We start from the raw sequence: 57,671 nt of genomic DNA, 5'->3' as shown, positions 1-57,671 counted from the left end.
GGTGGTAAACCTGGTATCACTAAGGACCGCATTCAGCTGATCCCCGTTGGTGACTATGGTAACAAGGACGAATACGACAAGATCAAAGAAGTGACCCAGCAGGACATTTTGAACTTGCACCGTGTACCGGCGGCGTTGGCATCGATCATGCCAGTGAATGCCGCAGGCCATGGCAACCTGCAGAATGTCCGCGAGGTTTACTACGATTCCGAAGTGCTACCGATGCAAGCGATCTGGGAAGAGCTAAACGATGTGTTGCCACAGCGCGGCCGCATTGAGTTTAAAGAGCCACGTTGGTTGGTGAATGGTAAGCAGGCGTGACATGTCACAATTTTATTTTTAAGGCTTAGCGCGTATAGTCCTCCTTAACATTAAGGAGGATGTATGCAAAATAGCACCGCTACTAATTTTCATTTAGCCAACAACAAACGCAAAGCCGTTTACTCTCTTAACGGCATCCTACAAGGCTTGGTTGCAGATCAGCAATTAAGTGAAGCCGAATTCCTTTTCCTAGATACATGGTTAAGATCACAAAAGCACTTACGCGATGATCCTGACTGTATTGACCTACTCGACCTGGTAACCGACATACTAAAAGACGGCAAGATCGATGCCGACGAGATGGAAGACCTAACCGCTTTGATCAGTGACATCATAGAGTTCAAAGTCGTCACTCACGAAAAAGACACCGATCTAGTCAATGAATGTCTAGGTATTGTCAGTGGTATTGCCGCTGACGACCTCCTTAAGGAAGAGGAGCTAGACTACCTAATGGAATGGCTTGGCAATCGACCTGAGCTTTTCGAAATTTACCCAATCAATATTATTAGTGAAGCCCTGCTCCCCTTTTTAGATAGAGAAATGACAACAAAAGAGGCGGCTGAACTTTTGGAGCTTTTCAAGCAGATCACCGGTAGCCAGTTTATGCAAACGGGCAGTACTGACGTGCACCCGCTTCACTTTGTAGCCGTTGAACCGGAAGACTTTAACCACGATGGTCTGCGGATTTGCTTTACTGGCACCTTTGATAAAGGAAGCCGTAAGGAAGTAGAAGCCATTGCCCAAGCATTGGGTGCCACCACGAAAAAGGATGTATCCAAATCAATAGATTGTTTGATTATTGGTACTCAGGTGTCACCTGACTGGATTTCGACCAGCTATGGTCGCAAGATTCAAAAAGCCATAGAGCTAAGGGATAGCGGTCACCCGCTGGTGATTATGACCGAGAAGTATTGGATTAAGAATATATGAATATCGTAGAAATTAAAGCACGTGACTTTTCAGAGTCAAAGTTAATGGAAATAGCCTACATGGCAGCTGAACCACTAGGTGAAGTTTACGGAGAGAAAAATAGTCCTGAGTTTTTTTCTGACTGTATGATTTACCTTAAAACAGGCGCAGGACAAATGTTTGCTCTAGTGAACAATGAAGCCATCTTAGCCTTAGCGCTTCTGATAAAAAAATTTGATGGTAAACTAGGTGCTCCATATCTTCATATACTATCTGTCCCAAAGGAACATCAACGAAAAGGCTATGGTTCCACTCTTCTAAAGCAAATAACAACATCTCTTGCAGGAGATAGCGATATCACACTAGAGACACATAGTGATACGGTTCCTTTTTTTAAAAAGCACGGTTTTTTCATAAAAGACAACAGCGATCAGTTTGACTTAGAAATGATGCACTATGGCCCAACCCCCGAAAAATGCAAATTTCTTAAATATGAAAATGACTCAAAGGCGATTAGAGTTAAGACAGGTCTTTACAAAGAATATGAGAAATTGAGGAAGCGCAATGGCTAATAACTATTTTATATCATACGACCTTAATGGCCCTGAAAAGAGCTACGAAGAGTTATCAAAATCGATTAGCTATTTAGGTCATAGTGTTCGTGTGCAGGAATCTTTTTGGTATTTAAGTTCAGACAAGAACCTATCCGAAATAATGAACTTCCTTGAAAGTACCATAGATAACAATGATTCCCTGACAATTGTTAATTCCTGCACTAATCAGATTCTATCGCATAACTTAGATAAAGATGTTGATGAATTCATAAATATATACTGGTCAAAATAAGCAAAGCGCCCAACTAGGGCGCTTTTTCGTTCTACAGCGCTAATGCGCGCTTTTTGTGTGTGAGGAAGCATTCCCCACGGCCTTTGAATTTTCCTTCGCAGGTGTTGGGCCATGTCTCGCCGCAGAATTCGCACGGTTCGATGTTGGCTTTGACTTCCTGCATGTTCTGGTGTGCGCGGCGGATCAGTGTGGCTAGGCATTCGCTGACGTCGTACCCACCGTGAAAGTGGCGGATTTCGTCCAGTTGCTTGCGTTCGTTGCTGGATAGCTGCGCCGATACTGTTTTGATATCCATAGCGGCGTACTTTTCCGCTTCGCGCTCGCGTTGCTTTTGCTTTCTGATTGCTTCCGCTGATTTTTTCTTTTGTGACATGTCACACCTCAAATCTTCATTACGTGCGATCGCTCATAGATCACGCTGTCTATACTCGATAACTCCATCTGGCATAGTTGCCTTCGTCTATCGTGGCCAACATAGTCATTTTTGACTGTGCTGCAGTTGGTACCACATAGTCATTCCCGACTGTGCTGCAGTTGGTACCACATAGTGCGCTTCGACTATGCTGCTGACTCTCGTTTTAGGATTTCGCTTAAAATGGCGATGCGCTCCATTTCTGGTAGTGCCTCGTATCTACGCGCCCAGCTTTCAGCCTTTCGTTTGATGCGTTGACGATCAGTGAAGTTTTCACCGGCGTAGGTTGCCCAGCTGACCTTTTGCGCTTCAAAGCTAAACCAAAGCTTTTCAGTTCTTACACCGCCCCGCGTCATGACTTGAAACTCAATGTTTCGCCAGTCCAGCAGGCGTTCATACAATTTCGATGGGTAACCGGACACCATAGCCATTGCGCCTTTTTCTGCGCACGCTTTCAGGGTATCCAATAGGCGTACATGGTCTGCATCTGTGTATTCGTGCTTGTATCGGTTTCTTGATGTTCTGGTGGACAGCACATACGGCGGGTCAGAGTAAATTAGAACTCGCCCAGCGCTTGAAAAATCGAACCCCTGCAAGAATTCAACGGCATCACCACAATGCAGCTCGGTACTTTCGTAGCTGTTCAAAGCCAAGGCGCTTTCATCGATATCAATACCAATGCTTCTAGCCGCCTTTGGCTTGCGGCGCATAATTGCTCCGCTGCCTAGATGGGTTTCTATGTAGGTATCATGCGGTGGCATGTTGGCAATGATTGCCTGAAATGCCCCACTTGCTGCTTTTGATCCTAGATAGCTCATCGCCTTAGCTGCTCCCATAGTTACTTTTGTATATGCTGCGATCGCTCATAGCTGTTTCGGTCTATGCTGCAGGTACCACATAGACCGGCTTGTATATGCTCGATCGAATCACACCAACTTCATTTGTTTTTCTTTCTGTTCCACCAGTGCGCGGGCCATTTCATACACGCCCGCCTGCGGTGGGTTTAGGTAGTGGCTAAAGCTGCTTTTCACCACAAAGGTTGCGCCGCAGGTCTGGACGTTGGTGCATCGGCAATACAAGTCCTTCACAAAGATGCCAGGCATCCCCGCGGCTACGTCGTTACTGTTTGAAATGATCGCTTTACTACTGCAATTCGGACATTCGATGCGAAAAGCCATTGGCCACCTCCGGTAATATGTCTGGATTTAGGGCATGGGCGGCAAATGCCCTTAGCCGTTCTTCCGGCACTCCACTGTATTGCGGTTTTACCGGTTTGGGTTTCTCGAAATCACAACGGATTTGCGAGTCCGTACAGTTATTGACACGAGTCCAAGAAGAGACGGCTTCGCCGCTCTTTAAACGATCAGACCCTTTGCGCTGCACGGTCCATTCATACAGGCGCGTTGTCACCACATCGATCAGCGTTTCAACACCTTTTATTGATTTTGTGATTTCACCGTATTGGTTTTCTTCGTTTTCAACGTAGTGAGTTTTTAGGGTTTGATTGCGGCCAGCGAATGGACCGCCCATCAGGTTCATGAATTGTTTCCAGTCGGCACGGTTAGCAGCGTGGTAAATGTCGATACAGCTAGCCGGTGCGTTGTCGATCTTTAGGCGGCGCAGTTCACGCCAAACCGTAACCGATACACCACCCACGAATTGAAACTGGCGTATGCGGTGACGACGAGCCCACGCGGTGATGCGCTCGGCTGTGTCTTTACCGCTGCGGCCTGTTTCAATATCACTATCGATGTATTCACCATCTACGTTTTTGGCAATGTATTTAGCGATGTAACCAGACGCCGTGCCTTTAGCTGGATCCATATCCACGATTTCGACGCGGTTTTCTTCCGCGCCTTTTTCTTCACGATCTTCACGCAAAAAATACTCAGTGAATGCCGCCACTAAAGCATCACGCTGATCTTTGTTGATAAACAGCATCAGGTGCCAGTGCGGTGTGCCGTCGTGGTGTGGCTCAACCGTTCGCACGCCATAGAACAAGATGCCATGACGCTTACAGTAGGAACGAAACAAAGCAAAGGTATTGACCAAGTAGGCATTGGCTTCTCGCACCGTTGGGCAACCTGCTTTATGGAATTTGCTATTGTGATGACCCGACCCATGCACAGCGTGATACTTAGATGGGCAAGTCGCGGTAAGGAATAGGCCTACGTGTTCCATTTCCGTGGCCAGCTCTTCACAGCCACGAATGCGCACCATTAGTTCATGACGGCGGTTAACAGGATTAGAAACGCCTTTATCTGACAACTCGGCAAGCGTAAAGCTTTGGCCAAGGTCGTTAGTGGCTTCCATGCTTTCCAGAAAAGCGCGGTTGTCGTCTTTCTGTTTGCGGAATTTGTTAAGCGTCCAGTACGACACGTAAGGAGAACCCGCGCGGTGCACTTCGCCGCACTCGCGTAGGATGTTTTCCACGACGGTCCATTGCTTCTTGGCCAGACGTATCCACCACTCCGGCGTGATCATGCGCGCCGCCATACCGACAATGCGCTCTGGGTCGTCTTCACCGTCAAAGGCATAGCCTACTTCACGCATTTCAATGCACACGAATTCACGGGCTTTTTCTTCGCCTAGCTCTAGTGAGATTTCCATTAGATCGATCTCAAAGCGGTGGCTTTTGCCTTCCGCCCAGCTCGCTAACTCTTCACCGTCTAAGCTGGTGATCAGCTTGTCACAGAAGTGCATGCGCTTAACCACTGAACGCAACCAATCCATTGCGGCGGCTTGGTTCATGCGCTTGGCGATACGCTCGGCATTTGCTGACACAGTTGGACGCATAAAAGAAATCTTGCCCAGCAATTGATAACGCTCGATATGGTTACGCAACCACGTATTGGCTTTGACATAGCCTAGCGAGTTGTCCAGTTCATCCAGCTTGCCGCGCAGCCATTTGGCATCGTCTACATAGACGGTTTCCAACAGTTCATCACGCCATACAATACAACCAGCCGTTGGCGTGTTGATCAAATCAAGCTGCATATTCCACGCCTTCCATTTGAGCCACGTTGATACACGTTGATTGGTACGCAGAATGCCCAGCGAACAACCCCGCTAGGTTTTTCAGCACGTCCAGCTTTTCCATTAATCGCTTAGCCGCCACACTGCTTGCCCATGACTGAGTTAGGTAAGGCCCGATAACATCGGCCATGGTGCCTTGATCCAATAACATGAATTGGTTCAAACGCACTTCAACCGCTGCACTCACCATTTCATGCAACATTTCCAGTTCGTATACACACAGCTCAACGTTCAATTGAGAACCTAGGTCAAACGCATAACCGCCCTTTCGCACTTTGTCAGTACGAAATGCGCAGCGCTCTTCAATCTTCTCCAGCGTAAAAATCGGATTCCAAACGGTTAAGAAGTGGAAGCCCACTTGTAAACCACGGTCGATCTCATGGCAGGTGTACATTTTCATCCAATGCTTGGCGATGGCTTTACAGATGTTTATCTCAGCGGTTTCAAACGTGAATAGAATGGCTTTGGGGGTGTTTAATTGAGTTGTTGGATTGCTGGACATAACGCGCTCCGTGTGTTGCTTTGTGTTCTGCGATGTAGTGTTCCGTTAGGTATTTGGCGATGGCTAACGGTGGTCGGTGCGCGATGAAGGCCGCTAGTTGGAGGCGGCTTTCATCAAGCGGCGTTTGGTCAGAAAGGCATGTGGTCATAATCATCGACCTGAAATTGGCCTGTTTCATCAGAGAAGGCCGCACTCTTTGCCGCCTCAAACTCTGCCCACTTCTGCTTGATCTCGTTAATTTCACTCTCACCCCAAACGCTCGCTTTGCTGCAAGCAGGACAGCAATCAACTGGACTGCAGATAGAAGACAGTGTGATCACATCTAGGCGCACACCTTTCCAGCCACACGAATAACATTCCATTGGCTCGGCTAGCTCAGCCTGCACCGATTCAAATGACATGATTTCTTGGTCGCGGTTTGGGCTCAGTGACATACCACACCTCGCTCGCCTTCCAATTGCTGAATGCGCAACTTTGAATTAGCCAATTCACGCTCTAAGCGACTTAGGCGCTTATCATTTTTGGCCAACCAGCGGCTATGCTCTGCTAGAGTTTTCTGGCTTTCTTCCAAGTTTTCGTTGTGCGCTCTCAATTGCTTGGCAAATACGCCGCTTACGATTTCAACAGCGGTTTCCGCAACGCCACGGTACATAGGATCAAGCCCAGATAAATACGCCTCTAGCTCTTCCACTTTCTGAATGATTTCTTCCACGACTAAGCCCCCAGTTTGTGCAAATGCATAACTGGCTTGGTAGCCAATACCGCTTTGCTCAATGCTTCCAATGCATCGATTGCTTGGCCGATTTCACGCATCACGTCCGACTTTTCGCGCTCGGTTAGGTGACCATCAAGCAATGCTGCTTGCACTGCTCCGATCACATCGCCATTTTCCTTGGCAGCATTTAGTGCACACTCCAAAATACTGGCAGGCTTCTCCTGCTCTGCATGTGCATCCAGCATGGCTTTCATTGCGTCAGCCACAGCATGATTTTCAGTGATCAGTTGAATAGCGAATGCCTCACGCACAAACATTCTGTGCTGCTCAGCATTTGGGTTAGCCTTATTGATCAGCGTTTGGTGAGACATGCCCAGTCGGTCAGCGATCTGCTTCGCTGATAAGTCGGATTTATGAACGATGTCGTGGATTGCTTGGTCTAGTTGGTCCATTGTTTATAGCTCCCGTCTTTAACTTTGCTATGCCGCAACGACATCAGTATTTTTTTGATATAGCGCTTCGTCGTACTTAAGCTGCCCCTTTGGATCCGCCTCTGTTAGTCGCTCCAATTTCAGCGCGTGTTTTTCTGGGATCACATCCCCCCAACCACACACGCACGAACGCGCAATTTTCAGCGCCTTTGCAACTGCAGACTGAGTCCCGAAGTGATCTACAACTTTGTTTTTGTACATTTCTTCAACCTCTTACTGTGTGTTCTGTTTTGTTTTGTGCTGTTCTGTAAATCGAACACTAATTGTTCGAGAATTGGATGTCAACTTATTCCTATAATTAATGTTTCATTAGTCGAACAGGTGAGATCATGACTACAGGCGAACTAATACGCACACTGCGCACGAAGGAAGGCTTATCTATTCGTGGATTATGTAGATTGCTAGACGGTATCTCACCATCTACTGTCGCATCTTGGGAGCAAGACAAAACCACTCCGAACGGAAAAAACTTAGATAAGTTGGCAAAGATATTTAAAATCACAACAACATATCTTCTGACTGGGAAGGACTACACAGCCAACACCCCCATTACGCGAAACGTGACCGAAGCCCCAACGCAATACAATACAAAGTCACTTCCAGTATTAAGCCATGTACAAGCAGGCGCTTGGACTGAAGCCCTTGATTACAGGTCCTTGGGTGATGATGTTGAATGGGAGGACGCCCCAAGCAGCGCAAGCGATAGCGCCTTTTGGTTACGCGTTGTTGGTGACAGTATGACTTCAACACATGGCACCAGCATCACAGAAGGCACCCTGATTTTAGTGGATCCAGAGATCCCAGCCGAAAACGGCAAGCTAGTAGTTGCCAAGCTGGAAGGCACGGACGAAGCCACCTTCAAAAAGCTGGTGATCGATGCCGGCATGAAATTTCTAAAGCCCCTAAACCCTACCTACCCAACCATTCCGATCAACGGCAACTGCGAAATTGTGGGCGTCGTCAAAGAAGCAAAAGTGAAGTTCTAAGCACCACCCCCACCACAAATGCCGTTCTAAAAATAAAACAAAGTATTTGACAATACTTTTTTTCGCCTCTATTGTTCGTTTTATCGAACGACGCCGGACACTAACGGACAGATAGGGACGAACCATGAAAAAGCAACTTAAACCGGAAAACCTTTCTCTACTCAAAGCCGCTCGAAATAACGAACGCTTTCAGGAATACGCTACCAGTATCATCGATCCTCGCTTTGCTGGCCATGTAGCAGAGTTCTTTGCCTTCGATGGCAATGCAGATTGCCAAGCCTTTAAGGATTTATCTGTCAATGCGATCTACTGCACCTGGTGGCTATTCATCGCCTACACCCTAGAAACCAATCCAATGTCACTTTACTGCGCCGCCCTTTTGGACCGCGAATGCCGCATCGCTTGGAATCGCTTTGCCCTGCTCGCTTTGATCGAACAGCAAAACCAGTTCACAGCACACAAATGCGCGTAAGCGTGACATGTCACATTTTTTATTTTTGAAGAAATTAACCATGCAAGCACAAACCACCACACCAAACGACACTTTCGCCGCTGAAATGGTGAGCCATTACTTCACATCTAAGGAATTATGCGAGCGCTTTAAATGCAGCGTGCGCACTTTGCACCGCTGGATGGAACGCGAGAAGAACCCAATGCCACAACCGACTTTTCGCCCAAGTGGTACCCACAACTTGTGGGCTGATACAGCGATCTTTCGTTGGGAAGAGAGTCTGGCCGCTAAGGCCTAGAAATGAAAAAGCCGTTTAGGAATCCGACCTCCCAAACGGCGTGACATCAACTAAACCAAGCAAAGGTAAGCATTATGTCTGATTTTGATTATAGCGTTATCCGCTCCACAAAGTTAAGCGCCTTCGGCAAATTACCTGCCGATCTCCGCGCCCGTTACCTACAAACCTGCCCACGCTGTGTACGCGTGGCACTAAACAAACTGAACCACTAAGGAATCGCCACGAGCAACCAACCACTAGCCAAAGGCCGCGTTTGCTACGCATCTGAATACTATGCAACAAACGAAATCGACCAACAGACCAAAAAGCCAAAGATGAAAGCGCGCTACGCCACTCTTGGCCGCGCAACCATGTGGCCAGCCGAGCGACAAGGCGAACCACCACAAATCAGCATCGACTTGGACTCATTGCCGATCGGCTCAAATGGCTCTCTGAAAATGATGATGTTTTGGGACCAACAACAACAGCAAAGCCACCAGCCACAGCAACCACACCCTAGCCAAGCACCACACCCGCAGTCATATGGACAACCGCAAAGCTACGGCAGCTGGGACACACCACGCTAAACCAACACCCCCAAGCGCCTACGGGCGCTTTTTTTGGAGCTTAACATGTACAAAATCGGATACCTTTTCGCACCAAATCACACGGACATTCACTATGTCCGCCAACCTAGCCGCGTCGACTTCCGCCGCCGCTATGAAGTCAACTTTACAACCGACGAACGCTTTGCAAATACGGTAACTGACATTGATACAGCCAAAGAACTAATTGTGAAAATCGTTGAACGGTTCAAGAAAAACGATGGTTACCAGTACACCCCCGTGCTGATCAACACGCAAACAGGCAGATACGAGCGATATATAAACAACCATCATCCATGCTTAAAGAGTGGCTGGCTAGGCGACATCTATGACCTTCAAACACACAACAAAATAATCTCTTTGGGCGACAGCTGGAAACCCGAACTCATCGATATGACTGACACAGCTAACTGGTAATCACACTATGAACACACTAATCAATCAGCTTCACAACATGATCGAAAACACTGACCTAGCTTCACACACATGGCTGCTTGGCTTCGCCCATCCAACGCTTGATACCCTAAATGCTGGCCAACATAACAAAGGCGAAATGATGCAAACATGGCTCAACTTTTACAATGAGCATTGCGCTAGCCTTGGCATTCAAGGCTTTATGCGTATGAAGCCCTCCAAGCCACGCGAAGCGACAGAATATGACGCACACGTTTTGCAGTCTGTTCTACTTGTGCCTACTTCTACGGTTGCATCCATTGAAGAATCACTAAAATCTGTATTTGGCAGCGGCTTTCGCACTATCGTTTTAACGCTCGAATCACACCCAGAGACAGAAGTCTACATGGAAGAACATATTTCAGGTCCACACTGGGCAACTATCAGCGCGGCGATGGATCATAACAATCAATCACAAACACCGGCACATCTTCATACACTTTCGTGATCGGCACATACATTCCTTTGTACATTCTCACCACTTTGGCAGTGGGGATAGTATCCAGAAGCGGTTTAAATCTTTCGATCACTTCATCTATCTCCACCTTTTCTTTACCGTCACCAAACACCAGCTCTACACCATCGCTTGATTCTTTTATCTCAGATAACCAATTGCACCACGGGCCAACCTCACCATCAGTCATTTCCAAATTATCCAGACCTGGTATCGCCTGCTTTTTCAGCTTGATTAGTCTTTCGTAGAATTCTTTAACGTCCATATTCAGCCCTCATTAGCAACTTACTACCTCTACAATCTTATCCCACCACTTGGCATACCCTTCCGCCTGCTCTTCTAGGTAATGGTGTTTGTCATAAGTCTGCCATTCACCTGGCAATTTATGCCCTAGCATGATTTCTGCCACATGCGGCGGGACTAGCTCGGCCATGTGTGTTCGCATGGTTCGGCGCAAGTCATGCATTGCCCAGTGTTCCATCTCGTACTTTTGGTGACGGCGTAGCCATTGCATCAGGTTGTATGGCAACTGCAGCGGTGCACTGCGACTCATCACAGTGTTATCCCCAGAATTTGTGAATACAAAACGATCAGATGCACTTAGTGCAAATGCCTCTTTGATCAGCAGTTCGATCTCTGGAATGATTGGCCGCAATAGTGGCTTTTTGGTTTTCGCGCCCAGCTTGTGGTTTTCAGCTGGCACCGTCCAGATACCCTTTTCAAAGTCAAAGTGGCTTTTTTCTGCAACCCTCATTTCCCCATTACGACAGCCATAGAATAGACATAGCTTAATGAATACTTTGTTCTTTGGCGCCATGCGTGACCCGTCCAATGCCTGCCACAAGTACCTAATCTCTTCACTGGTTAGCGCCCTTTCTGATACGCCCTTTTCAACCTGCAAATCCTGCTTAGCATTGATATCTGATAGGACGTTATTTTGTACAAGCTGGCGCCGCATTGCCCATTTCATCATCTGCTTTGTGTTCGTAAGAATACGATCAGCGATAGACGGTTTAGAGTCTGCCACCAGTCTTTCAAGAATTGCCATCCAAGCCGACAGCGGTATTTGATCAACCGGCACATTGCCCAGCTTTGGAAAAACATATATCTCGAATGAGCGTTTTATCTGGGCATGGTTCTTTTTGTTTTTAATGCAATAGGATTGGTACCACTGCTCAAAAACAGGCTCTAGTGTAACTGCCTGCTTTATTTCAAGCCGCTCGACTTTCTTAACGACTCTCGGGTCATGGCCGCCTTCAAGTTTAGCCCTCAGCTCTTGGGCTTTGGTTCTGGCGTCTTTCAGGCTTGTGAGCGGATAGGTGCCGACATCGACACGCGATTGCTTGCCGTCATAGCGGTATCTGAGTTGGTAGGTGATCTTGCCTTTGGGCGATACGCGAACGCTTAAACCGTCACGGTCTGTTTTGACCTCTAGCTTGTCGCGCGCCTTGTTATGATTGGCTTTGAGCCATGATTCTGTAAGTGCCATACCGCCTCCCCAAGCGATTGGTGTGTACATATTTTAAAACGAGTACAAAACCCGTTTTTATGTACCCACCTGTGTACACATTTATTCTGTCTCATGCTGTCTCACTATGTCCTAGTGTGTCACGCCTGAATATGGGGAGAATATAGGTTTTATGCGGGTTATAGCAAGTTTATGTCATGCTTTGACATGGTCTGACTTATGGGCAATCAATGGGGTGGGAAATGATCGCAAAAGTGCGTCGTTTGTTTACTTGATCAAGAAATTGCTGGTCAGCCATTTAAAAACTCTTTTGTATGTCCACCACCTGAGCGCCAAACAAAAAGTCCCATTTAGGGACTTGATGACAGCCAGAGGGTTTTGCTAATAGGAATTGGCGGCTATTTTCGCTTATCTTGGCCGTATAAACAATCAACCGAAGGCTCAACGCTGTAATAAACATCGATTCATATCAGCCAAGCTAGACGTAAACGTATCGACAACATGACCCATTATTCGCTTAGCGCTATAGTCAATAACTGGAAATAATAATGAAACGCCTGAAATGGAGGCCTGCATGCGCCACCCTAGTTTGTCCATTGCGCTGATCTGTGGCGCCTTATTCTTGAGCGGTTGTCAGCCGGACGCGGAGCATATTGCATTGGGAACCTTGGAGCGTGATAGCCTGACGCTCAATGCCATGGTCAGCCAGACTATCTTTGCCTTACCTGTTGAAGAGGGGCAAACCGTCACTCAAGGTCAGCTGTTATTGCAGTTTAAAGATGACGCTGGCCAAGCTCAGTTAGCCTTGGCCAAGGCACAGCTAAAACAGGCCCAAGCCGCTTTAAGTGAAGCGAAAAACGGCAACCGCAGTGAGCAGATCGAGTCCGCTTATGCCGCTTGGCAAGGGGCGCAAGCCAACGACAAAGAGGCACTGTTACAGTTACAACGCACCCAAGAACTCTACCGCGCCAGTGCCATTGGCCGTGCTGCACTGGACAACGCCAGTGCCGTACGGGATCAAACCAAAGCGCAAACGGAGCAATTGGAGCAGCGATGGCTCGAGCTTAAAAATGGTGCCCGTGAAGAGGTCTTGGCGCAACGCCAAGCGCAAGTGGAAGCCGCGCAAGCGCAGGTCGATATTGCTCAAGAAAGTCTCTCTCACTATCGCATCACTTCCCCTATAGCAGGCGTGATCGACAGTTCCCCTTGGCATGCAGGGGATTCTGTGCAGCTAGGCACGCAGCTGTTTCGTTTAATAAGTGATGGCCAGCCCTACGCTCAGGTCTATTTACCCGAATCCATGCGCCGTCAACTACAAACCGGCACGAAAGTAGAGGTGTACATTGATGGCTTTGAGCAACCATTTTCCGGTGTAGTGCGTACTGTGCGAAGTAAACCGGCCTTTACTCCTTACTACGCCTTGAATGAGAAAGAACGTGCGCGACTAATGTACTTAGCCAAAATCAATGTCGCAAACGCCGAAAACGTTCCCGTGGGTACAGCGCTTGAGGTACATCTGCCATGAGCCAAGCTGCGGTGATCGAATGCCATGGTCTGAGCAAACGATTTGCTGACAACTTGGCCATAAATAAACTTAACCTCAGTATTCCAAAAGGGACTATCTACGGCTTTCTTGGCCCCAATGGCTGCGGTAAATCAACTGCGATTCGTATGTTGACCGGCTTGTTAGAACCTACGGCAGGGGAAGTCAGATTATTAGGTCAGCCGATTAAGCATCACGAAGAAAGTCTCAAACAACGTCTTGGCTATATGACGCAGAAGTTCTCCCTGTACGATAATTTGAGCGTATTAGAAAACTTAGAGTTTGTGGCAACCATTTACGGGCTCTCTCGTAAGCAACGTAAAACCCGTATTCAAGAACTGATGAAGCTGTATGAGTTAGAGGTTCTCAGCAAGCAATTAGCAGGTTCCATGAGCGGTGGCCAAAAGCAACGCCTCGCCCTAGCCTGCGCCACCTTGCATCAACCAGAGCTGCTGTTTCTTGATGAGCCAACCTCTGCGGTGGACCCAGAAAACCGCCGCGACTTTTGGGAGCATCTGTTCGATTTAAGTGATCAAGGTACCACCATCCTGGTCTCGACCCACTATATGGACGAAGCGGAACGCTGCCATGCCTTGGCCATTTTAGAAAATGGCCATAAGCGCGCCGACGGCTCGCCAAAACAACTGATGAACGAGATGCCCGCGACCGTGTTTGAGACCGAAGGCGCCAAACTACGCCAGCTCAAACAACAACTAACCAGCCATCAATATATTCTCTCTGCGGCGCAAGTGGGTACGCGCTTACGCATTTTAGTCAGTCACCAGCAACCGCAACCGGAAAAGTTGCTGCAGTCTCTAAGCCAAGAACACAGCTTTAGCCAAGTACGTCCGAGCTTAGAAGATGTGTTTGTCGCCAACACCGGAGGTCGACATGTGGGCTAGTATTGCCAGAATTTGGGCGGTCGCTCTGAAAGAACTCAAGCAACTGTCCCGTGACCGGGTCACCTTTGCCATGATTGTGATGATTCCATTGGTGCAGCTCATTTTGTTTGGCTATGCCATCAATACCGATGCTCGTCATATCCCAGCTGGGGTGGTGGATTATGCCCAGAACCAAACCAGCCGCACGCTGATACAAGCGGTTGAAGCCAGCCAAACGGTGGATTTTCAGCAAACGTACTATTCCCCTCAAGCCGCCAGTGACGCCATCGTTCGTGGTGATATTAAGGCGGTTTTAATCTTGCCTCACGACCTAGAGCGACGCATTGCCCTGCGCTCGGCAAATGTGTTAAGCGAACCGATTGGGCAATGGTTAGTAGATGGTTCCGATACCCTAATCGCCGCGACAGTGCGCAGTTTACGCACCATGCCGCTTGATGATGTTAGCCATTCGGTTACAGCGCAAAGTCCTGTGACCTTTGAAGTGGTGCAGTGGTTTAACCCTGAGCAACGTTCTGTGGTAAATATCGTGCCCGGACTGTTGGCTATTATTCTCACCATGACCATGATCCTTTTCACTTCCGCTGCGATTGTGCGTGAACGGGAACAAGGCAATATGGAGTTTTTAATCAATACGCCAATTCGTCCGTTTGAACTAATGCTGGGAAAAATAACGCCCTATGTGTTTGCGGGGCTCATTCAGGTCAGCATTATTTTACTGGCGGGGCACCTACTGTTTTCAGTGCCGATTCGCGGCGGATTGCTGTCTTTATTTGGCGCAGCCTTGCTGTTTATCTTTGCCAGCCTGACCCTAGGTCTGGTGATCTCAACCATTGCCAAAACCCAGCTGCAAGCGATGCAGCTAACGGTCTTTATTCTGCTACCTTCGATTCTTTTGTCCGGTTTTATGTTTCCCTACCAAGCCATGCCGCAACCCGCGCAATGGATTGCTGAGGCCTTGCCGGCCACCCACTTTATCCGCATGGTGCGCGCCATTGTGCTTAGAGAAGCGGAACTGCTGGTACTGCAACAAGATGCCCTTTGGTTAACGGCCTTTACCCTTATAGGCATCCTGCTGGCGTCGATAAGATTTAAGAAAAAGCTGGGGTAGAGGCGTAACCTCAGGAATTCTCGGCCACATTAATCATCAAGGCGATATCATGCTTTGAGATGGATTCCGAGGTTGCGGACAACATGGATTCCACGCGCACCTTGCTGCAAGAGAACAGAGACTCGTAGTTTGCGGCAATAGGGAACAGCTGATTGGGATTGGCCGATAACTGGCCTAGCTGTTTGTAAAAGATGTAATCAGAGTAGCTTTCTTGCTGCTTACAGTGCGCAACGCTGTTGCCTTCCATGCGCACGGCTTTTTGGCTTAACTCTTGATGGTAATGCTGCAACAGTTCATTGGAGGCAGCGTATTGCTGTGCGTAGCGAAACAACAACAGCTTATTGACTATACGCACTTCGTTGGGATCAGAGTTAGCACCTGATTTATCATACCAGCCAATCATCTTACCCACGTCTTTGCCATAGGAAACCGCCACCCCAGCGTCCCAAGCACGGGCTGCATATCTAAGCATAGATTTACGCATCCCATAATAGATAGCTTCAGCATGGGCGGGCGCCATATTAGGCACACCAATCAAAGCACCAACATCTTGGTCACGAATATTGCTGATAATTTCATTATCCACCGCCATCAAAAAGTAGGTTTTTGATGGGAAGAATTGCTCTTCTAACGCAGCACTGTAAGCCGTACCAGACAGGTTTTCAGCATGTAAGCTGGTGGAGGTTGCCAAAGGAAGCAAGCAGGCGAGCGGCCAATACATCGACTTTTTAGACATGGGAATCTCTTAGCAATTATTATGTTTTTAAAATTAAGAGGCCCCGTGACAAAAGCCACGAAACACGTTTCAACTCAATCTATTAACGCTAACGAATACGCCTATGGGTTTCAATGGCTTTGGCGCGATGCTTTTTGCAAAAAACATGGATAAAGTTTTGTAAGCCCAGACAGTGTCCCCATATAAACTCAGGTACGATAAGAAGTTTAATTGTTAGACGGAGCTATTTTATGAATTCAGAGGCAGCCTCAGTATCCCTCGCCCCAGTCATTGCAGGTCCGATTCTGCGTAAGGTGGATGCCCATGCCCTGCACCTTTGGCTCGCCACCAGCCAAGATTATGAAGCATCGGTTCAGGTAGCAAAGGATTCACAAGTATTAACGTCTGACACCCACTGCACGACCATTAAAGTGGGCGAACGGCTCTACTTACAATTGATTAGCGTCTCTTTTGCCGAGCCTCTGCCTGCGGATCAAGCACTGTCCTACCAAATTAGCTTGGCTACCGACAAGCAAACTTTCAATGTTAGCGTCCCCAGCTACCAAGAAGACAGCCCGAGCGAGCAGGTCCACTTTATTTGGCAACCGACAGTGCGCTCTTTGTTACATGGCTCCTGTCGTAAAGCCCATTATGGCTTTCATCATATGGAACAACGCCCTGCTATTGGCGATGGCCTAGTGGAAGCGGATCGCCACCTTAGCCAAAACACATTAGATCAATGGCCTTCTCTACTGATGTTGTCTGGTGATCAAATCTATGCGGACGATGTAGCTGGCCCCATGCTGTATGCCATTCGCCAAGCCATTCGCTTGCTGGGCATCCAAGAGGAGCAACTCCCCTGCACGGATAAATGCTTAGCCACTGAGCCTTGTTACTACAATCGCGAAGCCTTGTTACCGTTAACCGAACTCAGTGATGACCTAAAAAAGCAATTCTTTAAAGGCAAGAAGAAGCCTGTCTTTACTACGGATACCGCCCACAATCATCTGATTAGTTTTGCCGAAGTGATCTGCATGTATCTGCTGGTGTGGTCGCCCACCATGTGGAAGCACATCTCTTTAGAACTGCCTGATGGCATCAACAACGAAGAACACAAAACCCGCTATTTTGCTGAGCGTAAAGCGATTAAAGACTTTGTCAGCACCTTACCGCAGGTACAGCGCGTTTTAGCTCACTTGCCAACAGCAATGATGTTTGATGATCACGATGTCACCGACGATTGGAATCTGACCGCGGACTGGGAAACCACCGCCTATGAACACGCGTTGTCAAAACGCATTATTGGCAATGCCTTGTTTGGCTACTTGCTTTGCCAAGGCTGGGGCAATAACCCCGAACAGTACGAGGCGGCCTTTTTGAAGCAAGCAGAACAAGCTATTCAAAGCTCAGACAGCCGTCTTAAAGATGACTACATTGAAACTCTGTTTGCTTATGAAAAATGGCATTATCAATGGGATACCCAGCCGAAGCTGGTGGTGCTGGACACGCGCACCCGCCGTTGGCGTTCAGAGCAGAACTTCAGTCACCCATCCGGTTTGATGGATTGGGAAGCCATTACCGATTTGCAGCATGATATCCGTGATTTGGATTCGGTGATTCTAGTGTCTCCTGCGCCTATTTTTGGGGTGAAGCTGATTGAAGCGATTCAAAAAGTGTTTACCTGGATTGGTAAGCCACTCATGGTGGATGCGGAGAACTGGATGGCACACCCAGGCTCAGCCTATGCCTTAATGAACTTATTCACCCATCCGAAAACACCGACCAATTTTGTTATTTTATCGGGCGATGTGCACTACTCCTTTGCCTACGATATCAAATTGCGTGGCCACAAAAGCAGTCCCAATATTTGGCAAATTACCAGCAGTGGCCTGCGTAATGAGTTTCCACATGATTTGTTGGAGTGGTTTGATCGCCTCAACCGCTGGCTCTATGCACCTTGGTCACCATTGAACATTTTCACCAAACGTCGCTCCCTAAAAATCTCGCCCCGCAAACCAGAGAATGCCTCCCGCGGTGAGCGCCTAGTGAATCATTCTGGTATTGGTTTGGTGCGATTGGATGAGCAAGGCCGTCCAAGCGAGATCAGCCAACTCTGCAATCACCATGAGTCGGTACGCTTTTTACCTTCAAAAAACCATCGAAGAATGTCTGAGTAATGAGATTTTAGAGACAAAAAAAGGAGCCTATACGTAGGCTCCTTTTTTAAGACGTCAAACTTTATCAGTCTTCTTTATACATCATGCTCTGGACGTTTCGGGAACAATCGACGTACCAATACGAAGAACAAAGGTACGAAGAAAATCGCCAAAACCGTCGCTGTCAAAGTACCACCGACAATACCCGAACCAATCGAGATACGGCTGTTAGCACCGGCACCCGATGACAAGGCTAGCGGCATGGTACCTACGATAAAGGCAAGCGAGGTCATGATGATCGGACGCAGACGCAAACGCGCCCCTTCTGCAGCCGCATGCCAAACATCCTCACCACGACGGTAAGCCGCTTCGGCGAATTCCACGATTAGGATCGCGTTCTTCGACGACAGACCAATGATGGTCAACAGGGCCACCTGGAAGTACACATCGTTTTGTAGATCACGCAGATAAATCGCACCAGCGGCACCGATAACCCCCAGCGGAATTACCAAGATAACCGAGAATGGCACGGTCCAACTTTCGTACAAGGCCGCCAAACACAGGAACACCACTAGGATAGACACGGCGTACAAGAAGTACGTTTGACCACCAGATTGCTGTTCTTGGTAAGACAAACCACTCCAGGCATAAGACGTGCCCTGTGGTAGCTGATCCGCCAAACGTGACATTTCCACCATGGCATCACCCGAACTCAGGCCTGGCGCCGCCGAGCCTTGAATCTCGTAAGATGGCAAGCCATTGAAACGAGTTAGGGCTTTAGGTCCGAAGGTCCACTCGCTGTCAGCAAACGCTGAGAACGGCGTCATTTCATCGCCATTACCACGCACATACCAGTGTTGCAGGTCCGATGGCGCACCGCGGTATTCCGCATCACCTTGGATGTAAACACGTTTAACACGGCCACGGTCAATGAAGTCATTGACGTAGTTACCCGCCCAAGCAGACGACAGAGTACTGCTGATATCCGCCATTGATAGGCCTAAAGCAAAGGCTTTCTCTTGGTCAATATCAATGTGAAGCTGCGGCGTTTCCGCTTGGCCACCCATACGTACACCCGACAAGATCTGGCTCGCACGAGCATCGCCTAACAAGCGATCACGCATCTCAAGCAAGGTTTGACGGTCAGTGTTACCCGACGCCTGTAATTCAAAGGTAAAACCATTACTTTGACCTAGACCACGAATAGATGGTGGCAGCAAAGAGAAGATCTGGGCATCACGAATACCGGCTAAACCAGGGTAAGAACGGCCGACGATATCCGAAGCTGAACTACCTGGCTCGGTACGCTCATCCCAATGCTTCAACAGCACGAACGCCATACCAGCGTTTTGACCTGTCCCCATAAAGCTAAAGCCTGAGATGGTAAAGATCGAATCCACATAGTCTTTCTCTTGCTCAAGGAAATAGTCTTGGATTTGGCCCATCACTTCTTCGGTACGCGCCATAGACGCACCTTCAGGCAGCGACACCATGACCATCACGTTACCTTGGTCTTCGGTTGGCAAGAAACCTGTTGGTGTATTCACCATCAAGTAACCCATGCCCGCCACGATCACTAAGTAACCCGCAAACCAACGTACTGGCTGACGAATCAAGCGTGTCACGCGATTGCTGTAGCGCGCCGTCATGTTATCGAAGTTACGGTTAAACCAACCCGCCAAGCCACGTTTTTCACCATGATGGTTAGGCTTCTTAAGTAAGGTAGCACACAGGGCTGGCGATAGGGTCAACGCGACAATCACCGATAGCACCATGGACGATACAATGGTGATCGAGAACTGACGATAGATAACCCCGGTGGAACCGCTAAAGAACGCCATCGGTACGAATACCGCAGACAGCACCACGGTAATACCAATCAAGGCACTGGTGATTTCCTTCATGGATTTAATGGTCGCTTCACGGGGCGGCAGATTTTCCTCTTCCATTACCCGCTCAACGTTCTCCACCACGACGATGGCATCGTCCACCAACAGACCGATTGAGAGCACCAAGGCAAACATGGTTAGTGTGTTAATCGAGTAACCAAATGCCTGCAACACACCAAAGGTACCTAATAGCACCACTGGCACCGCAATCGCAGGAATCAAGGTCGCACGCCAGCTCTGCAAGAACACGAACATGACGATAACTACCAGCACGATGGCTTCAAACAGGGTTTTGACCACCTCTTCAATCGAGATCTTAATGAACTCAGTTGAATCCAATGGCAGTGCCGTTTTATAGCCTTCTGGCAGATCACGTTTTAACTCTTCAATGGCCGCTTTTACACGCTCAGAAGTTTCCAATGCGTTTGCACTTGGCGCCAACATGACCGCCAAACCAGTAGATGGGTGACCATTTAAACGAGGCGAGAAGTTGTAGTTTTCACTACCGATTTCCACTTTGGCAACGTTCTTAATACGAACCGTAGCGCCGTTGTCATCGTATTTTAGAATGATGTTTTCAAACTGCTCCGGCGTTTCCAACTTGGATTGAGCCGTCACCGTCGCGTTCAACTCTTGGCCTTTGGCAATCGGATAACTCCCCAAACTACCTGCAGCCACCTGAACGTTCTGCGCTTCAATGGCGTTCGCAACATCTGATGGAATCAAGTTGTAAGTGGCCAGTTTCAACGGATCTAACCAAATACGCATGGCATAGGCAGTACCGAAGATCTGAACGCTACCAACACCTTCTAGACGTGAAATCGGATCCTGCATGTTCGAAACAAGATAATCCGACAAATCACTGGCCATCGCCTGGTCGTTTTCATCGTACAACGCCATGATCAGCAAGAAGTCAGTTTGCGACTTAGTCACCGTCACACCATTTTGCTGCACGCTATTGGGCAAGTTTGAGGTGATTTGTTGGACCTTGTTTTGAACTTGAACTTGAGCCGTATCAGCGTCAGTCCCCTGCTCAAAGGTGACGTCAATGCTGGCGCGGCCCGTTGAGCTACTACTGGATGAGAAATACAGCAGGCCATCAAGACCGGTTAACTGTTGCTCAATAATCTGCGTAACACTGTTTTCCACCGTTTCCGCCGACGCACCATTGTAGGTGGTCGCAATACGAATCGATGGCGGCGCCACGTTTGGATATTGAGACACTGGCAACTGAGTGATCGCAAGTAATCCGGCCAACATAATGACAATCGAAATTACCCATGCGAACACCGGTCGCCTAATGAAAAAATGCGCAATCATTTAGCAGCTCCCTTTACTACTGACCTGTGGTCGCGGCGTTCGCCTCTACCATACGACCGGTTTGCGGATCACGAATCAGCTCCACCGTTGTCACTTCAGCACCTGGACGCACCTTGATACTGCCTTGAACGATCACTTTATCGCCTTCTTTAATGCCGTCGGTGATGTACCACTGGTTGCCAATCGCACGTTCAGTTGTCAGCATACGCTGCTCAACTTTATTGTCTGCATTCACAACTAGGGCATAGGCATCGCCCTGCACATTGCGCATCACGCCCTGCTGTGGCACCAAGATACCTTGGCTGTCGTTTAGGTCATGAATAAGACCACGCACAAACATACCCGGTAGCAACAAGCCGTCTGGGTTTTTAAACTCAGCACGAAGGGTCACACTGCCAGTCATTTCATCCACACTTACTTCACGTGTGGTGATCTGGCCCTTGTATGGGTAAGCGGTACCATCTTCGAGAATCAAATCCACACTTTGATCGCCCAGCGAAACATGCTCCAAGCTCAACAAGGTACGTAGGCGTAGTTGCTCAACACTGGTTTGTGCTAGGTCAACAAAGATTGGATCCGTGGCACGAATAGTGGTCATAGGCGCTGACTGATTGGCTGTTACCAAAGCCCCCACGGTCACATCAGAGATACCGATTTTGCCGTCAATCGGCGCGGTGATTTTGGTGTAAGCCAAATCAATTTTGGCACTGTTCAGAGCTGCCACCGCACGTTTCTCAGCCGCTACGGCAGAAAGGTAAGCCACGTTAGCGTCGTCTAAGTTTTGTTGGGAAACGTTGTTACGCTCCTTCAAGGTTTTGTAACGCTCATAGGTTTGACGAGTAGAAGTGAGCGTCGCACGGGCACTATCTAGATCCGCTTGAGCTTGTTCCACATTCGACTCGTAAGTCGAATCGTCTAGTTGGTAAAGGAGATCGCCAGCGGCAACCGTTTGACCTTCTTCAAACAAACGCTTTTCAACAATCCCACCCACTTGTGGGCGGATTTCTGCTTCTAAGCTCGATTTTGTTCGACCAGGTAGCTCAGAAGTAAGTTCAACCGAGCGTTTTTCGATGTTAATCACACCAACTTGGACCTTCGGCGCTTGCTGCGCAGCGCTTCCTCCTGCCGTGCTGTTTTCACTTTCTTGACATCCTGCCAAAATCGCCGAGGCCAGCACTACCCCTGTTAATAGAAAGTTCCGAGACAACATAAGACTGTGAAATCTCCAATAATTATCATTTGAGAATGAGCGTTCATTCACACTATAATCTAGGGACGTTACACTTCCCATCTTTAAATCGTGTAAATAAATATGAAAAGGTCACCAACCCAAGCACAGCGCCGCCAACAAATTATCGATGCATTTATCGTGCACGTTGTTGAAAAAGGCTTTCACAAAGCCAGCATGGCCGAAATGGCGAAAACCGCTGGTCTCAGTGTCGGTCAGGTGTACCGTTATTTTTCCAACAAAGAAGACATCATACGCGCGGTGGTGGAGCAAAAAACAGAAGAATATCTCGGTATTATGGAAGACTTTCTCGAGAAGAAAGATTGGCTAGCGCGTATTTTTGAACAAAAGCACAGCCAAGAATTTCAGATAGAGCGAGTGTTGAATATGGAGATCAAGGCCGAAGCCAATCGCTCCGAGTCGCTCGCCAAGATACAAGCAGACGCTGATCAGCGCCTCACTGAACATGCGATTAAACTGGTGCGTCAGCGTTACGGACTCGACGATGAAGCGGATATTTTAGCGCGAGTACAGTTCTTAGTAGCCCTCACCGACGGTTTATTTCACCGTAGCAACGATACCGAAGAGCCTTTTAGCCAAGCCTCACATCGCTTATTCCAACATATGTTGAATGAGCTGTTTCCCGATCAAATCAGCTCAACGCAGGCGTAAAAAGATCCGCACTTGCTGCCACTTACTGACCAACATGGCTAAAAAAATCAGCACACAGCCGGTGATTTGTAGCCCTGTCATGCTTTCACCAAACCACAGTGCCGCCATAAAAGCCGCCCACACAGGCTCCAGGTTCATAATCACCGCCGCATGACTGGCAGGGGTAAGACTTTGCGCATAGGTTTGCAGTAAGAAACGTAAGCTGGTGGCGATCAAGGTACTGGCCAAGAACCAGCCAACGATCGACAAAGGGACGGTATGCGGGATTTCTTCCATGGTCGGCGACACCATCAGCATAATAACCCCGGCGGTAAACAGCTGAATCGCCGTTAATACCAACACATGTAGTTTGGTCGACATGCGTGTCAGCAGATTAAATTGCAACGCAAAGGTCACCGCTGCAATAAAGAAATAGACCTGCGCCCACTCAAAACTCAAGCCATTACCCAATGCCAAACAGCCGAGTCCCACCACCGCCACCGGTAAGGCCACCCAAATACTGCGAGCCGGTTGCTCTTTGAACAATAAGCGGGCAAACACTGGCACCAAAATGACGCCTAAACTGTTGATGAATGCACCAACACCGATATTACTGACCTGATCGAGACCAACGATCCAGAACATCATGGCCACGCTCATCACCGCGCCCACTATGATCGCCCCTTTTAAATCCTGCCAGCGAATGCCTTTAAAAAAGCGCGCCCCAACAAAAAACAAAACGATACCGGCAATCAAAAAGCGAACACCTAAGAAGAAGATCGGCGGTAGCCCCGCTAACGCTTCTTTTGAGAAAATCCAACCGAAGGCAGCAATAATGGTCACCAGAACTAGGATAAGTTCTGCTTTCAAATGGGAAGGTGATGCGCTCACAGGGAATCCTTGATCAAAACAGCTAGATCGACACGCTTGTCACATCGTAGCCATAAATACTATCTAACTTTGCATGAATCAGACCGCTAGCGTACTTAGAGGCTAACCCCAGCGCTTGCAGTTTCATGCGCCCTTGCCAACCACCATGCATATGATACAGCCCAGCATTATCGCGAGACTGTTTCTGAATCGCGACGGTACGAGGCTTACGTATCGCTTCATACTTTTCAAAGGCTTGTTGATAAGGGTATTTCAGTAAGGCTTGGGTAAGCAGATAAGCATCTTCGATCGCCATCGCCGCCCCTTGCGCCATAAAGGGCAACATCGGATGACAGGCATCACCGAGTAACACCACACGATCATCGTGCCATTTCTGTAGTGTTGGACGACCATTCAGCGCCCATAAAAAAGTGGACTCACAGCCTTCTAACACAGCACTCACTTCGGGATGCCAGCCAATAAACTTACGACGTAATTCGGTTACATCGCCTTCTTGACGCCAAGACTCCTGCTGCCACTTGGAGCGCTCCTCAACCGCAATAAAGTTCACCACCTCACCACCACGCAGGTAGTAAGTCACTAGGTGTTTATTCGGTCCGGCCCATACCGTTGCGTTCGGCTGTACCGTCGCGCCCTTGATCGCGTCCACTGGCACAGTTCCACGCCAGGCCACTTGTCCGGTAAAGATCGGTGCTTGAACACCCAACATGAGCTCACGTATTTTGGAATGAATGCCATCGGCACCAATCACCAAGTCCGCATGTTCGGTTTTCTTATCCAGCAGAACAGTCGCGTATTTCTTTTCGTTGCGATAACTCAGCACTCGATGGCCAAGCTCTATTTCAACACCTGCCGCATAACAGGCTTGTACCAATTCTTTATGTAAATCAGCACGATGGATATGCCAATAAGGCGCACCGTAACGTTGCTCAACCAGTTTACCCAATGGTGATTGCAGGTAATAGCGACCGCTTTGGTAGTCACGAATACAGGCGTATTGCGGAGAGAATGCATGTCTAGAGACAGCGTCAGCGATACCAAATTGGCGTAATACCTTAACCGCATTTGGGCTTAGCTGTAGGCCTGCCCCTACTTCGCTTAAGCTCGGAGCCTGCTCAAAGATGCGCACTTGAAATCCATGTTTGGCTAATCCAAGAGCCACCGTCAAACCACCAATTCCTGCACCGACCACAATCACTCGGTTAGCTTGGTTTTGTTGCGCCACGATCCAATCCTTACTTATTAACTCATCCGTTTTGGATCATATCAAAAAGGTTTCACATTAACCTGATATAAATGCGGGTTGGGGGAAGTTTTACACGCAAATTTGGCAAGGCACAGGCTCTATTTATTGGCTCAAATTTTGCTGATGTATTAGCAAGTACTAAGTTTCGCTTGCCTTACACGTCATTTTGGTACATCAATAACCAATAAGGAACACTAGGACAAACTGTGTTGATGCAAGCCCTCAGCAGTCAACGGGGAAATAATAAAATATGGAAAAACTAACAGAAAATTATAATTCAGGGTTATTTTTCGATGAGCTCATCGATTCTAAGGGGCAAGCCAGATCACCGGCAAAGCAGTTGTTAGAATATCTCGATGGGTTACCACCAGAAGAACTCGAAAAGCGCCGCATCACCGCCGAAGCCACGGTTCAAGAAATGGGCATCAGCTTCACGGTGTATACAGAGGAAGGCAATATTGACCGAGCATGGCCATTTGATATTGTTCCCCGCACCATAGATGCCAAAGACTGGGTCGTCACCGCCCAAGGCCTCAAACAACGACTCACCGCTCTCAACCGTTTCATCGACGATCTCTACCACGACCAACGCTGTATCAAAGACGGCATCATTCCCGAACACATCATTAAAGATTCAAAAAACTTCCGTCCAGAATGCGTCGGCGTATCACCAAAATATGGCGTTTGGGCCCACATCTGTGGCACCGATTTGGTGCGCGATGAACACGGTGAATTTTTCGTATTAGAAGACAACCTTCGTGTGCCATCCGGTGTCTCTTACATGCTGGAAAACCGTGCGATTACTAAACGCGTACTGCCAGAACTGTTTGAAAACGATGAAATTTTACCGGTAGGCGCTTACACCTCTGACCTATTCGATACTTTAGCTGCGCTATCACCGCGCGACATCGAACGTCCAGAGATCGTGGTACTCACACCAGGCATCTACAACTCCGCTTACTTTGAGCATGCTTTTCTTGCACAACAAATGGGCGTTGAGCTGGTTGAAGGCGCAGATTTATTCGTCGATGAAGACGATTGCGTCTACATGAAGACCATTTACGGCCCAGAACGCGTCGATGTGATCTACCGCCGTATTGATGACTTATTCTTAGACCCAGAAGCGTTCCACCCAGACTCGGTATTGGGGGTGGCTGGTTTAATGCGTGCATGGAAAGCAGGCAATGTGGCACTCGCCAATGCACCCGGTGCGGGCGTTGCCGATGACAAGGTGGTGTACGCCTACGTACCCGATTTGATTCGTTACTACCTAGACGAAGAACCGATTCTGAAAAACGTGAAAACCTTCCTGTGCGATGATGAAAAAGATCGCGAGTACGTGTTAGCGCACTTAGACGAATTGGTGGTCAAACCGGCCAACGAATCCGGTGGTTACGGCATGTTGGTGGGTCCACACTCGACCAAAAAAGAGCAACAATTGTTTGCTGAGCTGATCAAAGAAAACCCACGCAACTACATTGCCCAGCCGACATTAAAGCTATCGACTGCACCGACCTTGATTGGTAAAGGTTCTTTGGAACCACGCCATTTGGATCTACGTCCGTTTATTTTGCAAAGCAAAGACACCCATGTGACCACTGGTGGTTTGACCCGTGTGGCCATGCGAAAAGGCTCTTTAGTCGTCAATTCGTCACAAGGTGGTGGTAGTAAAGATACTTGGATTGTGGATACCAAAGGAGCCTAATCATGCTTTCAAGAGTTGCAGAACGCCTATACTGGAGTGCTCGCTACCTAGAGCGCGTGGAAAATACGGCTCGCCTAGTCAGCGTTTACGATGACCTATTGTACGATCTACCCCACAATGTGGTGGAGATTTCTTGGTACAACCTCATTGAGATCAATAGCGGTGTAGAAGCTTTCAACCACCGTTATAAAGTGCGCGATGAGCGTAATGTGGTGAAGTTTTTATTGTCTGATGATGACAACCCAAGTTCGCTACTGTCTTCACTAAAATTGGCGCGTGAGAACATTCGCACCACTCGTGACGTGTTGCCTAATGAAATGTGGGAACTGGTCAACGAGCTGGATTTGTACGCCAAACAAAATATTAAGCAAGGCATTAACCGCTCAGCACGACACGCCTACTTGAATACCATTATCGAAGGCTGTCAGAAGATTATTGGTTTGCTGGCGGCGACCATGGACCGAGATGCGGGTTGGCAATTTTTAATCCTTGGTCGCTACCTAGAACGGGTTGATATGAACACCCGTATCATTGATGCCGCGACTTCTTTGATGGGCCAAGCCCAGCCAGAGCAAGACATGGAGCTTGGCCAAGTGGTGTGGTCGAAAGTACTCAAGTCACAAAGTGCTTACTTGAGTTTCCGTCGTACTATGCGCAGCTCCATTCGCGGAGCCAAAGCGGTGACCTTCTTGCTGAACGATCCCTACTTCCCGCGTTCGCAACGCTACTGTGCTGAGCAGATCAAGTTAGCGGCGGCGTCACTGCCACGCTCAGGTATTGTGATCGCCAGCGCGGAAAAACTGCTGGACCACACACGCACCGTGGAACACTCCAGTGAGTTGAATGCGGAATTTAGCGACTACTTAAACGATATTCAGCTCGACATTATCGCTCTGCACCACCAGATCACGGAAAACTGGTTTAACTTCCAGAAAGGAGAAGCGGCATGACCATCCGCGTAGCGATTCAACACACGACTACTTATGAGTTTGATCGCTTTATTAATGTTTCGCCGCACATTTTACGTTTGCGTCCGGCGCCGCATTCACGTACCCATATTCATGGCTATTCATTAAAGGTGTTGCCAGAAGAACACTTCGTCAACTGGCAACAAGATCCCTATGGTAACTACCAAGCACGCTTGGTATTCCCAGAGAAAATGAAGAAGCTCGAGTTTGCCGTGGAAGTGATCGCCGACATGACGGTCATTAACCCATTTGACTTCTTTATCGAAGAATACGCTGAGAACTTCCCGTTCAAATATGACAAGCAACTGTTGGCAGAACTGACACCTTATCTAAAGATTTCAGAAGATTGCCCTGAGCTGCAGGAATGGCTCAAAACCATTGAGCGCAAGCCAACCCGTATCGTTGATTTCCTAGTGGCCCTAAACAGCCGTCTCGCCAATGAAATCGATTACGGCATTCGCTTGGAACCTGGGGTGCAAACCTGTGAAGAAACGCTGACGCTGAAGAAAGGCTCGTGCCGTGATACCTCTTGGTTATTGGTACAAATTCTACGCCATCTAGGTTTAGCAGCCCGTTTTGCCTCAGGTTACTTGGTCCAGCTAACCGCCGATGTCAAAGCATTGGATGGCCCATCGGGCCCAGAACAAGACTTCACCGACCTGCACGCTTGGTGTGAAGTGTATTTACCAGGCGCAGGCTGGGTTGGCTTGGACCCAACCAGTGGTTTATTTGCTGGCGAAGGCCATATTCCATTGGCTTGTACGGCGGAGCCGATTTCTGCCGCGCCGATCACAGGTTTCACCGACGAATGTGAATGTGAATTTAGCTACACCAATATCGTTACCCGTATTCATGAGGACCCACGCGTCACCAAGCCTTATAGTGATGACGAATGGGAAAACATCAAAGCTCTCGGTCATGCGGTGGATCAACGTCTAGAACAAGGCGATGTGCGCTTAACCATGGGCGGTGAACCAACGTTTGTGTCCATCGATGATATGGATTCTGAACAGTGGAACACCGGCGCATTAGGTGCGGATAAGCTGCGTCTGGCGAAAGACCTGCTGCTGCGCATGAAAAACAAATTCGGCGCCAATGGCCTACTGCATTATGGTCAAGGTAAATGGTACCCGGGCGAAGAAGTGCCTCGTTGGGCGCTTGGCTGTTTCTGGCGTACGGACGGTGAAGCCCTGTGGCAAGATCCAAAATACCTAGCACGAGTCGATAAAAACTACGGTTTTGATGAAACCCATGCGGCCAAATTCGGCCAAGCGCTATGTGACTACCTGGGTCTTGAATCGCAATACTTGCAACCCACCTACGAAGACACCCTTTACTACTTATGGCTAGAACGTTCGTTGCCAGAAGAAGTCAACCCACGCAAAGCCAGCCTTAAAGATGACCTTGAGCGCCGTCGCTTAGCGAAGCTGTTAAACCGTGGTCTTGAGCGTGCCAGTGGTTATGTATTACCGATCGAATTCAATGGCTATCAGTGGCAAAGTAGCCTTTGGCCCATGCGTTCCGAGGTGATCACCCTGATTCCAGGTGATAGCCCGATGGGTTACCGTCTACCGTTGAACTCATTGCCTGCCATCAGCGAAGAAGAGCAAACACCAGAGCGCGATCCATTTGCACCGCGTGAGCCACTGCCAGTTTACAGCCAATCGGCGACCGCAACTGGCACAGCCCAGAAGCAAACTAAGCAAACACTTACGGCCGCTGAACCAGCAAGCAGTACCATTGTTAAAAATGTGATTCGCACGGCGCTTTGTATCGAAGCCCGCGATGGCCGTTTGCATGCGTTCTTACCTCCGGTCAGCTACCTTGAGCACTATGTTGCCCTGATCAATGCCATTGAGAAAGTCGCAACACAGCTTGAGATGCCGATTGTCATTGAAGGTTACGAGCCACCAAAAGACTATCGTTTGCAGAAGTTCTTAATCACCCCAGACCCAGGTGTGATTGAAGTAAACATTCACCCCTCGAAGAACTGGAAAGAGCTGCTGTACAACACAGAAAGTCTTTACGAAGAGGCTCATCAGGCGCGCCTAGGCACTGAGAAATTCATGCTCGATGGCCGCCATACAGGGACTGGCGGTGGTAACCACGTCACCTTGGGTGGTGTCACACCGTCTGACAGCCCATTGCTACGTCGTCCAGACTTACTCCGCAGCTTGGTGACCTTCTGGCAACACCACCCTGGGCTTTCGTACCTGTTCTCAGGCATGTTTATTGGTCCAACCAGCCAGGCACCACGTCCAGACGAAGGCCGTGATGAAGCTCTGTATGAGATGGAAATTGCGTTCCAGAACATTCCATCAGGCTTAGTCGATGAACCTTGGTTAGTCGATCGCTTGATGCGTAACTTGCTAGTGGACATCACTGGTAACACACACCGTTCTGAATTCTGTATCGACAAACTGTACGCCGCCGGCTCAAGCAGCGGTCGCCAAGGTTTATTAGAATTCCGTGGTTTTGAAATGCCGCCTCATGCACGTATGTCCTTAGTACAAATGCTGTTGCTACGTTGTTTGGTAGTGCGTTTCTGGGAACAGCCTTATCACAAGCCATTGGTGCGTTGGGGCACGTCGCTACACGATAAATTTATGATGCCGCACTTTGTTTGGCAGGACATCAAAGAAGTGGTGGATGATCTTCAGGCCCACGGTTTGCCGTTCAAACTGGAATGGTTGGCACCGTTTGAAGAATTCCGCTTCCCACATTATGGCCGTCAGCAGATTGATGACATCGAACTGGAGCTACGCTGGGCGATTGAGCCTTGGCACGTGCTGGGTGAAGAAATTACTCAATCGGGTACCGCGCGCTATGTAGACTCTTCGGTAGAGCGTCTACAGGTACGTCTAACGGGTCTAACCGAAGGTCGTTACGTGCTGTCTTGTAACGGTCGTCGCGTACCGTTGCGCAGTACCGGTCGTAAAGGCGAAATGGTCGGTGCCGTGCGCTATAAGGCGTGGGCGCCACCATCCGCGTTGCACCCAACACTGGGCATGGATACGCCGCTGGTATTTGACTTGATCGATACTTGGAACGGCGTTTCTATCGGTGGTTGTACTTACCACGTGAGCCATCCAGGTGGTCGTAGCTACGATACCCTACCGGTGAACAGCAATGAAGCCGAAGCGCGTCGTGTTAACCGTTTCTGGGATCATGGCTTTACCCAAGGCGCTCTAGTGCCACCACCAGAGTACAGTGCATTACGCAGCGTCACTGAGCACGATAAAGTTACTCGTCCGATGGCACCACCAGAGGAAGAGATATGTCATGAATATCCTCATACTCTTGATCTAAGGAAGAGGTATACTAGGCTCTAATTTCCATTAGAACGTCTTACTATGACAGATACTGTTGCTCCATCCATCACGGCGCTGAGTGAAGCGCCGTTTGTTGCCCCATATGCTGCACCAAGCAATGCCTTTGATGAAGCATTTGAAGACAACCGCCAGACGCGCTTGCCTTGGCAAGCGGTGATGGCGGCTGTGCAGCAATTAGGGTCTGAAGGGATGCAAGACCGCCATCTTCGCGCACAACGTATTTTGCGTGATGATGGTGCTACGTATAATTTAAAAAGTGATCCGCTTTCCCCCAATGTTTGGGCCTTGGACATCATTCCCCAAGTCATGGCTGAAAGCGAATGGCGTGGTTTAGAAGCCGCACTGCAACAGCGCGCTAAACTGTTTGATCTGATTTACAAAGATTTATACGGTGAGCAGCGCTTACTGAAAGAAGGCATTCTGCCTTCCGAAATCATCTTTTCTCATCCTGGTTTTTTACGTCAGTGCCACAACATGCCATGGTCTACCGAGACCATGCTGACGTTCCATGCGGTGGATTTAGTACGCGATCAATCTGGACGTTTTATCGCCACCGGCGATCGTACCCAAGCCCCTAGTGGTTCAGGTTACGCACTAGAAAACCGTACCGTGGTCTCTCGTGTACTGCCGAGCTTGTTCCGTGACAGCCAAACCATGCGCTTGTCAGGCTTTTTCCAAACCGTGCGTGAAACCATTAGCCATCTCGCCCATCACATCACGGAGTCACCACGTATTGTCGTGCTGACACCTGGGGCGTACAGCTCAACCTACTTTGAACAAGCCTTCTTAGCGAACCATTTGGGTTACCCACTGGTGCAAGGGGGCGACTTAACCGTGCGTAACGGCAAAGTGTGGATGAAGTCTTTAAATGGTCTGTCGCGCGTGGATGTCATTCTACGTCGTGTAGAAGACGCCTTTTGTGACCAAGCGGAGCTACGCTCTGATTCTATGTTAGGCGTACCAGGCTTACTGGAAGTGGCGCGCCAAGGTAATGTGGTCGTCACTAACCCATTGGGGGCAGGCCTATTGGAAACCCCTGCATTACTGGCCTTTTTGCCAGAGATCGGCCGTTTCTTAATGGGCGAAGAGTTATTACTGCCCTCCGTAGAAAGTTACTGGTGTGGCAATGCACAGCACCTTAAACATGTGCTGGCCAATATGCGCAATCTGATCATTAAGCCTGCTGTGCGTAACCCGCAAAGTAAGAGCATTTATTGCCATCAGCTAAGCGATAAAGAGCTGCAAGACACCATCAATAAAATCAAGGCGAATCCAGTCGCCTATGTTGCCCAAGGCTACATCCCTGGTTCTTTAAGCCCAATTTGGGACAATGGGCACATGTGCGCCCGCCCGGGTATCTTGCGTACCTTTAGCGTAGCCAATGAGCAAGGCTACTGTGTCATGCCAGGTGGTTTAGCCCGCGTTGCGGATTCCACCAGTCACTTTATCGTCAGTAAGAAGTTATCCGGCTCACGCAGTAAAGATCTATGGATCCTGAGCGATAGCGCCGAAACCGACATCGACATTCCACTCGACAACCTGCCCATCAGCCAAGCCCAAGTGGCCAACTTGCCAAGCCGTGTCGTGGAAAACTTATTCTGGTTTGGTCGCTACGCCGAACGTGCCGAGATGACGTTGCGTTTGATGCGTACCATCTTTAAACAACTGAATGGTATTGATCATTTCCCTACGGAAAGCCGTGAAGTTTTGTTGGGGGCTATTTCTGAAATTACCGGTTCCCTACCCGGTTTTCATGAGCACCCTGAACTGATTGAGAACCCGAACGATGAATTGGCCGCCCTAGTGGTGAACGGTCAGCGCGTAGGCTCAATCAAATCAAATTTACAGCAAATGCTGGCTTGCGCCGAGCAGGTCAAAGAAATGCTGTCGGCGGATACACGCATTATCTTGAACGAACTGCGTGACCACATTCACAGTGTTGATCGGGCTTACGTCAATGGTTTGCCATCGGTGCCAGAAGAGTCTCTTGACGGCCTAGTCACATCCTTATTGGCGGTTTCTGGTTTGAACCATGAGAGTATGCTACGCGGTATGGACTGGATGTTCCAAGAAATTGGTCGTCGTACCGAACGCGCCCTGCTGACGGCTAATTTGTTGAAACACACACTCACTCGACCCTTACCAAGTCTGCAACAGCAACAGGTGCTAGAGTCGGTGCTATTGAGTGTGGAAGCCTTAATATCGTTCCGTCGCCGCTACCGTACTCGCGCACGCGTGTCTTATGGTCTGGATCTTCTAATGATCGATCGTACTAACCCGCGCTCTTTGATTTATCAAATTGAACAGCTGCGTAAGTACCTTGAAGAACTGCCACAGACAGAGCAGACTTCGTTAGGATTGTCACCGGATAAGCGCTTAATCATTAAGTCGCTGAACGATATTCAGCTGGCTGATTTAGAAGGCTTAGCACAGATTGACGAGACCACCCAGACGCGCCAAGATTTGACCGAGCTGATGACACAGGTAATCGAACAATTAGAGAAGCTGACCACCTTGATCAGCGATAAGTACTTCGACCATACTGCAGGACCGCAGCAGCTGATCAAAGCTAAATGGAAAAATAACGTATGAGATATCGGGTTCGGCATTTAACGGAATACCTCTACGGTGCCCCAGTCACCTTGTGTTATAACATGGCGCACCTACTGCCGCGTGACACGCCTAATCAGCGCTGTCTCAGCCGTCGCATTTTGGTGACACCAACTCCGGTGTATCAAACTGAAGGAGAGGACTACTACGGCAACCCGACGTTTTATTTTTCCGTACAAGAACCCCATAAGAAGCTTGCCATTGATGTGGAATGCTTCTTTGAGATCGAACAAAACGACCTGTCGAGCCAACTTACCCTGCACGGTTTAACTTGTGGCGAGCTACGCAAGATGCTCGCTCAAGCGGAAACACCGGAGCTGCGCATGGTGAAAGAATACGCGTTGAATTCAGCGCATATTCGCCGCTCGGAAGCGTTGGCCGAATACGCCCGTACCTGCTTTACCGACGACAAGCCAGTTTTGCAGGCAAGCATGGATTTTACCCATAAGATCTTTGAAGAATTTACCTTTGATCCGACGGCCACCAGTGTCAGCACACCGCCAGAACAGGTATTAAAAGACAAACGCGGCGTCTGTCAGGACTTTGCCCATTTGGCCATCGCTTGCATTCGTTCGCTCGGCTTTCCGGCGCGCTACATGAGTGGCTATTTGGAAACCCTACCGCCTCCTGGACAAGAAAAACTAGTCGGTGCCGATGCCTCTCACGCATGGTTTGCTATTTTCATTCCTGATCTAGGCTGGGTAGAATTCGACCCGACTAATGATTTAATGCCGAACGAGCAACACATCGTCACCGCTTGGGGACGTGACTACGCCGATGTCACGCCATTACAAGGGGTCATTTTTGACGGTGGTGACAGTCAGGCACTCAACGTTTCTGTGGATGTGCAGCGCGTGTAAGCGCTCACATCCAACTCTATCTTGGTAAGACAATGACCTTTGCAAACCTTGGCCTGTCCGCGGCCATTACCGATACCCTTAATGAACTGGGCTATCAGAAGCCAACACCGATTCAGGCCCAAGCGATCCCGCTGATTTTATCCGCCAAAGATATTCTCGCTGCAGCGCAAACGGGTACCGGTAAAACTGCCGCCTTTACTCTGCCTATTCTGGAACGTCTAAAAGAAGGCGAGCGTGCCGAGGCTAATCAAGTTCGCGCACTGATTCTCGCGCCGACGCGCGAACTGGCCAGCCAAATTGGTGACAGTGTGCGCAATTACAGCCGTGGTCTTGGCCTACGTAGCCAAACCATTTTCGGTGGTGTAAAAGCCTTCCCACAAATCAATGGTCTACAGCGTGGTGCCGATATTCTTGTCGCTACCCCTGGTCGCTTGATCGATTTGATGAAGCAAGATGCGGTCAAATTCGACCACCTTGAATATCTGGTGCTGGATGAAGCCGATCGCATGCTCGATTTAGGCTTTGAAGAAGCCCTTAACGAGCTGCTTACGCTACTGCCAAAATCACGTCAAAGCATGATGTTTTCCGCTACCTATTCGGATGCAGTGAAGACCTTGGCCAAGTTATGGCTGAAAGATCCTGAAGAAGTGGCAGCCAAGCAAAGCAACCGCGTGGCCGCCACGGTACGCCATCAGATCTACACTGTCGATAAGGTTCGTAAGCCGGAGCTTTTAGCAGAACTGCTGAATCGCCAACATTGGCACCAGGCGCTGATCTTTACCAAAACCAAGCGTGGTGCCGATGAAATCACAGACATTCTCAAAGCAGAAGGTTTCTCAGTAGAAGCCATGCATGGGGATAAAAACCAATATGCACGTCTATCCGCATTGAGGGCATTTAAAGCGGGTGAATTAGCCTACCTCGTAGCCACTGATGTGGCGGCTCGCGGTTTGGATATTGAGGGTCTACCGGTAGTGATCAACGTGGACTTGCCGCACGTAGCCGAGGACTACATCCACCGTATTGGTCGCACCGGTCGCGCTGGTCAAGAAGGCCGTGCGGTATCCTTGGTCTGTGCCGATGAAGTGGAGAACCTACGTGCCATTGAAGCCCTATTAAAGCAGCGCGTGCCACGTAAAGAAATCCCTGGCTTTGAAGCCGAGCACCGCGTACCGGATACACATCCAAGAAGCCAAAAGAAACCTAAAAAAGCCGCTGACGGCCAACCGGCTTCTAATCAAGCAAAGAACAAAGGCAAAAAAACAGTGGAAGTGCAGAAGCCTGATGTGACTAAAGGGCCAGGCCTGCGTAGTAACCCTTTTGCTAAACCAAACAAAAAATAGCCCAAATAAAACAGCCGCTCATTGAGCGGCTGTTTTCATTGCCTTCTGCTCACTTAGCGCAAGCGGTAAGAACGCACTTCCATTAACACCTCATCAAAACGATCTTGAGTTTGTTGCGCTTCCGATTCAGTCATATTCACCACATCAAAGATATGGCTCGAACGGTCGCGCACCATCTGTACGTTCTGATTGATGTCTTCTGTGACTTGCGATTGCTCTTCTGCTGCGGTCGCGACACGCTCAATGGTCATATTGATCTCGTCCACAGACTCCAACAAAGACTCGATCATTTCCGCGTTTTTGATCACTTCCGTCGCCGTATTAGTGGCCATAGACGAGCAACTTTCCATGGAGTTGAGGGCATTTTTACTAGACTGAATCAAGGACTCAATCATCGAGCGAATCTCTTCTGTCGAATCCTGAGTACGCTGCGCCAAACTACGCACTTCGTCTGCGACTACCGCAAAACCTCGGCCTTGCTCACCTGCGCGAGCCGCTTCAATTGCCGCGTTCAATGCCAGCAAGTTAGTCTGCTCAGCGATCGACTCAATGGTTTGCAAAATGGAGGCAATTTGCTCCGTTTGGTTAGTCACTTGCTGCACCGAATCAAAACCACCCGTCACTTCACGACTTAAAGTCTCAATCGAGCTTTGAATGGTGTGCACCCCTTTGCGGCCTTCTGATGCACGTACCTGAATCGTTTCGGTTGCCTTAGCCGCTTCCTGCATGTCCGACGAAATGGTGTTACTGGTTAACGACATTTCTTCAATGGCTGCTGCAATCTGATCGGTGCGTGCCAACTGATCTTGGGTTTCTTTTACCGCTTCACGGGCCTGAAGAATCAAGCTATCCATACTGCCTTTGGACTCTTCTGACTTGACTTGCAGCATACCAAAGGTACTCGATAGATGACCAAGATGCAGGTTCAGCTCGTGCATCATATGTCCCAGCTCATCTTTCGATTTCACTTCTAGATTGACGGTAAAGTCTTTGTTTTCGCCCACTGAGCTCAATGCTTTATGAACTTGCGAAACACGTTTAGATACATTGCCGGAGATTTGGCGGATTAAGAACAGCACTAATAAGGTCACCAGTACAATCGCAGAGACCACCACAATGAAGGTCGTCGTATCACGATTTTCAAAAGCATCTGCTAGGTTATCAACCTGCTCGCCCATATCATCTGATAAGGATTTTACTAGACCAATTTTACTGGTTGCTAAAGCAAACCAGTTGTTAGGTCCTTGTACTGAACTCAGATCGCTAGCGCTTTGAAAACTTGTCAGCACTTCTGTTACAGCCTTCCAATTTGCATCGTTTTTCAGACTGTTTAGCTGATTCAGCTGTGCTGGCGTTGCTACATCCAGAAAGTAATGCTCCCACACTTTCTCATCGGCAATATAGCCCTTGATTTCAACAAAACGTTGGTCAGAGACTTTACCCGCACTGAACACACCGTTTAGGGCACCACGGTATTGACCAATACGTTCCTTCATCCATAACAGACTTAGATGAGCCGATAAGGTTTTACTGATGTCAGGGTTGGCAACGAAATTCAAACCACGCTGAATGCCACGAAGTGCGGATTCATTTAGGTCTGAATAAAACGCAAACGCGCCATTATCTGGTGCCAGCGTATCCACTTTCTGACGCACTGATACCTTGTTGCTAAATAAATTGATCGTCGGCTGAATAATCGATTGGATATCCGCCGTGCTTAACTGGTGAAACTCTTCAGGGGAAATATTACGCAGCTCTTGCTCAGCCTGATCAGCCAGCTGACGCTGCTTCAGCAGAGCATCCTTACCGTTCTGTCCTTTTGAACCTAGAAAGCCGGCCGACAAGCCTCGCTCAACAGCAAAGTTATGGGCTACTGCATCCAGTTTTTCGGACAAATGCACAATGTCATTGGCTTTCTGAGTATCCTCGATACTGCCGAGAAGACTGGAGCCTAATGAAAAAGCAAGGATAACAACAAGGATCAGGGGCAACAGCCCGACGATCATAATGGCATGAGATACTTTGAGATTCTTTAACACCGGCGCTTCCCTCTGCTGAAAGTTCTATCACCATAGAATGGTGCAAATTGAGCATGTAAGCAAACGTTAAAGTCTGTGAAAAAAAGAAAATGGGGGAAATTTGACCCGAGTAGGTATAAACCATAATTTTATTTTATATCAGAGCACAGAGCGCACCCTGGTAATAAAGAGGTAATAAAAAAGCGCAATAAGTACCAGACTTACTGCGCTTCTTAATATGGTGGGCCTGCCCGGACTTGAACCGGGGACCTGCCGATTATGAGTCGGATGCTCTAACCAACTGAGCTACAGGCCCTAAAAACGGCGCCCATTATAGCCAGACAACCTTAACTTGCCAAGAAAATAACACAAATTTCTGTCGATAAATCAAGCAACTAAAGCGTTCGAAAAAGAAGCACTGCTACTCCTCTAAAACAGGTTTGTGGCTTATTTCATTTCAAAGCCCTGTTTTATCAGAAATTCGCGCATATGGGGACGCAATTTGCCAGAGAACATGGGCGCCATACTTTGAGACCAGTTAGAGACTTTATTAGCGCCGGTTCGAGCTTGGTAGTAGCGTTCCATTTCCGAATTGTATTGATCGATCAGTACTGGATCATGCTGATCGTCGTAGTAATCCTGCTTAAGCACTGTCGCTAACGGCAAACGCGGCTTCACCTCAGGATCATGGGCTGGGTAGCCAATACACATACCAAATACAGGGTACACATGGGTTGGTAGTTTCAGCAATTCACTGATGGCAGCCGGGTTATTGCGCACGCCACCGATATAGACGATGCCAAGTCCTTCTGACTCGGCGGCCACGGCTAGATTCTGCGCCACTAACGCCGTATCAATGGTGGCCACTAACAGTTGTTCTGTCATGCCCATGGTCGGTTCGATCCCCGTGCGCGCCGCGGCCTCGGTGTTACGCTTCATATCGGCACAGAACACTAAAAACTCGGCCGCTTGCTCAATATAAGGTTGATCACCGGCAAGGGATTTAAGCTGCGCTCGATTGCTCGGATCACTGACACGAATGATGCTGTAGGCTTGGACATGATTACTTGAAGAGGCACCTTGAGCTGCCGCAACCAGTTTTTCCAGTAAGCCTGTTGGCAACGGCTGATCAGTAAATTTGCGTATCGATCGATGGGATCGTAGTTGCTCTAGCACGGCATTCATCGAATGCATCTCCTTATCCTTTCATTTGATGTACAGATTATGAGGAGCAATAGAAAGCTTACCAATCCCCTAACGCCAAAATGCGCAAGGAAACCTTTTTTGCTTCCTTATCATCCAATCTTTCCTAAGCAGCGTAAGGAACTGATATCACTAAACTAGGTGACGGTTATCAATATCAAAGCTCCCTTACTTACCCTTGCGGCATTAGTCAGTAGCGGCTGTACACAGCTAGGGCTACAACTGGCCAATGTGCCAAGCTACCTTGATGCCAATCAACGGCATTTGGATATTGCTTATGGCGAGCATGCGCAACACAGATTGGATGTTTATTTACCAGCGTCTCAACAACAGACTCAGCACCCAGTGTTGGTCTTTTTCTACGGTGGTCGTTGGAGCGATGGTCAAAAAGACATGTATCCCTTTGTTGCCAAACCGTTTGTCGATCGCGGTTACATTGTCGTGATACCGGATTATCGTAAATACCCTGAAGTCATCTTCCCCGCATTCGTAGAAGATGGCGCCATGGCGGTGGCTTGGACTTTAGACAACATCGCAGGCTATCAAGGAAATCCGCATCAGTTAGTGATGATGGGACATTCGGCCGGCGCTCATATTGCCGCACTGCTGAGTGCAGATCAGCGTTATCTCGCTAAGCATGGATACGCTAGGACGCACATCAAAGCCTTTGCAGGACTAGCGGGACCCTATGATTTCATTCCAGAAGACGAAGATTTAAAAGACATTTTTGGTCCGCCGGAACGTTACTCAGAAATGGCTGTAACCAGCTTTATTGACGGTAACGAACCGCCTATGTTGTTGCTTTGGGGAGCGAAAGATACACTGGTGGGACGACGTAATTTAGATTTACTAGACGCTAAAATAGGACGGCAAGGTGGCCTAGCAGTAACTAAGATTTATCCTGATATGGGACATGTCGATATGGTCACCAATTTCATTTGGTTTATACCGAGTAAAGCCCCCGTCGAACAGGACATTACGGAGTTTTTCACTCGACAACTTAAAGGAAAGCAACATGAAACCTTTGTCAGCTCAGAGTCACCAAATTAAAATCTGGGTGTTATTAAGTGCACTACTGATCAGTCTGTTAGGAATAAATGCTGCGCAAGCTTCTGAACGCGCCGAGAGCGCTTGGCAAGCCCTATCTCAAGGCGCCACCTTGATCGATGTGCGCACTGAACAAGAGTTTGCCATAGAGCATTTAGACCGAGCCTTAAATATGCCTTTGAATGATCTAAGCACGCTCGTTCAATCGCTAGATCGTAATACAACACTGGTGGTTTATTGTCGCTCTGGGAGCCGTGCAGCTAAAGCGAAGCAGGAGCTACAAGAGATGGGCTTTAGTGAGGTGTATAACGGTGGTGGCTTAGAAGAAATGAAGGATAGTCAGCCATAACAAGCTAAGATTTTAGACAGAAAAAAACCGATGCTTAAATTAAGCATCGGTTTTTTTATTTGAACTTGGACCGCTCGGAGAACTTAGTCTTGGTTAATAAAGTAGTTCAAGATAAAGCTTGGTAGATCCGCTGTTTTCACCACTTCTTGTTCCATGGTATCACGGTGACGCACTGTCACTGGCGCACCTTCTTGTTCGATGGTGTCAAAGTCCACTGTGATACAGATTGGGGTACCGACTTCGTCATGACGACGGTAACCTTTACCTACGTTACCTGTGTTTTCGTAAAGGATACGACCCAGACCTAGTTTTTGTAGACGGTTTTTAATTGCTTTCGCCGCATCTACGATCTCTGCTTTGTTCTTCTTAAGTGGAAGAACGGCAACTTTGATCGGTGCTAGGTGTGGCTTAAGTTTTAGCACGGTACGAGTAGTGCCGTTTTCTAACTCTTCTTCAGTGTAAGCTTCAGTCATGACAGCCAATACACCACGGTCTAGACCCGCAGAAGGCTCGATACAGAAAGGAACAATTTGCTTGTTCTCTTCCAAATCACGCACCGCTAGCTTAGTGGTAGAGTGCTCGTTTGGCTTAACTTTAGCAGACAAGCCCAATTCTTCTTGTGCTTTCGTGTGTGAGCCAAGGTCATAGTCGGTACGGTTCGCAACACCTTCCAACTCTTCAAAACCATGTGGAAACTTGTACAAGATATCCACAGTTGCTTTTGAGTAGTGCGCTAGGTCATCGCCCGTTACGTATTCAAACTCGATGTTTTCTTCTGACAGACCTTGATCCAACCACCATTGCTTACGCAGTTTCACCCAAGTGTCGTGCCATTGCTCGTCTTCACCCGGCTTACAGAAGAACTCAAGTTCCATTTGTTCGAATTCACGCACACGGAAAATGAAGTTACGTGGTGTAATTTCGTTACGGAACGATTTACCGATCTGCGCGATACCGAATGGCAAGGCACGAGACGTAGAGTCCACAACGTTTTTAAAGTTGGTGAAAATACCTTGTGCTGTTTCTGGACGAAGGTAAGTGTAAGACTCTTCGTTCACCATTGGGCCCACGTTGGTCTTGAACATCAAGTTGAAGTCACGTGGCTCCGTTACGTTGGTTGAGCCACAGTTGTCACAGACTTTGATGTCTTTCATGTGGTCAGCACGCATACGTGATTTACACTCGTGACAGTCCACCATAGGGTCAGTGAAAGTGTCTTCGTGACCAGAGTATTTGTATACGTATTTGTTCTGGATGATTGCAGCGTCTAGGCCTTCTACGTCATCACGCTCGTAGACCATGGCACGCCACCATGCCGCTTTAAGGTTGTTTTTAAGCTCGATACCTAGTGGACCGTAATCGTACGCACCTTGCATACCACCGTAAATCTCACTGCCCTGGAAAATAAATCCACGACGTTTACACAAGGAAACGAGTTCATCCATCGTTTTAGCTGGCATTTTCAACACACCTTAATTCGTTAATTTAGGGACGGCCGGCGCGCAACGGCGTAGCCGATAAACATGAGTTCAGCATTGTACTCTGTGGTCTTGATCGACTCAATGGCTCCAAAGTCGACATCATTCACCAGAAAGTTGATAAAATGTGATGACTTTCACATGCCTAACGATCCAATCTGTTAGATAATACGTAACTCTTGTAAACCAAACTTTACTTTTGGAATATCTCAATGCGTAATTCATCACGCTCGTTGATTCAAACTTTAGGGGCTTTAGGCTTACTGCCATTCTTAGCCAGCACCCTAACCTTCCACTTTGATTTCTATGGTTACGGCTTTATTGCTCAATCGGTCTTTGTTGCCTACAGCGCCATTATTTTAAGCTTTTTAAGCGGCGCTATTTGGGGACAAGTGCTGGAACAACCCTTCCAAGCAAAAGGCAAGTTACTGCTGATCAGCAGTAACTTAGTGGCTATTTTAGCTTGGTGTGGCTTGTTGATTCAGCAACCGCACATGTCTCTACTGCTACTGTTGTGTGGTTACATCAGCATCTTTTGGCTAGAAGTACGCTGGCTAAAACAAATTCGCCCAGATCAAAGCTTCTACCCGAACCTGCGTTTTATTCTGACTCTGCTGGTGTGCGCAATGCATCTATTAATGCTGTATCCAAAGTTCTAATCCAAAGCAGTTCTCCTTTGCGTATCTACAGCGATAGCAAAGGAGAATCAGATGCCCTATTCAGCCATTGTGGTAGGGGCTGGCAGTAAAATTGCCCAAGCCATTATCGAGCAGTTAATCGCCTTAGAGGACTGCCAACAAATTCTCGCCATCAGTCGTGAGCAAGTGTTTGACCATAAAAAAGTCACCGCAATCCATTGCGCTTATGACGAAACCAGTATTGCACGAACCTGTGCAGAGCTAGTGCTGACTTTTCCTGTTGCCAAAGTATTTATCTGCCAAGGCATTTTGCATCAAGGCGAACTTCAACCTGAGCGCAAACTGGAAAACATCAGTGCTGACAATATGCTCAAGGTATTTACCGCCAATACCGTCACCCCGTCTCTTTGGCTGAAATATCTCACCCCTTATTTAAAAAGTAGTGAACCCTGTAAAGTGGCTTTATTTAGTGCCCGAATTGGCAGCATCAGTGATAACCAATTAGGCGGTTGGTATAGCTACCGTGCCTCAAAAGCGGCTCTCAATATGATGGTGCAAACGTTTTCAGTAGAGTTGGCGCGACGAGCCAAGAACGTCAAGCTGCTAGCCTTTCACCCTGGCACCACAGACACACCTCTCTCTGAACCGTTTCAGCGCTCGGTTCCCGAAGGCAAATTGTTTACACCAGAGTTTGTCGCCACGCAGCTGTTAAGCTTATTGGACACATTAGACGTAGATGGAAAAGCTAGCTATATGGACTGGAATCACCAAACAATTGCTTGGTAAATGGTCACCACAAAGGCCCATCCATATTTCAAAATTGTCGACAATTCTGAGTTTAAAAATATTTTTAGACTAAGACCTAAGTCGAATTGTCGACAATCCACCTTGATCTATACTCATTTACACCCTATAACTGGTTTCATTGTAGACAACGAAGTAGGACATGAGCTTGGACAAGGTTACACAAATCAAATCTGCCACCCTAACCGACGACTTAACTCAGCGTTTAACCACTGAGATCGTCGAAGGCGTTTTACCCCTTGGCAGCAAAATCTCAGAACCTGAGTTGGCCAAGCGCTACGGCGTATCACGTGGCCCATTGCGGGAAGCCCTAGTAAAGCTCGAAGCATTAGGCTTGATTACCCGCACCGCCAATGTTGGCGCCCGCGTTATCGATCTAAACATTGAAGACCTGCTAGACACCTATACTTTGCGCGAAGCCATGGAAGGGATGGCGGCGCGCTTAGCAGCCGAACTGATCAGCGAACAAGAAGTCGCTCAGCTTTATAAGCTACTCGACGACCATCAAGCCCACCTTGATGGCAACCAAGATGAGCATTACATCAGCCAATATGGCAACGAAGACTTCCACTTGCGCATCATCCACGCCAGCCAAAACAAAAAGCTGATTCGCGTTTTAACCCAAGATTTATACGCCACGATCCGTATGTATCGTCGCTACACTGCAGATTCACGCCCCGACCCACGTCAGGCACTGCGTGAACACAAAGCCATTTTAGACGCCATCGCCAATCGTGAAGGGGATCTCGCAGAACTGTTAATGCGCCGCCACATTAGTCGCGCCGCCAACCTATTAAAAAAAGCGATGCTGCAAAACAGCATCTCTCAGGGCAATACTGGCCAACCTTAGCCAATAACAATAAAAAGTGAGGATCGTATGACGTTAGCATCACCGGGCGCACGTTTTCGCCAAGCCATAAAAGACCATTCACCGCTGCAAGTCGTTGGTACCGTCAACGCCTACTGCGCCATGATGGCCGAGCAAACAGGGCATCATGCCATTTACTTATCTGGCGGCGGTGTCGCTAACGCATCCTACGGTTTACCCGATTTGGGCATGACGGATCTAAACGATGTTTTAGAAGACGTTCGTCGAATCACAGCGGCAAGCACCTTGCCTCTGCTAGTAGATATCGACACAGGTTTTGGTGGCGCATTCAATATCGCACGCACTATCCAGCAAATGGAAAAAGCGGGGGCCGCAGCCGTGCATATTGAAGACCAAGTTCAACAAAAACGCTGCGGACATCGCCCTAATAAAGCGATCGTCAGCCAAGCGGAAATGGTCGATCGCATCAAAGCCTGTGTCGATGCACGTTATGACGACAACTTTGTCATTATGGCGCGTACCGATGCGCTAGCGGTGGAAGGCATGAACTCTGCCATCGAGCGTGCAGTGGCTTGCGTTGAAGCCGGTGCTGACATGATTTTCCCAGAAGCCATGCTGACCCTTGAGCAATACCGTGAATTCGTGGATGCCGTAAAAGTGCCAGTGCTGGCTAACATCACAGAGTTTGGCGCGACGCCCCTGTTTAGCCGTGAAGAACTGGCCAGTGCGGGGGTCGATCTTGTGCTGTACCCATTAAGCGCCTTCCGCGCCATGAACCAAGCTGCACTTAACGTCTACCAGCACCTTTTAAATGACGGCCACCAACGCAACGTGGTCGACACCATGCAAACGCGCATGGACTTGTACGACTTCTTGAATTACCACGATTACGAACAAAAGCTCGACGCGCTTTTTTCCAAGGATAAATAACCAAATTTAAAATCACCTGAGATTCACAACAGTAACAACCGATGCGGAATTCAATCCGCTCGATATCTCACAAAAGAGATTATTGCAGGGCGTCACGAGCGAAGCCAAGACGAGGCAAAAACAGACGAAAAAGCGGAGTTTATGACTATAAATGAGCATTTTGAGTCTGTTTTTAACAAAGTATTGGCAAGCGCAGTAGCCCTGAAGTCTCGAAAAATAAAAATGGAGATACAAATGGCTAAAGAACTATCAGGCGCGGGCCTTCGTGGCCAAAGCGCAGGGGAAACCGCTCTATGTACCGTTGGTAAAACCGGCTCAGGCCTCACCTATCGCGGTTACGACATCGAAGAGCTGGCAGACAAGGCGTGTTTTGAAGAAGTGGCGCATCTACTTCTGTACGGCAAACTGCCGAACCGAGCAGAGCTGGATCATTACAAAACCAAGCTAATGAGCCTACGCGAATTACCACAACCACTTAAATCGGCCTTGGAATTGATCCCCAAAGACGCGCACCCAATGGATGTGATGCGTACCGGTTGTTCATTCTTAGGTAACCTTGAAACAGAAACTGACTTTAGCCAACAACAAGATGTAGCAGATCGCTTATTAGCCACTTTGCCAGCGATCATCTTGTACTGGTATCGCTTTAGCCACGATGGCGTACGGATCGATACGCTTAATCCATCGGTGAGCAGCTTAGCAGGCCATTTCTTGGCGATGTTGCATAGCGACACGCCAAATCCTTTGCATGAAAAAGTGATGAACGCCTCGCTGATTCTCTACGCTGAGCATGAATTCAATGCGTCCACTTTCACGGCTCGTGTTTGTGCCTCAACCCTATCCGATATGCACTCTTGTATCACCGGTGGCATCGGCAGTCTTCGTGGGCCACTGCATGGCGGTGCCAACGAAGCCGCTATGGATATGATCGAGCCTTGGCAAACACCAGATGAAGCGGAAGACGCCATCATGGGCATGTTGGCCAACAAAGAAAAAATCATGGGCTTTGGCCACGCCATTTACCGCGAGCGCGACCCGCGTAATGACATCATCAAAAAGTGGTCAAAACTGCTGTCAGATGAAGTAGGCGATACCCATCTTTATGCGGTATCAGAGCGTTGTGAAGCAGTGATGTGGCGCGAGAAAAAACTGTTCTGTAACGCCGACTTCTTCCATGCCAGCGCGTACCGTTTTATGGGCATCCCAACCAAATTGTTCACACCTATCTTTGTGTGCTCACGCGTCACCGGCTGGGCCTCCCATGTGATGGAGCAACGTGCCAATAACCGCATTATTCGCCCAAGCGCCGACTACATCGGCCCAGAGAAAGCCACTTGGGTGGATATCGATCAGCGAGATTAATAGGCATTCCAACACTCTACGCAGGGCGCGTAATCATCCCTGATAAAGCGCCCTCTCGCGCCATCCATGGCGCTGGCTTAAGAGTGCTTGGAACACCATCAGCGAAATTGATTGGAACAAGAGATTGCGTGCTTTTAAAGCAGCGTCAGGATGACACGGGAAGTCGTTGGGGCAGGACGCCCCACCCGACCGGCGTAAAAGCATCAAGCTCGAAGTTCAACTGAGTAACAGAATTAACAGACAAGCTGCTTATGCCTTCACAGAAAAGGCTAAGCGCCGAGAAATAGACAACTAAACCTAGTGTTAGAGGCCTTTCAACACTCTACGCCGGGCGCGTAATCATCCCTGATAAAGCGCCCTCTTGCGCCATCCATGGCGCGTGCTTAAGAGTGCTTGAAAGCCCGATTGCAGCCTCTCACCTATGGAAAGAGCCAAAAGAATCAGAGGAACCACCATGAGTGCAAATGTCGATTTAAATAACCGCCCTGAATACGATCAGGTGATCCAAGACATCGCGGATTATGTTTTAAATTTCAAGATTGAAAGCCAAGAAGCTCTCGATACCGCCCGTAACTGTTTGATGGATACCCTAGGTTGTGGCCTGTTAGCGCTTCGCTTCCCAGAATGTACTAAACACCTTGGCCCTATGGTGCAAGGTACGGTGGTGCCAAACGGTGCACGTGTACCGGGTACGTCATTTGCTCTTGATCCTGTAAAAGCCGCTTGGGATATTGGTTGTATTATTCGTTGGCTCGATTACAACGATACTTGGCTGGCAGCAGAATGGGGCCACCCTTCTGATAACCTAGGCGGTATCTTGGCGGTTGCCGATCACTTATCTCAGGTTCGAGTGTCTCGTGGCGAAGCGCCGCTGACCATGCGCGATGTACTAGAAGGCATGGTGATGGCCCACGAGATCCAAGGTGTGATTGCGCTTGAGAACTCCTTTAACCGCGTCGGTCTATGTCACGTGCTTTTGGTTCGTGTCGCTTCCTCAGCGGTAGTTGCCAAAATGATGGGCGGTAATCGTGAGCAAATCATGGCGGCGATTTCTCAAGCCTGGGTCGATGGTTCTGCACTGCGCACTTACCGTCATGCGCCAAATGCGGGGTCACGTAAGTCTTGGGCAGCAGGCGATGCGACGTCACGTGCGGTACGTTTAGCCGATATGTCTTTGCGCGGTGAGATGGGCATTCCAGGTGTATTAACTGCGCCACAATGGGGCTTCTACGATGTGTCTTTCTCGAAAACCAACAAAGACCAGCAGCTAAAATCCCCAGAAGATCGTGCCTTTAAGTTCACCCAAGATTACGGCACCTACGTGATGGAAAACGTGCTGTTTAAGATTTCGTTCCCAGCGGAGTTCCACGCACAAACCGCAGCAGAAGCCGCAGTGACTCTACACCCTCAAGTAAAAGACCGTTTGGATCAAATCGAGAAAATCGTCATTCGTACTCATGAATCGGCGATTCGTATTATCTCGAAAGTCGGTCCACTAGCGAATGCGGCTGACCGCGACCACTGTCTACAATACATGGCCGCTGTACCTTTGGCATTTGGCAACTTGGTGGCAGAACATTATGAAGATGATTTCCACGCCGCCAACCCAATCATTGATGAACTGCGTGAGAAGATGGAAATCGTTGAGGATGAGCGCTTTACCCGTGAATACCTAGAAGCCGACAAACGCTCGATCGCCAATGCCATTCAAGTGTTCTTTAAAGATGGCTCAGCGACAGAAGAAGTCTCCGTGGAATACCCGATCGGCCATCGCCGTCGTCGCGAACAAGGCATTCCACTATTAGAGAAGAAATTCAAAGCCAACTTGGCAACCCGTTTCCCAGCCGCTCGCAGTCAGTATATTTTTGAATTGTGTAAGAACCAATCTGAACTGGAACAAACCGCTGTGCATAAGTTTATGGACCTGTTTGTTATTTAAACCGCACTGGCGACGATTTGATCTAGATCAAATCGTCGCCAGTTAGTTTTTTTACATTAGGTTACAAACTAGCTTTAGAAATCTCTAATGAAAACCAAAAATCAATCAGTTACCTATAAAACATCGTAACAATGTAAGTGTATGTAACCAGTCATGCATTCACTTACACTTTTGCAATAGAAGAGCATACCTCAGGCATATATAACGTCCTGTAATACCTGTAAAAAACTTGGACTCGTTTTACTAAAGGACCTCTTCAAAATGCTGACACGCTTACGCTCATTCTCGTTACCAGCACAGCTGGCTATGGGAGCACTACTGGCAGTAGCGATCATCTTCTCCGTATTGATCGCAGCGATCGATGTTTTATTTAAGAAGCAACTGAGTGATGTCGTCACCGACCATCAGCTCACTGAGATTAAGCTGGTAGCGCATGAACTAGAAACCCAGTATCAAGACATCAATAAATCCCTAAACCGGTCTTCTAACTACATTGATAGCGAGCTGAGCCTATCGATTGAAAAGCAAGGCGACGCTTGGTTGTGGGGCTACACACCACTATCTCAAGCAACTACCCAGCTAAATCGCATTAAAAGCCATGTGCAGGCCGAGATCATCGTTATGGAACGCGCTGCCAGTGGTTATCAAGTCATCGCTTCGACAGCTGACGAGATTCAAGACAGCATCGTGTTACCAGGAAGCAGCTTCTCTGGCAAATTGCACTTAGGTGAACATGATTACATGGCACATGTGCAAACCATGTCTACCCATCCTGATTTGGTGTTTATGATTGCGGTGCCGTTCAACGTCATTTTGCAGGACATTCGTAGCAATCTGAATAATATTACCATTGGCAAACGTGGCTATATCTATGTTGTAGATAATGGTATCAACAAAGGCAAGTTGATTGCACACCCAAGCGAATCGGTTCTAAGTAAAAACGTATTTGAGTTGTTTCCAAGCGCTCGCCCAGCCTTTGAAGCCATGTTTCAAAGTGACACTGGAGTCACTACTTATAGCATTAAGGTGGCAGGACAAGACAGCGCTGCAGAAGAGTCTAAAGTTATTTTCCACAGCGTCGAAGGCTTTGACTGGGTCGTGGCCATTAAGACTTACTCAGCAGAATACAATGAAGAAATTATGACCATTCTGTTCTTTATCATGGGGATCTGTACGGTAGCCGCAGCCACCCTAGCCGTCATTCTATGGCTTTACATCCGTTCTTCCTTACGCCCGTTGCGCGATATTACCAACGGCGTAAAAGAAATTGGTGAAGGCAAACTGAGTTATCGTTTCAAAGATTATGTCAGCGCTGACAGTAAGAACGAAACTCATAAACTGCAATTGTCAGTGCAAAGTATGCGTGACGGTTTGATTGAGCTAATTGAAGCGGTTCAATCCAGCAGTCACCAACTACACACTTCGGCACAGACCATTTCTAATTCCAACGAACAGCTGATTTCCAGCGCCACCAATGGCTCCAATTCTTGCGCTCAAGTCGCAGCAGCCGTGGAACAAATGTCCGCATCGATTGAAGAAGTGGCGCAAAGTTCTACAGAAGTATCGGAACAAACCGTATCCGTAAACGCTACCACTGAGCAAGGCTACCATGCGACCAAGCGTGTGCAAGAAACAGTATCCAGTCTTGCTACCTCATTTGAGAACGCAGCTAAAACCATTCAAGAAGTCGAACTCAGTACAGAAAATATTGGCAGTGTGGTCAATGTGATTAACGAAATCGCCGAGCAAACCAACCTATTAGCCCTAAACGCTGCAATTGAAGCCGCCCGTGCTGGTGAACAAGGTCGCGGCTTTGCCGTAGTAGCAGATGAAGTGCGTGTCCTAGCCCAACGCACCCAACAATCGACCGAAGAAATCAAACAGGTCGTGGAACGCCTGCAATCAGGTAGCCGAGTTGCAGTAAGCACTATGCAGCAAGGTCGAGACCAAGTTGCCAACTGTGTCGAGCAAGCCACTTTTGCCGGTAGTTTACTAAGCGGTATTACGCAATCAATGGATGCCGTATCGCAAGGGATCACCAATGTCGCAGCGTCCACTGAAGAGCAAAGTGTGGTAGCCACACAAATCCGTGGTAACGCGGAGGAACTGCACAGCATTGCGAACCAAACTTTTGCCGAAGCACAAAGCTCTCTTAAAGAAAGCCAGCATATTAACCGCTTAGCAGAAGAGCTAAGACGAAACCTGACGCGTTTTAGTTTATAAGCCCAAAGCCCCTCGATCGAGGGGCTTTTCTCTGCCCCTGCTAGCGCCCAGCGCCCTAGCACACTTTTATTACAAGATAACCAAAAATAAGGAATGAATGAGTTTCACTGCCCATATATTGACCTAAGTTATAGATATTATTGGTTATTTTCTATATAAGAACGATTCTCATAGAAATTATGGATGACCCTTCAAAATGTTCCAAGCCTTGCGCCAAATGCGTCTGCCCAGTCAAATCAGTCTGGGGGCACTGCTATCAATTGTGATCACATTTATCGTGCTCAATCTCATCATCGCCCAGCTAGTAGAAGATAAAATTACCTCGGCTGTCACCGAACACCAAGAAACAGAAGCTAAGCTGGTCGCTAAACAGCTGGAGTCCGAGTACGTTTTAATCAGCCGCTCATTAGATCGTACCGTGCATATGGTCAATGCTGGCTTGAGCGCCCTAGGCTCGCTAGATGAGCTAAGTCCTGAACAATTGACATCCTTTTTAGAAACGTTTGCCGCTGCCAGCAGTGCTGAAGTAGCCCTGCTTAAGTTGCAAGGTAGCCAGTTCACTGTGTTTGACTCTTCAGGCCCAAATATCCCCAAAAACGAGACGTTCACTACCAAAGGAAATTTTGCCACAGCAACCAAGGTCTCTGTTTCTGGCAAAGAATACCTAGCGCAAGCGTTGCCAGTATCAGGTAATTCAGCTTTCTACATCAGCGTGTATGTGCCAATGAGCAACATCTATGGCGTACTACAAAAAACCTTAGGCGGTATCCGCTTTGGTAAACAAGGCTATGTCTATGTGGTTGATTCCGGCGAGCATGAAAATGATATTTTGATCCATCCAACGCTGGTCGGGAAAAACTTTTATGAGCTCTACCCTAACCTGCGTAATGAGTTTGCAAAATTGTTTAGCTCTGAATCAGGTGTTACTTACTACACAGCTTTGATTGCCGGCAAAGACGCCACAGCTCAAGAAACTAAAGCCATCTACCATAGAGTAGATGGCTGGAACTGGGTCGCGGTGGTAAAAACCTACACTGATGAGTACCGCCATGAAGTACTGGCTGTGGTGTGGTTATTAACTGGGATTTGCTCGATTGCCGCCCTAGCACTCACCCTATTTATCTGGTCCTTTATCAGTCGCTCGTTAAGCCCATTAAGCCGTATTGTTACAGGTGTTAAAGAAATTGGTGGCGGTAACCTAACCTACCGCTTCCAAGATTACGTCAGCGCCGAAAGCAAAAACGAAACTCATGTGCTGCAATTGGCAGTACAACGTATGCGTGATGATCTGCTTGGCTTGATTGAAAGTGTTAACCACACCAGCGAACATCTAGTTGACTCGGCTCAGCGCATCTCTGCATCGAACCAACAACTCATTGCCAGCGCAAACCAAAGCACACAAACCAGTATGGAAGTAGCCGCTGCGATCCAGCAGATTTCAGCGTCCACCGAAGAAGTCGCCAACAGCTCTACTGGGGTGTCCGAACAATCGGTGGCTGTAACAGACGTCACCAATAAAGGCTATGCCGCGGTGCACCAAGTCGAGCAAACCGTTGCGAGTCTATCGAGTTCTTTTGAGCGCGCAGCCCATACCATTGAAGATGTACGCGAATCGACTAGCAACATCGGCAACGTGGTTAATGTGATCAACGAAATTGCTGAGCAAACCAACTTATTGGCATTGAATGCAGCGATTGAAGCAGCACGAGCAGGTGAACAAGGTCGTGGCTTTGCCGTGGTCGCGGACGAAGTGCGTGTATTAGCTCAGCGCACCCAGCAATCTACCGAAGAAATTCAAACCGTGGTCAGCCGCCTACAACAAGGCAGCCGTTCCGCTGTGACCACCATGCAGGATGGGCGTGATCAAGTAGAATTAAGTGTCAAACAGGCGGCAGAAGCCGGTGTTTTACTCTCCCAGATTAATCATGCCATGAGCCTGGTTGCAGAAGGCATTTCCTCGGTAGCCGCCGCGACTGAAGAGCAAAGTGTGGCTGCGGTGCAAATCCGTGGCAACGCCGATCACCTACATCAAGCGGCCGAGAGCACCTTAGAAGAAGTACATCATTCGCAGCAACAAAGTGAGCGTATTAGTACGCTGACACGCCAACTGAAAGATAATCTGTCTAAGTTTAGAATCTCTTAACCGGAATGATAGGTTCTTGCCCCAAGCCAGAACCCAGGTATCATGCACAGAAGCCTACTCAATGTAGGCTTCTTTGTTTGAGCTTCAGGAACCATTATGTCTGACTACCTAGTCCCACAGCGCCACTGTGTTATCAGTTATGCCTCTCGTGAAGCGTCACTGACACGCTTTCAACAGCTCTGTGTTGGACTCGATAACAGCTTATTGGTTAGCCACCACGCTCCAGACGCTCTCGATTTAAGCCCAGACAATGCTCTGAAATGCATTAATTTCAATGGTCTACAACGACAGCTTGGCAATAGTTACGATGCAATTCTGTTAGATCTGAGCGCAGGTTTACATCTGTCGGCCTTATCCATTGTCGCGGGCACCTTGCGCGCTGGCGGTATGTTAATACTACACCTTGGCGAGGATTGGCTCGCGCAAAACGATGAAGAGTTAGCGCGTTTTATTCCTTGGCCGTTGCAAAGTCATCAGCTAGAAAGCAGCTATAAACAGCTGTTTTGGCAAGCCCTACACAGAGCAGACTCGCCATTTAGCGATGTCTGGCCCAACACCATCGTGCCTTATATTCCTAGAACAAAAGGCTTAACTAAAGCGCAGCAAGCCTTTATAAGTCAGGTTTTACAACAGCTTAGCAGTAGTCATATTTTGCTGGCCCCGCGCGGGCGAGGAAAATCCTATGCTTTGGCAGAGCTGTTACATCAAGCACAGTTACAAGGCTTACGTTGCGCTTGCACCGCTTCTAGCCCCTTTAACCTCAGTACATTAACTGAGCACTACCAAGAGCTAGCACAGTGTGCAGTGCCCTTTGTTGCGCCCGATGCGTTACTGCAAAACGAGCAAACCTATGATCTTCTTCTGGTCGATGAAGCGGCTAGCGTTCCATTGCCCATGCTAGAAGCCATGCTGGAAAAATCTCCCTGTGTTGTATTTAGCAGCACCGACTATGGCTACGAAGGCTCTGGACGAGGGTTTGGCATTCGCTTTCGACAGCAGCTTAAAACAGCCAAACGCCGCTACCAAGCGCATCAATTATCCGAGCCATTACGCTGGGGGGAAAATGACCCACTGGAACTCTGGCTCGACCAATTACTGTATCAAGACTACCAAGCCGACCTATGTTTAGCGCACACGCCCAGCTATGTTACGGGTGCCCAATGGCTTGAACAGGAGCCCCTGTTAGATCAAGCCTTTGCTTTGTTGGTAAATGCCCACTATCAAACCACCCCAGAAAATAAGAGGTGGCTGGTGGATGATCCCAGTGTCATCACGTTTTGCCAGTATCAAGACAATCGTCTAGTCGGCGTTGCCTTGGTCAGTGTCGAAGGTGAGCTTCCAGAGGCGCTTGCCCTAGAAGTGTTGCAAGGTAAACGTAGACCTCGGGGACACTTATTACCGCAGTCTTTGCTCGCCCATGAAGGGATCGCCGAGGCGGGCCAATATTGTTACTGGCGGGTCAGCCGCATTGCTATCGCCCCCAATTACCAGCGACAAGGCTTGGGTAGCCAACTATTGGCCGAGATTGAACAGCAGGCCAGCGCGCAAGGGGCGGATTTTCTTTGTACCAGTTTCGCGGCGACGCCCGAGGTGGTGAATTTCTGGCAGCAGAATGCCTTTATCTCGGTACGCCTAGGCACAGCACAGGATCAAGCCAGCGGCGCCTATTCACTGATGATGCTGAAAGGTCTAACAGATATAAGTAAAGGACTCAGCCAGCAGTGGTCGTTATGCTTTGCAACAAATTGGCTTGCAACATTACCGCTTAATCTACGTGATCTGTCAGTCGATTTGATGATTGCTATTAGTCGTACTTTGGCGATGGGGGAAAATCCACACATCGCCACATTGAGCGCGAAAGATGTGTCAGATTTGGCCTGTTTTTGTCAGCAACATCGTCCCTACGATTCGATTCGTGCCCAGCTGTTACGCCTTGCATTACATCTGTTATCACGCCATGCACTTCAGCCAAATCGCCCAGAAGACTTGCTATTACTGGGCTGCAGCTTAAATCTTGTCACTGAAGGCAACGCACAAGCTCTCGGTTTAAGTGGTAAAAAGGCCTTTTACCAACATCTTAAAGCCATCATTGCCGACGCGCTTACACAATCAAATTAGTGGGTGGTTTTCCACCCATTCATTTCGCCTCGTGGGCGAAATCCCGCTCACACTTTCAATTCCAACATTAGTTACCAAACTTTCCAAAAACCATAAACCCCTTTAAAAACATATACTTAAATATTTTTCAAATAATTGGCACAGATTGTGTAATAAGTACGGACAGCAACAACCAAATTGCGTTGCCTGTTTGGCCATGCCCAAGCTAACAATAATAAATACTCAAATTTGGAGTCATACAAATGAAAAAAATCAGCCTTGCACTTACTACTGCTGCCCTTGCTTTAACAGCGACTGCTGCCTCTGCGAATTGTGATTCAGGTGAGCGCGTTGTAAAGTTCAGTCACGTAACTGGTGGTACGACTCACCCTAAAGTTGTTGCAGCAAACAACTTTGCTGAGCGCGTAAACAAGGAAATGAATGGCAAACTATGTGTCGAAGTTTTCCCTAACTCAACATTGTTTGGTGATTCCAAAGAGCTTGAAGCTCTACTACTAGGTGACGTACAACTGCTAGCACCTTCCCTATCTAAATTTGGTTCTTACACACCAAAATACGGCGTGTTCGATCTACCGTTCATCTTCCAAGACATGGATGCCGCGATCCGCTTTACCAAAACACCGCAAGGTAAAGAACTACTAACAGAGATGGACGACTACGCAGGTTTCGTGGGTCTAGGTTACTGGATGTCGGGTATGAAGTACTTCTCTGCCGACAAACCATTGATGGTTCCTAGTGATGCCAAAGGCCTAAAATTCCGTGTTCAAACCTCTGATGTGGCGAAACAAATGATCGCAGCGATGGGCGCGTCGCCACAAGCCATGGCATTCTCTGAAGTATACGGCGCGCTACAAACTGGCGTAGTAGACGGTCAAGAAAACACTTGGTCTAACATCTACACGCAAAAATTCTACGAAGTACAAGACAGCATCACGGAAACTAACCACCAATTGCTAGCCTACTTGTTCATGACCTCTTCTGAATTCCTAGAAAGCCTGGGCGATGAAGATCGTGCGCAATTCCTAGCAATCGCTGACGAAGTAACACAAGAAGCCAACGAATCGGTGAAGCAAGCTGAAGCCGCTAACCGTGCCAACATCCTTAAAGCTGGCGGTAAGATCAATACTCTAACACCAGAACAACGCGCTGAGTGGGTGGAAACAATGAAACCTGTTTGGAAGCAGTTTGAGGGTGATATCGGTAAAGACCTAATCGACGCAGCCGCTGGTGCGTAAGCACTACACACCCGAGCAGCAATGCTGGCTCCTTTTCTAGGAGCTAGCTCTTTCGAGCCTTTCACATTGTGTTAACACGCCCGTGAGAATCGGTGTGAAAGGCCTTTTTATGCTGCATTTCGATGTTTAGGAGTCCCCCATGGCATACTGGCCCCATTTATACTTATTAATATTTATTATAGCCCTATGGGTTTTAGAAAAACGTTTTCCAAAATTCATGGAACGATTGGAAGAAAACCTGCTGATTCTTGTGATTTCTTCAATCATGGTTGTTTCATTCGGCCAGGTGATTGCTCGCTACGCCTTTAACACAGGTTGGGTGGCCGCACTTGAGTTCAATACCGTGATGTTCTCATGGCTGATCCTTTTGGGTATGAGCTACGGCATTAAAACCGGTGGGCACCTTGGAGTGGACATTCTGCTCAATGCTGTTCCAAAAAGAACCGCAAAATTCCTTTCTTTATTCGGTGCAGCCTGCGCCTTTTTATACGGCCTAATCCTACTGGATTCTACATGGGTAGCCATGCTCGGCGTTGATGTCAAAGGCGGTGCCATTGAGTACTGGTACAAAATGTGGCGCATTGGTCTTGGTCAAGAAGAACTTCGCTACCCAGCGTTCATGGTGGAAATGTTTGACCTGAAACCACGTGTACACCGTTGGTTAGTACTGGTGATTCTGCCAATCAGTTTGGCGTTATTGTCTTACCGCTCTCTACAAGCTTTCTATGCGATTGCAACAGGCAAGCGTGACATGTTGATCAGTGGTCACGAAGCGCAAGAGCTTGTTGAAGAGAACAAAGGCGCATTAAAAGACTAATTGGTTAGGAGCGTATCGTGGAAGCATTAATTTTATTCGGATTGGTACTGACTCTGCTCTTTATCGGGCTACCAGTTGGTATTTCCTTGGGCTTATCGTCCATCTTATTTATTACCTTTTTCTCCCATGACTCTTTGTCATCGGT

At 48.3% G+C, this 57,671-nt stretch carries 53 protein-coding genes, 1 tRNA gene and 1 pseudogene (2 of these 55 cut by a window edge); 35 read left to right on the top strand and 20 right to left on the bottom strand.

Annotation, left to right across the window (positions count from 1 at the left end; genetic code table 11):
* The 3 genes from ACOSVP_RS11630 to ACOSVP_RS11620 all read left to right on the top strand — a co-directional run.
* Nucleotides 1–321, top strand: partial view of a phage portal protein gene (locus ACOSVP_RS11630; protein ID WP_487347673.1) — the final stretch only. It extends 768 nt beyond the left edge of the window; only the last 321 of its 1,089 coding nucleotides appear in the window; its start codon lies off the left edge, out of view; the stop codon is at nucleotides 319–321.
* A 63-nt stretch (nucleotides 322–384) separates the two neighbouring features.
* Nucleotides 385–1,251: a BRCT domain-containing protein gene (locus ACOSVP_RS11625; RefSeq protein WP_487347672.1), complete on the top strand. Its 867-nt coding sequence runs from the start codon at nucleotides 385–387 to the stop codon at nucleotides 1,249–1,251.
* Nucleotides 1,248–1,802 (top strand): GNAT family N-acetyltransferase, encoded by a 555-nt coding sequence (locus tag ACOSVP_RS11620; RefSeq protein ID WP_487347671.1) that lies wholly within the window; start codon nucleotides 1,248–1,250, stop codon nucleotides 1,800–1,802. The genes ACOSVP_RS11625 and ACOSVP_RS11620 overlap by 4 nt, the downstream gene beginning before the upstream one ends.
* A gap of 305 nt (nucleotides 1,803–2,107) precedes the next feature.
* Here ACOSVP_RS11620 and ACOSVP_RS11615 read toward each other — a convergent pair whose 3' ends face one another.
* From ACOSVP_RS11615 to ACOSVP_RS11575, 9 genes are all read right to left on the bottom strand, one after another.
* Nucleotides 2,108–2,449, bottom strand: a complete 342-nt coding sequence (locus ACOSVP_RS11615) for a hypothetical protein (RefSeq protein WP_487347670.1) — start codon at nucleotides 2,447–2,449, stop codon at nucleotides 2,108–2,110.
* A gap of 185 nt (nucleotides 2,450–2,634) precedes the next feature.
* A complete protein-coding gene (locus tag ACOSVP_RS11610; protein WP_487347669.1) occupies nucleotides 2,635–3,306 on the bottom strand; it encodes a DNA adenine methylase in 672 nt (223 codons plus the stop codon).
* 108 nt (nucleotides 3,307–3,414) lie between these two features.
* Nucleotides 3,415–3,666: an ogr/Delta-like zinc finger family protein gene (locus tag ACOSVP_RS11605; RefSeq protein ID WP_487347668.1), complete on the bottom strand. Its 252-nt coding sequence runs from the start codon at nucleotides 3,664–3,666 to the stop codon at nucleotides 3,415–3,417.
* Complete coding sequence (locus ACOSVP_RS11600) at nucleotides 3,632–5,485, bottom strand: replication endonuclease (protein ID WP_487347667.1); 1,854 nt, start codon at nucleotides 5,483–5,485, stop codon at nucleotides 3,632–3,634. The genes ACOSVP_RS11605 and ACOSVP_RS11600 overlap by 35 nt, the downstream gene beginning before the upstream one ends.
* Nucleotides 5,475–6,026: a hypothetical protein gene (locus tag ACOSVP_RS11595; RefSeq protein WP_487347666.1), complete on the bottom strand. Its 552-nt coding sequence runs from the start codon at nucleotides 6,024–6,026 to the stop codon at nucleotides 5,475–5,477. Before ACOSVP_RS11595 ends, ACOSVP_RS11600 begins: the two co-directional genes overlap by 11 nt.
* Nucleotides 6,027–6,154: 128 nt before the next feature.
* Entirely contained in the window at nucleotides 6,155–6,460 is a 306-nt protein-coding gene (locus ACOSVP_RS11590; RefSeq protein WP_487347665.1) for a hypothetical protein, read from the bottom strand.
* Complete coding sequence (locus tag ACOSVP_RS11585; RefSeq protein WP_487347664.1) at nucleotides 6,451–6,738, bottom strand: hypothetical protein; 288 nt, start codon at nucleotides 6,736–6,738, stop codon at nucleotides 6,451–6,453. Before ACOSVP_RS11585 ends, ACOSVP_RS11590 begins: the two co-directional genes overlap by 10 nt.
* A gap of 2 nt (nucleotides 6,739–6,740) precedes the next feature.
* The gene (locus tag ACOSVP_RS11580; protein ID WP_487347663.1) at nucleotides 6,741–7,193 is read right to left on the bottom strand and encodes a phage regulatory CII family protein; all 453 of its coding nucleotides are present in this window, start codon (nucleotides 7,191–7,193) and stop codon (nucleotides 6,741–6,743) included.
* 27 nt (nucleotides 7,194–7,220) lie between these two features.
* Nucleotides 7,221–7,433: a Cro/CI family transcriptional regulator gene (locus ACOSVP_RS11575; protein ID WP_487347662.1), complete on the bottom strand. Its 213-nt coding sequence runs from the start codon at nucleotides 7,431–7,433 to the stop codon at nucleotides 7,221–7,223.
* A gap of 128 nt (nucleotides 7,434–7,561) precedes the next feature.
* On the opposite strand from ACOSVP_RS11575, the pseudogene ACOSVP_RS11570 reads away from it, so the two are divergent.
* From ACOSVP_RS11570 to ACOSVP_RS11540, 7 genes and pseudogenes are all read left to right on the top strand, one after another.
* A pseudogene (locus ACOSVP_RS11570) lies at nucleotides 7,562–7,750 on the top strand (helix-turn-helix domain-containing protein); the annotation flags it as partial.
* A 42-nt stretch (nucleotides 7,751–7,792) separates the two neighbouring features.
* On the top strand, nucleotides 7,793–8,218 hold the full coding sequence (locus ACOSVP_RS11565) for a LexA family protein (protein ID WP_487347725.1): 426 nt from the start codon (nucleotides 7,793–7,795) through the stop codon (nucleotides 8,216–8,218).
* Between the two features lie 124 nt (nucleotides 8,219–8,342).
* Entirely contained in the window at nucleotides 8,343–8,690 is a 348-nt protein-coding gene (locus tag ACOSVP_RS11560; protein ID WP_487347661.1) for a hypothetical protein, read from the top strand.
* A gap of 40 nt (nucleotides 8,691–8,730) precedes the next feature.
* The gene (locus ACOSVP_RS11555) at nucleotides 8,731–8,967 is read left to right on the top strand and encodes a hypothetical protein (protein WP_487347660.1); all 237 of its coding nucleotides are present in this window, start codon (nucleotides 8,731–8,733) and stop codon (nucleotides 8,965–8,967) included.
* Nucleotides 8,968–9,281: 314 nt separating this feature from the next.
* Entirely contained in the window at nucleotides 9,282–9,533 is a 252-nt protein-coding gene (locus ACOSVP_RS11550; protein ID WP_487347659.1) for a hypothetical protein, read from the top strand.
* Nucleotides 9,534–9,578: 45 nt separating this feature from the next.
* The gene (locus tag ACOSVP_RS11545; RefSeq protein ID WP_487347658.1) at nucleotides 9,579–9,968 is read left to right on the top strand and encodes a hypothetical protein; all 390 of its coding nucleotides are present in this window, start codon (nucleotides 9,579–9,581) and stop codon (nucleotides 9,966–9,968) included.
* A 7-nt stretch (nucleotides 9,969–9,975) separates the two neighbouring features.
* Nucleotides 9,976–10,452 (top strand): hypothetical protein, encoded by a 477-nt coding sequence (locus ACOSVP_RS11540; protein WP_487347657.1) that lies wholly within the window; start codon nucleotides 9,976–9,978, stop codon nucleotides 10,450–10,452.
* Here ACOSVP_RS11540 and ACOSVP_RS11535 read toward each other — a convergent pair.
* Nucleotides 10,388–10,723: a hypothetical protein gene (locus ACOSVP_RS11535; protein ID WP_487347656.1), complete on the bottom strand. Its 336-nt coding sequence runs from the start codon at nucleotides 10,721–10,723 to the stop codon at nucleotides 10,388–10,390. The two genes, ACOSVP_RS11540 and ACOSVP_RS11535, sit on opposite strands and share 65 nt — an antisense overlap.
* 12 nt (nucleotides 10,724–10,735) lie before the next feature.
* On the bottom strand, nucleotides 10,736–11,947 hold the full coding sequence (locus ACOSVP_RS11530) for a tyrosine-type recombinase/integrase (RefSeq protein WP_487347655.1): 1,212 nt from the start codon (nucleotides 11,945–11,947) through the stop codon (nucleotides 10,736–10,738).
* 553 nt (nucleotides 11,948–12,500) lie between these two features.
* Between ACOSVP_RS11530 and ACOSVP_RS11525 the strand changes: the two genes are divergently transcribed.
* Genes ACOSVP_RS11525 through ACOSVP_RS11515 form a run of 3 tightly spaced genes read left to right on the top strand, consistent with a single transcriptional unit; the run spans nucleotide 12,501 to nucleotide 15,479 of the window.
* Complete coding sequence (locus ACOSVP_RS11525) at nucleotides 12,501–13,451, top strand: HlyD family secretion protein (protein ID WP_487347654.1); 951 nt, start codon at nucleotides 12,501–12,503, stop codon at nucleotides 13,449–13,451.
* Nucleotides 13,448–14,371 carry an ABC transporter ATP-binding protein gene (locus tag ACOSVP_RS11520; protein WP_487347653.1) on the top strand — a complete coding sequence of 308 codons (924 nt, stop codon included), beginning with the start codon at nucleotides 13,448–13,450 and terminating at the stop codon, nucleotides 14,369–14,371. Before ACOSVP_RS11525 ends, ACOSVP_RS11520 begins: the two co-directional genes overlap by 4 nt.
* Nucleotides 14,361–15,479: an ABC transporter permease gene (locus ACOSVP_RS11515; RefSeq protein WP_487347652.1), complete on the top strand. Its 1,119-nt coding sequence runs from the start codon at nucleotides 14,361–14,363 to the stop codon at nucleotides 15,477–15,479. The genes ACOSVP_RS11520 and ACOSVP_RS11515 overlap by 11 nt, the downstream gene beginning before the upstream one ends.
* Nucleotides 15,480–15,489: 10 nt before the next feature.
* Here ACOSVP_RS11515 and ACOSVP_RS11510 read toward each other — a convergent pair whose 3' ends face one another.
* Nucleotides 15,490–16,215, bottom strand: coding sequence for a hypothetical protein (locus tag ACOSVP_RS11510; RefSeq protein WP_487347651.1), 726 nt, complete (start codon nucleotides 16,213–16,215; stop codon nucleotides 15,490–15,492).
* 230 nt (nucleotides 16,216–16,445) lie between these two features.
* Between ACOSVP_RS11510 and ACOSVP_RS11505 the strand changes: the two genes are divergently transcribed.
* Nucleotides 16,446–18,371: an alkaline phosphatase D family protein gene (locus tag ACOSVP_RS11505; protein ID WP_487347650.1), complete on the top strand. Its 1,926-nt coding sequence runs from the start codon at nucleotides 16,446–16,448 to the stop codon at nucleotides 18,369–18,371.
* A gap of 74 nt (nucleotides 18,372–18,445) precedes the next feature.
* Here the strand turns inward: ACOSVP_RS11505 and ACOSVP_RS11500 are convergent, their stop codons facing one another.
* Nucleotides 18,446–21,559: an efflux RND transporter permease subunit gene (locus ACOSVP_RS11500; RefSeq protein WP_487347649.1), complete on the bottom strand. Its 3,114-nt coding sequence runs from the start codon at nucleotides 21,557–21,559 to the stop codon at nucleotides 18,446–18,448.
* 16 nt (nucleotides 21,560–21,575) lie between these two features.
* Nucleotides 21,576–22,769: an efflux RND transporter periplasmic adaptor subunit gene (locus ACOSVP_RS11495; protein WP_487347648.1), complete on the bottom strand. Its 1,194-nt coding sequence runs from the start codon at nucleotides 22,767–22,769 to the stop codon at nucleotides 21,576–21,578.
* A 102-nt stretch (nucleotides 22,770–22,871) separates the two neighbouring features.
* Between ACOSVP_RS11495 and ACOSVP_RS11490 the strand changes: the two genes are divergently transcribed.
* Entirely contained in the window at nucleotides 22,872–23,459 is a 588-nt protein-coding gene (locus ACOSVP_RS11490) for a TetR/AcrR family transcriptional regulator (protein WP_487347647.1), read from the top strand.
* Here ACOSVP_RS11490 and ACOSVP_RS11485 read toward each other — a convergent pair.
* Both ACOSVP_RS11485 and ACOSVP_RS11480 read right to left on the bottom strand, forming a co-directional pair.
* Nucleotides 23,445–24,329 (bottom strand): DMT family transporter, encoded by an 885-nt coding sequence (locus tag ACOSVP_RS11485; protein WP_487347646.1) that lies wholly within the window; start codon nucleotides 24,327–24,329, stop codon nucleotides 23,445–23,447. The genes ACOSVP_RS11490 and ACOSVP_RS11485 overlap by 15 nt on opposite strands.
* A 22-nt stretch (nucleotides 24,330–24,351) precedes the next feature.
* Complete coding sequence (locus ACOSVP_RS11480; RefSeq protein WP_487347645.1) at nucleotides 24,352–25,554, bottom strand: FAD-dependent monooxygenase; 1,203 nt, start codon at nucleotides 25,552–25,554, stop codon at nucleotides 24,352–24,354.
* A 271-nt stretch (nucleotides 25,555–25,825) separates the two neighbouring features.
* On the opposite strand from ACOSVP_RS11480, the gene ACOSVP_RS11475 reads away from it, so the two are divergent.
* The 6 genes from ACOSVP_RS11475 to ACOSVP_RS11450 are packed head-to-tail and all read left to right on the top strand — an operon-like array spanning nucleotide 25,826 to nucleotide 36,393.
* On the top strand, nucleotides 25,826–27,280 hold the full coding sequence (locus tag ACOSVP_RS11475; protein WP_487347644.1) for a circularly permuted type 2 ATP-grasp protein: 1,455 nt from the start codon (nucleotides 25,826–25,828) through the stop codon (nucleotides 27,278–27,280).
* Nucleotides 27,281–27,282: 2 nt separating this feature from the next.
* Nucleotides 27,283–28,230, top strand: a complete 948-nt coding sequence (locus tag ACOSVP_RS11470) for an alpha-E domain-containing protein (protein ID WP_487347643.1) — start codon at nucleotides 27,283–27,285, stop codon at nucleotides 28,228–28,230.
* On the top strand, nucleotides 28,227–31,580 hold the full coding sequence (locus ACOSVP_RS11465) for a transglutaminase family protein (protein WP_487347642.1): 3,354 nt from the start codon (nucleotides 28,227–28,229) through the stop codon (nucleotides 31,578–31,580). The genes ACOSVP_RS11470 and ACOSVP_RS11465 overlap by 4 nt, the downstream gene beginning before the upstream one ends.
* 21 nt (nucleotides 31,581–31,601) lie before the next feature.
* Nucleotides 31,602–34,172: a circularly permuted type 2 ATP-grasp protein gene (locus tag ACOSVP_RS11460; RefSeq protein ID WP_487347641.1), complete on the top strand. Its 2,571-nt coding sequence runs from the start codon at nucleotides 31,602–31,604 to the stop codon at nucleotides 34,170–34,172.
* Nucleotides 34,169–35,050 (top strand): transglutaminase family protein, encoded by an 882-nt coding sequence (locus ACOSVP_RS11455; RefSeq protein WP_487347640.1) that lies wholly within the window; start codon nucleotides 34,169–34,171, stop codon nucleotides 35,048–35,050. The genes ACOSVP_RS11460 and ACOSVP_RS11455 overlap by 4 nt, the downstream gene beginning before the upstream one ends.
* Before the next feature lie 32 nt (nucleotides 35,051–35,082).
* On the top strand, nucleotides 35,083–36,393 hold the full coding sequence (locus ACOSVP_RS11450; protein WP_487347639.1) for a DEAD/DEAH box helicase: 1,311 nt from the start codon (nucleotides 35,083–35,085) through the stop codon (nucleotides 36,391–36,393).
* Between the two features lie 53 nt (nucleotides 36,394–36,446).
* Here the strand turns inward: ACOSVP_RS11450 and ACOSVP_RS11445 are convergent, their stop codons facing one another.
* The 3 genes from ACOSVP_RS11445 to nfsA form a co-directional block, all read right to left on the bottom strand.
* Nucleotides 36,447–38,432 carry a methyl-accepting chemotaxis protein gene (locus tag ACOSVP_RS11445; protein WP_487347638.1) on the bottom strand — a complete coding sequence of 662 codons (1,986 nt, stop codon included), beginning with the start codon at nucleotides 38,430–38,432 and terminating at the stop codon, nucleotides 36,447–36,449.
* Nucleotides 38,433–38,650: 218 nt separating this feature from the next.
* Nucleotides 38,651–38,727 (bottom strand) — tRNA-Ile (locus tag ACOSVP_RS11440).
* A 131-nt stretch (nucleotides 38,728–38,858) separates the two neighbouring features.
* Nucleotides 38,859–39,596: an oxygen-insensitive NADPH nitroreductase gene (gene nfsA / locus ACOSVP_RS11435; protein ID WP_487347724.1), complete on the bottom strand. Its 738-nt coding sequence runs from the start codon at nucleotides 39,594–39,596 to the stop codon at nucleotides 38,859–38,861.
* Nucleotides 39,597–39,755: 159 nt separating this feature from the next.
* Between nfsA and ACOSVP_RS11430 the strand changes: the two genes are divergently transcribed.
* Nucleotides 39,756–40,664: an alpha/beta hydrolase gene (locus ACOSVP_RS11430; protein ID WP_487347637.1), complete on the top strand. Its 909-nt coding sequence runs from the start codon at nucleotides 39,756–39,758 to the stop codon at nucleotides 40,662–40,664.
* Nucleotides 40,630–41,010, top strand: a complete 381-nt coding sequence (locus ACOSVP_RS11425; RefSeq protein ID WP_487347636.1) for a rhodanese-like domain-containing protein — start codon at nucleotides 40,630–40,632, stop codon at nucleotides 41,008–41,010. The genes ACOSVP_RS11430 and ACOSVP_RS11425 overlap by 35 nt, the downstream gene beginning before the upstream one ends.
* Nucleotides 41,011–41,093: 83 nt before the next feature.
* Here ACOSVP_RS11425 and ACOSVP_RS11420 read toward each other — a convergent pair whose 3' ends face one another.
* A complete protein-coding gene (locus tag ACOSVP_RS11420) occupies nucleotides 41,094–42,470 on the bottom strand; it encodes a glycine--tRNA ligase (protein ID WP_487347635.1) in 1,377 nt (458 codons plus the stop codon).
* A gap of 230 nt (nucleotides 42,471–42,700) precedes the next feature.
* On the opposite strand from ACOSVP_RS11420, the gene ACOSVP_RS11415 reads away from it, so the two are divergent.
* The 12 genes from ACOSVP_RS11415 to ACOSVP_RS11360 all read left to right on the top strand — a co-directional run.
* Complete coding sequence (locus tag ACOSVP_RS11415) at nucleotides 42,701–43,147, top strand: DUF3429 domain-containing protein (protein WP_487347634.1); 447 nt, start codon at nucleotides 42,701–42,703, stop codon at nucleotides 43,145–43,147.
* A gap of 51 nt (nucleotides 43,148–43,198) precedes the next feature.
* Nucleotides 43,199–43,912: an SDR family NAD(P)-dependent oxidoreductase gene (locus ACOSVP_RS11410; protein WP_487347633.1), complete on the top strand. Its 714-nt coding sequence runs from the start codon at nucleotides 43,199–43,201 to the stop codon at nucleotides 43,910–43,912.
* 166 nt (nucleotides 43,913–44,078) lie between these two features.
* Complete coding sequence (locus ACOSVP_RS11405; RefSeq protein WP_487347632.1) at nucleotides 44,079–44,780, top strand: GntR family transcriptional regulator; 702 nt, start codon at nucleotides 44,079–44,081, stop codon at nucleotides 44,778–44,780.
* 27 nt (nucleotides 44,781–44,807) lie between these two features.
* A complete protein-coding gene (gene prpB, locus ACOSVP_RS11400) occupies nucleotides 44,808–45,689 on the top strand; it encodes a methylisocitrate lyase (protein ID WP_487347631.1) in 882 nt (293 codons plus the stop codon).
* Nucleotides 45,690–45,923: 234 nt separating this feature from the next.
* Nucleotides 45,924–47,051, top strand: a complete 1,128-nt coding sequence (gene prpC / locus ACOSVP_RS11395; protein WP_487347630.1) for a bifunctional 2-methylcitrate synthase/citrate synthase — start codon at nucleotides 45,924–45,926, stop codon at nucleotides 47,049–47,051.
* Between the two features lie 454 nt (nucleotides 47,052–47,505).
* Nucleotides 47,506–48,990, top strand: coding sequence for a 2-methylcitrate dehydratase (gene prpD, locus ACOSVP_RS11390; protein ID WP_487347629.1), 1,485 nt, complete (start codon nucleotides 47,506–47,508; stop codon nucleotides 48,988–48,990).
* Between the two features lie 261 nt (nucleotides 48,991–49,251).
* Nucleotides 49,252–51,213, top strand: coding sequence for a methyl-accepting chemotaxis protein (locus ACOSVP_RS11385; protein WP_487347628.1), 1,962 nt, complete (start codon nucleotides 49,252–49,254; stop codon nucleotides 51,211–51,213).
* A 196-nt stretch (nucleotides 51,214–51,409) separates the two neighbouring features.
* Entirely contained in the window at nucleotides 51,410–53,356 is a 1,947-nt protein-coding gene (locus tag ACOSVP_RS11380; RefSeq protein ID WP_487347627.1) for a methyl-accepting chemotaxis protein, read from the top strand.
* Nucleotides 53,357–53,452: 96 nt separating this feature from the next.
* Nucleotides 53,453–55,474, top strand: a complete 2,022-nt coding sequence (locus ACOSVP_RS11375; protein WP_487347626.1) for a GNAT family N-acetyltransferase — start codon at nucleotides 53,453–53,455, stop codon at nucleotides 55,472–55,474.
* A 242-nt stretch (nucleotides 55,475–55,716) separates the two neighbouring features.
* On the top strand, nucleotides 55,717–56,709 hold the full coding sequence (locus ACOSVP_RS11370; protein ID WP_487347625.1) for a TRAP transporter substrate-binding protein: 993 nt from the start codon (nucleotides 55,717–55,719) through the stop codon (nucleotides 56,707–56,709).
* A gap of 139 nt (nucleotides 56,710–56,848) precedes the next feature.
* Nucleotides 56,849–57,526: a TRAP transporter small permease gene (locus tag ACOSVP_RS11365; RefSeq protein ID WP_487347624.1), complete on the top strand. Its 678-nt coding sequence runs from the start codon at nucleotides 56,849–56,851 to the stop codon at nucleotides 57,524–57,526.
* A 17-nt stretch (nucleotides 57,527–57,543) separates the two neighbouring features.
* Nucleotides 57,544–57,671, top strand: the beginning of a protein-coding gene (locus tag ACOSVP_RS11360; RefSeq protein ID WP_487347623.1) for a TRAP transporter large permease. Its footprint extends 1,486 nt past the window's final position; 128 of the gene's 1,614 nt are visible here — the first part of the coding sequence; it begins with the start codon at nucleotides 57,544–57,546; its stop codon lies beyond the right edge, outside the window.

Source organism: Marinomonas sp. HM11-D, assembly GCF_057626615.1.
The sequence above is the reverse complement of the archived record's forward strand: the minus strand, read 5'-3'. Positions and strand labels throughout refer to the sequence as shown.

Bases quoted from the DNA above. Each gene is read 5' to 3' on its own strand.
- nfsA (WP_487347724.1), bottom strand. From the start codon at position 39,596: ATGAATGCCGTGCTAGAGCAACTACGATCCCATCGATCGATACGCAAA.
- ACOSVP_RS11375 (WP_487347626.1), top strand. From the start codon at position 53,453: ATGTCTGACTACCTAGTCCCACAGCGCCACTGTGTTATCAGTTATGCC.
- ACOSVP_RS11470 (WP_487347643.1), top strand. From the start codon at position 27,283: ATGCTTTCAAGAGTTGCAGAACGCCTATACTGGAGTGCTCGCTACCTA.
- ACOSVP_RS11525 (WP_487347654.1), top strand. From the start codon at position 12,501: ATGCGCCACCCTAGTTTGTCCATTGCGCTGATCTGTGGCGCCTTATTC.
- prpB (WP_487347631.1), top strand. From the start codon at position 44,808: ATGACGTTAGCATCACCGGGCGCACGTTTTCGCCAAGCCATAAAAGAC.
- ACOSVP_RS11420 (WP_487347635.1), bottom strand. From the start codon at position 42,470: ATGCCAGCTAAAACGATGGATGAACTCGTTTCCTTGTGTAAACGTCGT.
- ACOSVP_RS11575 (WP_487347662.1), bottom strand. From the start codon at position 7,433: ATGTACAAAAACAAAGTTGTAGATCACTTCGGGACTCAGTCTGCAGTT.
- ACOSVP_RS11595 (WP_487347666.1), bottom strand. From the start codon at position 6,026: ATGTCCAGCAATCCAACAACTCAATTAAACACCCCCAAAGCCATTCTA.
- ACOSVP_RS11450 (WP_487347639.1), top strand. From the start codon at position 35,083: ATGACCTTTGCAAACCTTGGCCTGTCCGCGGCCATTACCGATACCCTT.
- ACOSVP_RS11620 (WP_487347671.1), top strand. From the start codon at position 1,248: ATGAATATCGTAGAAATTAAAGCACGTGACTTTTCAGAGTCAAAGTTA.
- ACOSVP_RS11365 (WP_487347624.1), top strand. From the start codon at position 56,849: ATGGCATACTGGCCCCATTTATACTTATTAATATTTATTATAGCCCTA.
- ACOSVP_RS11590 (WP_487347665.1), bottom strand. From the start codon at position 6,460: ATGTCACTGAGCCCAAACCGCGACCAAGAAATCATGTCATTTGAATCG.
- ACOSVP_RS11455 (WP_487347640.1), top strand. From the start codon at position 34,169: ATGAGATATCGGGTTCGGCATTTAACGGAATACCTCTACGGTGCCCCA.
- ACOSVP_RS11385 (WP_487347628.1), top strand. From the start codon at position 49,252: ATGCTGACACGCTTACGCTCATTCTCGTTACCAGCACAGCTGGCTATG.
- ACOSVP_RS11490 (WP_487347647.1), top strand. From the start codon at position 22,872: ATGAAAAGGTCACCAACCCAAGCACAGCGCCGCCAACAAATTATCGAT.
- ACOSVP_RS11515 (WP_487347652.1), top strand. From the start codon at position 14,361: ATGTGGGCTAGTATTGCCAGAATTTGGGCGGTCGCTCTGAAAGAACTC.
- ACOSVP_RS11615 (WP_487347670.1), bottom strand. From the start codon at position 2,449: ATGTCACAAAAGAAAAAATCAGCGGAAGCAATCAGAAAGCAAAAGCAA.
- ACOSVP_RS11460 (WP_487347641.1), top strand. From the start codon at position 31,602: ATGACAGATACTGTTGCTCCATCCATCACGGCGCTGAGTGAAGCGCCG.
- ACOSVP_RS11580 (WP_487347663.1), bottom strand. From the start codon at position 7,193: ATGGACCAACTAGACCAAGCAATCCACGACATCGTTCATAAATCCGAC.
- ACOSVP_RS11495 (WP_487347648.1), bottom strand. From the start codon at position 22,769: ATGTTGTCTCGGAACTTTCTATTAACAGGGGTAGTGCTGGCCTCGGCG.
- ACOSVP_RS11555 (WP_487347660.1), top strand. From the start codon at position 8,731: ATGCAAGCACAAACCACCACACCAAACGACACTTTCGCCGCTGAAATG.
- ACOSVP_RS11410 (WP_487347633.1), top strand. From the start codon at position 43,199: ATGCCCTATTCAGCCATTGTGGTAGGGGCTGGCAGTAAAATTGCCCAA.
- ACOSVP_RS11545 (WP_487347658.1), top strand. From the start codon at position 9,579: ATGTACAAAATCGGATACCTTTTCGCACCAAATCACACGGACATTCAC.
- ACOSVP_RS11625 (WP_487347672.1), top strand. From the start codon at position 385: ATGCAAAATAGCACCGCTACTAATTTTCATTTAGCCAACAACAAACGC.
- ACOSVP_RS11475 (WP_487347644.1), top strand. From the start codon at position 25,826: ATGGAAAAACTAACAGAAAATTATAATTCAGGGTTATTTTTCGATGAG.
- ACOSVP_RS11425 (WP_487347636.1), top strand. From the start codon at position 40,630: ATGAAACCTTTGTCAGCTCAGAGTCACCAAATTAAAATCTGGGTGTTA.
- ACOSVP_RS11380 (WP_487347627.1), top strand. From the start codon at position 51,410: ATGTTCCAAGCCTTGCGCCAAATGCGTCTGCCCAGTCAAATCAGTCTG.
- prpD (WP_487347629.1), top strand. From the start codon at position 47,506: ATGAGTGCAAATGTCGATTTAAATAACCGCCCTGAATACGATCAGGTG.
- ACOSVP_RS11605 (WP_487347668.1), bottom strand. From the start codon at position 3,666: ATGGCTTTTCGCATCGAATGTCCGAATTGCAGTAGTAAAGCGATCATT.
- ACOSVP_RS11535 (WP_487347656.1), bottom strand. From the start codon at position 10,723: ATGGACGTTAAAGAATTCTACGAAAGACTAATCAAGCTGAAAAAGCAG.
- ACOSVP_RS11600 (WP_487347667.1), bottom strand. From the start codon at position 5,485: ATGCAGCTTGATTTGATCAACACGCCAACGGCTGGTTGTATTGTATGG.
- ACOSVP_RS11500 (WP_487347649.1), bottom strand. From the start codon at position 21,559: ATGATTGCGCATTTTTTCATTAGGCGACCGGTGTTCGCATGGGTAATT.
- ACOSVP_RS11560 (WP_487347661.1), top strand. From the start codon at position 8,343: ATGAAAAAGCAACTTAAACCGGAAAACCTTTCTCTACTCAAAGCCGCT.
- ACOSVP_RS11505 (WP_487347650.1), top strand. From the start codon at position 16,446: ATGAATTCAGAGGCAGCCTCAGTATCCCTCGCCCCAGTCATTGCAGGT.
- ACOSVP_RS11550 (WP_487347659.1), top strand. From the start codon at position 9,282: ATGAAAGCGCGCTACGCCACTCTTGGCCGCGCAACCATGTGGCCAGCC.
- ACOSVP_RS11610 (WP_487347669.1), bottom strand. From the start codon at position 3,306: ATGAGCTATCTAGGATCAAAAGCAGCAAGTGGGGCATTTCAGGCAATC.
- ACOSVP_RS11370 (WP_487347625.1), top strand. From the start codon at position 55,717: ATGAAAAAAATCAGCCTTGCACTTACTACTGCTGCCCTTGCTTTAACA.
- ACOSVP_RS11510 (WP_487347651.1), bottom strand. From the start codon at position 16,215: ATGTCTAAAAAGTCGATGTATTGGCCGCTCGCCTGCTTGCTTCCTTTG.
- ACOSVP_RS11415 (WP_487347634.1), top strand. From the start codon at position 42,701: ATGCGTAATTCATCACGCTCGTTGATTCAAACTTTAGGGGCTTTAGGC.
- ACOSVP_RS11520 (WP_487347653.1), top strand. From the start codon at position 13,448: ATGAGCCAAGCTGCGGTGATCGAATGCCATGGTCTGAGCAAACGATTT.
- ACOSVP_RS11540 (WP_487347657.1), top strand. From the start codon at position 9,976: ATGAACACACTAATCAATCAGCTTCACAACATGATCGAAAACACTGAC.
- prpC (WP_487347630.1), top strand. From the start codon at position 45,924: ATGGCTAAAGAACTATCAGGCGCGGGCCTTCGTGGCCAAAGCGCAGGG.
- ACOSVP_RS11465 (WP_487347642.1), top strand. From the start codon at position 28,227: ATGACCATCCGCGTAGCGATTCAACACACGACTACTTATGAGTTTGAT.
- ACOSVP_RS11530 (WP_487347655.1), bottom strand. From the start codon at position 11,947: ATGGCACTTACAGAATCATGGCTCAAAGCCAATCATAACAAGGCGCGC.